The sequence below is a fragment of the Methylocapsa acidiphila B2 genome, assembly GCF_000427445.1.
GTDB classification, from domain to species: domain Bacteria; phylum Pseudomonadota; class Alphaproteobacteria; order Rhizobiales; family Beijerinckiaceae; genus Methylocapsa; species Methylocapsa acidiphila.
Genome location: NZ_KE386496.1, coordinates 1950781 through 2006301 on the forward strand (window position 1 = coordinate 1950781; position 55521 = coordinate 2006301).

Sequence of the window (55521 nt, forward strand, 5' to 3'; positions counted from 1 at the left end):
CACTCGCTCGCGTCTCGACGAAACCATTCCAATCGCCAACGCCGCGATGGAGGAGCGCACCATCGTCGAATGGGACAAGGACGATCTCGACGCGCTCGGAATCCTGAAGATCGACATTCTCGCGCTCGGCATGTTGACCTGCCTGCGCAAAGGCTTCGCGCTCATCGAACAGCACTATGGCGACGCCTATGCATTGGCGAGCCTGCCCCCCGAGGAGCCCGCCGTCTACGCCATGATTTCCCGCGCCGACACGATCGGCGTGTTCCAGATCGAGAGCCGCGCGCAAATGTCAATGCTGCCGCGCCTCAAGCCCCGTGAGTTTTACGATCTCGTCATCGAGGTCGCGATCGTGCGGCCGGGGCCCATTCAGGGCGACATGGTGCATCCTTATCTGCGCCGCCGGCAACGCCTAGAGCCCGTCGCCTATCCTTCAAAGGAGCTCGAAGCCTTGCTCGGCAAGACGCTCGGCGTGCCTTTGTTCCAGGAGCAGGCGATGAAAATCGCCATCGTCGCCGCCGGCTTCACGCCCGCGGAAGCCGATCGGCTGCGCCGCTCCATGGCGACCTTCAAGCGCGTCGGCACGATCGGCGGATTCGAGGCGAAAATGGTCGAAGGCATGGTCGCGCGCGGCTATCCGCGCGATTTCGCCCTGCGCTGCTTCAAGCAGATCGAGGGCTTCGGCACTTATGGCTTTCCAGAGAGCCACGCCGCCTCTTTCGCGCTTCTCGTCTACGCCTCCGCCTGGATGAAATGCCGCTATCCCGACGTCTTCGCCTGCGCTCTTCTCAACGCTCAGACCATGGGTTTCTACGCGCCGGCGCAAATCGTGCGCGACGTCCGCGAGCATGGCGTTCCCGTCGAGGAGGCGGACGTCAATTTCTCCGATTGGGATTCGACTCTCGAGCCTCATTCCCTCGAACCCCGACTGCATCCCCGCCACGCCTCCATGCGCGGCGAGATCCTTTCGACCCATAGGGTCCGGCTCGGCTTCCGACTGATCAAAGGACTTTGCGAAGCCGACATGACGCGCCTCGCGGCGCTGCGAGGGCGAGGCTATGATTCGATCCGCGATCTCTGGCTGCGGACGGGGCTATCCCCCGGCGCGCTCGAAATTCTGGCCGGCGCCGACGCCTTTCGCTCGATCGGGCTCGATCGGCGCGCCGCGCTTTGGGCCGTGCGCGGCCTGAACCGCGCCGGCGATAGGGACGACTTGCCCCTCTTGCGCGATTTGAGCTTTCGGGCGCTCGAGCCCGACGCCGCCCTCCCGCCCATGCCGCTCGGCGAACATGTGGTCGAGGATTATCGCTATCTGTCGCTCTCCTTGAAGGCGCATCCCATCGCCTTTCTTCGCGAGAGGCTCGCGAAGAAGAAGACCCTGCGCGCCGAGGAGCTTGCAGCCCAACCGTCGGGCGCGCGCGTCACCGTCGCCGGCCTCGTTCTCGTGCGCCAGCGGCCGGGCTCGGCCAAGGGCGTCATTTTCCTCACGCTCGAGGATGAGACCGGAATCGCCAACGCCATCGTCTGGCCCAAAACCTTCGAGGCCCTCCGCCCTATCGTCATCGGCGCGCGTTTCATCACTGTGACGGGGCGCCTTCAGAACGAGGCGAATGTGATCCATGTGGTCGTCGAGCGGGCCGAAGACCTCACGTCCCTCCTCGCTCTCCTCTCGCGCTCGCACGACGGCGAAGCCTTCTGCGCGCCGGACCGATCCGCCGAGCCCGGCCTGTTCGCGGAAACCCATCCCCCCGCCACGGAGGCCGCCGCCCTCCGGCGTGTTTTGCCGAAAGGCCGCAATTTTCAATAAACTCCGCCATCGCGGCAAAAGCCGCCCGCCCAGACGGCTTCTTCTCCGGACATGGCCCTGGTCTTGCTTGCCTTTGTGTTGCTGAATTGCGCTTGCAATCATCACACTTCTTCGCATGGGCGGACCAGCCTTTCCCTTATGCGCCGTTCCCCCGGGCTCGCGATCGGACGATGTGATGAAGCTAAGCCTCGAAAGCCGCGACATGTGCGAATGGTCCGGACTCCCCGGATTGCGCGAGGGCTTGCTAACAAAGGTGGCGCAAGGCGAATCCGGAAAGGTCTCGCCTTTTTTGCTGCTCGCGATGTCCGGCGTCAGCGCGCGCGAGCAACGTCGATGTTCCGAACTTTGGACGAGGGACAAGCAAGCCGCCTGCGCCGACGAGCGCGCCGCGCTGGCCTTCACATTCGACGTCGCCGCGCGGCCGAAAATCCGCATCGGCTATCTTTCCTGCGACTTTCATGAGCACGCGACCTCGCTGCTGCTCATTGAAATGTTCGAGGCGCATGATCGGGCGCGCTTCGAGCTCTTCGCCTATTCCTATGGGGCCGATGACGGCAAATCGATGCGGCCGCGCCTCGCCGCCGCGTTCGACCATTTCATCGACATCGAGGCCTTGTCCAACATAGACGCAGCGCGGGCGATCCACGCCGACGGCATAGATATTCTCATCGACCTGAAAGGCTATACGCTGCGCACGCGCACGCAGATCCTCATGTTCGGCCCCGCCCCGGTTCAGGTGAATTTTCTCGGCTATCCGGGAACGCTCGGCGCCAGCATTTGCGACTATATCGTCACCGACGCCTTTCTGACCCCGGCGGCGAGCGCGGCCGATTACAGCGAATCCTTCGCCTATCTGCCGCATTCCTACCAGCCGCATGGCCGCAACGCCGTCATCGGCGGGGCGCCGAGGCGCTCCGCAGTCGGCCTGCCCGAAGCCGGGTTCGTGTTTTGCTGCTTCAACCAGGCCTATAAGATCACGCCGGAAATCTTCGACATTTGGTGCCGCCTACTGGTCGAGGTCCCCGACAGCGTCCTTTGGCTCCTGAAAAACGACCAGGCCGAGGGAAACCTGAAAAATGAGGCGCTGTGGCGCGGCGTCACCGCGGACCGGCTGATCTTCGCCGAGCACTTGCCACAAAGCGAGCATCTCGGCCGGCTCCAGCTCGCCGATCTCGTTCTCGACACATCGCCCTATAACGCCCATACGACGGCGAGCGACGCCCTTTGGGCGAACACGCCGATCGTCACCTGCTCCGGCGACACCTTTCCTTCGCGCGTCGCAGGCAGCATCTTGCGGGCGATCAACCTTGGCGAGTTGATCGCCGTCGATCTCGACGCCTATTTCGAGCTCGCGCTTGAACTCGCGACCAAGCCAGACCGTTTCTCCGCCATCAAAGCCAAGCTCTCGGCGAACAGGTTGACGACGCCCCTGTTCGACATCGAAGCCTATACGCGCGACATGGAAGGGCTTTATGAGGTCATGTGGCGGCGCTATCGCGAAGGCGACGCGCCGACGGCGATCGGCGCGGTCCCCGCCGCTGGGTGAATCCGCGTCTGGCCCGTGATCTCATGATAGAATGATCGATCAGACCTTTCAGCCCGCATTCGCAGGATTACGCGGCAATTTCAAGCGCCTTTTCCGCGATTCGGCTAACATAATCCGCAGTTGTTTCGGATCGCATGAGGCCGATGGCGAACCCGGCGGATGAATCGAATGATGGCGCTCTCAGGCTCGATTTCGACCGCCGATTGATGCTTCAATTTCGTGGATCTGGGTTACCTCCGACGCCGGCTTGCTCGCATACCGGGAACTGGACGACGCGCTGGGCCTCAGCGCGATGGCGGGCGATCGCCAAGGTCGAATGGCGTCCGGGCGAACTCTACCCACACGTTGGATTGATCGTCGCCAACATGGTGCGCCGCGCCGGCGCCATCGTCGCCTTTTACAACAAGCGCGGGACATGCGAGCAATGGATCAAGGAGGGCAAGGGCGCGATCAAGTGGACGCTGCTCTCATGTCGGTCGTTCGCCGCCAACGCGGTTGGGCTTCAACTTCATGCGCTGGCCTACAATCTTGGTCGTTTTCGGCGCACGCTGGCGACGTCGGAGCCGATCAAGGATTGGGCGGTGACGAGCCTGAAGGAAAAGCCGATCAAGATCGGCGCGAAGGTCGTCAGGCACGGGCGCTATGTCGCATTCCAGATGGCCAAAGTCGCCATTCCCAAAAATCTCTTCACCGACATCCTGCGAATGATCGCCGAACTTCGACGGCCGCCCGATCCAGCGCCTGCGTGAAGCCTCCGGTCGTCATGCGTATGGGAGAGACGCGTCTTGATCACAATCAATTCGACAATTTTGGTCCCGCTCAGGAACATTATGGACCGCAGAGGGTTTAACTGCATAGTCTGCGGTGGGGAGAGCGCCAAAGCGGGCAAGTAGAGCCATTTAGACAGTCCAATCGCCTGTCGACTGGGAAATATCGGTTTAAGCGTCACGGCCGGAACATCGATTCGCCACGGCCGGGATTAGGAGAAGTGGTATGCGCCTCGCAACTCTCTTGTTTCGCGCGACCTTCGCCGCGTCGCTGACGGCCGGCGCCGCCGCGATCTCGACGGACACGGTCAATGCTGCGCCGCTGACCGTGGCGCCGCTCGGCTCGAACGACGCGCCGATGATAGATAAGGCCTATTGGACGTCGCGCTGCCGGTGGGTCCCCTCGCCCTGGGGGCCGCAACGGCGGTGCCGCCGCGTGTGGGTCGGGGGAGGAGGACCTGGCTGGGGTCCGCCGCCACCTCTGCCGCCTCCAGGTCCCGGCGGCTGGGGTCCGCCGCCACCGCCGCCGCCTCCGGGTCCCGGCGGGTGGGGCCCGCCGCCTCCGCCCCCGCCGCCTCCGGGCTGGTAAGAGGCCGGATCGGCTCTCTGAATCGACCCCTCGCGCCATCGCGCGAGGGGTTTTCTATGGCCCACCGATCATCGTTCGATGGTGAACCCTATATTTAGTGTGTTCGAGCGATGCCGATTCTGAACACGCTCCGGCGCTGCACAAAACCCTGATGAACGCGCAATCGCAATCCGAGGAGATCGCCTTCGACCGCTCGCTCCCGGCCCGTCCGGGCGAGCTCGTCCGGCTTTCGCCCCTGGTGCGCCGCATGATCGCCGGCAACGCCGGGCCGATGACCTTCACCGGCACATGCACCTATGTCGTCGGCAATGGGCCAGTCGCGATCATCGATCCAGGCCCCGACGATCCGGCTCATATTTCCGCGCTGCTCGAAGTCCTCGGAGATGAGACTATCGCGGCCATTCTCGTCACCCACACGCATCGGGATCATTCGCCGGGCGCGCGCCTCCTGAAGCAGGCGAGCGGCGCGAAAATCATCGGCTGCGCGCCGCATCGGCCGTCGCAAGAGGCTGGATTCGGCCGGCTCGACGCGGCGCATGACCGGGACCACGCGCCGGACGCCATCATGTCCGAAGGCGATTCGATCGAGACCGCCGAATTCGCGCTCACCTGCGTCGAGACGCCCGGCCACGCCGCCAACCATCTGGCCTTCGCGCTGGCGCAGGAGGATGCGCTCTTTTCCGGCGATCATGTCATGGCCTGGTCGACGACGGTCGTCGCGCCGCCCGACGGCGCGATGCGCGACTATATGAACTCGCTGGAAAAGCTGCGCCTGCGGAACGACAAGATCTACTGGCCGGGGCACGGCGGTCCGGTCGTCGCGCCGCAGCGCTATGTGCGCGCGCTCGCGCAGCATCGGCGGGCGCGCGAGGCCGCCATTCTTTCGCGCATCGCCGCCGGAGATTCCTCGATCGACGCCATCGTCGCGCATATCTATGAAGGCCTGAACCCGGCGCTGCGCGTGGCCGCGGCGCTGAGCGTCCTCGCCCATCTCGAAGGCCTCGTCGCGCGCGGCCAGGTCGCGGCCGAGGGCCCCGCGACGCTTGAGGCCGTCTATCGGCCGGCCTGATCGGCCTTGTCGACCTCGGCGGTCAAGGCGCCCTCAAAGACCTCGACATTGCGTTGATTGGCGCCGAAATCCGACAGCGCAAAACGTGAGACGGACCGCATGTCCACGCGGGTCTGACCTGCGAGCGGACGAATTCGCAACGTGACGTCGCAGGGAAAGCCGAGGATCAGGCTGCGCGCGATCGCGTCAATATGGCCGACCCCGCTGCGGCCGCCTGGCGGCGTTTGCGCGATGATTTTCCAACCGCTTTTCGTGACTGCCTTCACGATGGCGGCATAGGCCTCCGGCGCGTCGAGATCGAGCAGGATGGGCTGAACCTGAGGATAGGCCACGAGCTGCCGCTTGCGCGCTTGCGCTGGAATATTCGCCGGGGTCGATCCGCCGCGCGCTGCAAGCGCCTGCCGCGATAAGGAAAAAGCCGGCGGATCGAGAATGTCCGTCGACAGATCGACGAGCCGGGGAAAGCGCATCACCTTTTCGGCGAGATAGGCCGGATAGGCCAAAAGGAGCAGCGCGAGAAAAAGCCCGGCGGCGGCCGTCCCGGCCCCTTTGCGGCCGCTGCGCCAAATCACGACAAAAGCCGCGAGCGCGCTCAAGATCGCCGCAGCGGCCACGCCGACCGCGCCGCCGAGCACCGCGAGCGTCGCTTGCGGGTCGAGGCCGCCGCGCGCCACAACGACGCCGATCAGCGCCACAGCGACGGAAAAAGCCGCAAGCCGCCAGCTGAGCAATGCGGCTTTGGAATAGGGTTCCTCGACGATCAAGCGCCTCATCGCCGCCTCGCAGAAGCCAAAAGACGCAAAGTCGCGCCGCCGCCTCCGGCGGGCCCGCTCGGCCGGTCGCCCCGAGACGCAAGCGCCTCACGGGATTCGGTCCAAGCCGAAAGCAACTCAAAGACCTCGCGAGCCCGCATGTTCAATCGCCGAAGCGGCGGCCGATTCTTCGGCTCGTCATGTCCGAAGCGTTGGGCGCACGCTCTTTGATCGCCTTATCGCACCATGCTCTAAAGCATGTTCCGCCGAGCCCTGTCCACTCGGGAGGGCGATCGGCCTCGTCACGCCATGTCGCCGCGCGGATTATAGGGCTTCTGGCTCTCCCATTTACGCATCAGCGCGGCAAGCTCGGAATCGGGCTCTTCAGGCAGGACGATGCGCAAGGTCACAAGCAAATCTCCCGCGTGACCATGGCCGTGCGGGTTTGGCAGCCCTTTGCCGCGCAGACGCAGGGTCCGGCCGCCGTTGGAGCCCGCAGGAATCGCGAGCTCGACCGTCCCGTCAAGCGTCGGAACGTTAACTTTGCCGCCGAGAACCGCCTCATAGAGGGTGACGGGCAAATCGAGCCGCAAGTGGTGGCCATCGACGCGAAAATAGGGATGTTTGCCGATCCGCACGGTGACCATCGCATCGCCCGGATCGCCGCCAAAGGGGCTTGCCTGACCCTGACGTTTAAGGCGGATCTGCTTGCCGTCCTCAATGCCCGCCGGCACCGAAACTTCGAGCGTGCGCCCCGTCGGCAGGGTGACCCGGACAGTTCCGCCCTTCACCGCTTCGGCAAGGCCCACGGTCACGGTCGCGCTGACGTCTTCCCCGCGCGGCGGGGGCGCGTTCGACGCGCGTCCGGCGCCTCTCCGTCCGCCGCCGAAAAGATCCGCGAAAATATCGCTGGCATCGAACCCCGGCGCGCCTTGGCGGCCATCGCCATAGCGGAAATCGAAATGCTCGAAACCAGGTCCGCCTGCCTGGGCGCCGCGACCGGCTCCGGGGCTGCCGCCGGCGCCAAAGCCCTCGAATCCATGAAACCGCGGCTTGCCCTCGGCGTCGATTTCGCCGCGATCGAAGGCTGCGCGTTTCTTCTCGTCGCCCAGGATCTCATAGGCGGAATTCGCCTCCGCGAATTTCTCTTTCGCGTTGGGCTCTTTGCTTTGATCGGGATGATATTTCTTGGCGAGCTTTCGAAAGGCTTTCTTGATCTCGGCCATATCGGCCGTTTTCTGCACCCCTAGAACCACATATGGATCACGCATAGATGAGCCCACTCCTGCGCTCGACCGATCAGCAGCGCCGACGCCAATGTCTCAAATGGAATTTGGGGATTCGCAGCCCAGGCGCAAGCCTTGGAGAAGAAGTTCGGCGGAGCGGACGACAAAACCCGATAGCGCCGCGCCCCAACAAAGCATGTGACTGCGGACAAACCCCGCCAAAGCCATCCGAGCCGGCGGGATCAAATCACGTCCCAGCAAAAACGTGAAGCGTAATTTTTCGATCTCGGGGCGCTCTTTAATTTTCCGCCTCGGCTTCTCTGCTTCAGCGCCGCCGCGATCAGGAATCGACGCTCGATGGCGAGGCCTAAGGGCTAGATTTTGCTTTGCGGCGTGACCTCGGCGATTTTCCAATCGCCGGCCTTTTCCGCGCAAGCCGTGCCGCGGATTGACTGCTCATTGCCCTTGCGATCGATCCGGCTGACGAAAACGCGGCAGATCCTCGCATCCTCCGGATAGGCGTGACCGATCGGCGTTATCGTTCCCTTGACGCCGGATTCCGGATTTTCCCACCCAACGAGCGCGCCGTCGCCTTGAGGGTCGAGGGCGGTCGAGAGGGCCGCCTCGGCCCGGCGCAAATCTTCGGCGCCGAGAAAGCCCGCCAGCGTAGGTTTGGAAGGCCCATCCTCGCTCGAGGTCGCCAAGGAAGCAATCGGCATGGACATGGAGCAACCCGCCAGGAGCGCCGCAAGCGCCGCCGCCGCGAGAAATGGCGCGCCGAAGCGATGGCTCCCGCCGTCCAGCCCGGGCTCCGCTGATTTGTTTTTTTCTGTCCAAGCCCCGATCGCGGAATTATATCGACGCTCGTGACGCAGCAACTTTCCTGTCACGGACCGACCGCTCGCAAAAAGTTTACCCAAGTGGAGGTTACGCGTGAACAAGTTAACGGGGCGTGACTGCGCCGACGCGGCCGAGCCTTTCGACTTGTTCGCGGCCTGGTACGAGTCCGCGCAGAAAAGCGAGCCGAATGACCCGAACGCCATGGCCCTCGCCACGGTCGACGCGGAGGGCCTGCCCAATGTCCGCATGGTTCTGCTCAAGGCGTTCGAGCCGTCCGGCTTCGTTTTCTACAGCAATGACGAAAGCGCCAAGGGCGAAGAGCTTCGCGCCAATATGAAGGCGGCCGGAGTTCTACATTGGAAGTCCTTGCGTCGGCAGATCCGCTTCCGCGGCCCGGTGACGCGCGTCTCCGACGCCGAGGCCGATGATTATTTCGCGAGCCGTCCCTTGCAGAGCCGGATCGGGGCCTGGGCGAGCCAGCAGTCGCGCCCGCTCGAGAGCCGTTTCGCCCTCGAGACCGCAGTCGCGAAATATGCGGCCAAATTCGCCTTGGGCGAGATCGCGCGGCCGCCCTATTGGGGCGGCTACAGGATCGCGCCGCTCTACCTCGAATTCTGGTCGGACGGCGCCTTCCGATTGCATGACCGCATCGTTTTCCGGCGCGACGCTCCTGATGCGCCTTGGCGCAAGGAAAGGCTCTATCCGTGACGCGCGTCGACCTTGCGCCCACCGCCGAAGCCCGGGCGCGCGCCTATCCGCCCTTCCCCATGCTCGCGGTCAGCATCGCCGTCTTCCGCGCAGGCCGCGTCCTTCTCGCCACGCGCATGAAGCCGCCCTATGTCGGCGCTTTCTCCTTGCCGGGCGGACTGGTCGAGACCGGCGAGACGCTGCAGGAGGCAGCCTTGCGTGAATTGCGGGAGGAAGTTCAGGTCGAGGCGCGCATCATAGGCTTCAACCGGCATGTCGAGTGGATCGATCGCGACGAAGCCGGTAAGGTGTCGCGCCATTATGTCATTGCGTCATTCGTTGGCGAATGGATCGCGGGCTCCGGCTCGCCCGGCCCCGAAGCCGGCGAAATCGTCTGGGCCGCGCCGGAAGAGCTGGAGCGTCTCGCCTGTACCCCATACGTCGACGCTGTGGTCGCATCGGCGCACGCTTTGGCGAACGGCTCGAACCATTGAGGATCGCCTTGGATCCTATGCGGAGTTTTACGCGCGGCAAGCCAGCGCGACGCGCTACGCTTTTTGGCCGGCGCGCCAGGCTCACGGCGTTAGGCGTTTCCAAGAATTTAGAGCCAAATGGCGGGGAAAACCGGCTTCCGCTATTCCGTATCCCGCTCTAGCTGCCGAACCGGAAAGAGGCTCCATGCTCAAAAGCGCCATCTGCGCAATCTTCGCTCTCGTGCTCGTCCTCACGCCGGCGCAAGCGCAGCAAGGGTTCTTTTTTCCCTTCCCGTTTGGCGGCGAGCCGCCGCGGCAGAATCCGGCGCCCCCACACGGACAGCAAAGCCCTGCGCCGGCGTCGCCGCATCAGAGGCCGCACGCCAAGAGCCCAACCGGTAATGGCGCTGCAGCGAAAGGCGCGCCGGCCAAGGGCGCACAACCCAAAGCCGGCTCATCGGAAGCCAAGAAGAACGAGCCTCCGGGATCGGAGACGCCCGCATCGGAGCCGCCCGCCGCCCCCTACGAAGGGCAACTCCTGCGGCTCGCGGAAATTCTCGGTTCGCTGAGCTATCTCGACGAACTCTGCGGCTCGAGCGACGCCGGCCAGTGGCGTGAGCGCATGCAGGCGCTGCTCGACGCCGAAGCAAAGACGACGTTCAGAAAAGAGCGGCTGGCGGGCGCCTTTAACCGAGGCTTTCGCGGCTACGAAAGATCCTATCGCGCTTGCACGCAGAACGCGCAGATCGTCATCACCCGTTTTCTCGCCGAAGGCGGGCGGCTGACGCATGAGATCGTCAGCCGCTTCAGCGCCACTTAACGGGGCCATTCGCCCAGCGGGCGAATGGGCGATCGGATCAGTGACGATCCTGCAGTCCGTTATGCACCTGCACGAGGACCCTGCCCTCGACCCATTGGAAGGGACTATCCGGCTCCGCGCAATTGATCTCGCGCTCGATGATGAGGCGGTCGCAGAGCAACACGCAGATGTCTTCGATCGGCGCGTCGGTGTCATTCTCTTCGGTCATGCGATCGATGGAGATCTCGCCCCATTCCTCACCATCGATCAAATGGATGATGAAGACTTCTTCATGCCCGGGTGCGCCATGATAATTTACCCTGAAGGTTTCCCCGCGATATTGAAATTCACGTATCATGTGACCCGCCGAATTTTTTAGATGGGTGAGCGATGAGATGGATCAGCGATCCAAATGCTACGAAGATGCGAAAGCGCAGCGACGTTAAGCATGTGTGGAAATCTAGGTCAAGTCTGCGCTGTACATATTTGTGTTTTGGAGCGACGAGATTGTATAATAATTGTGCACTGCACATCGGAAAAACAGATTAAACAAAAATCTACCGTCTACCTTATGACTATATGCTTATAGCGCTATATAATCGAATATTATAAACTTCTGCATGGCGCGAACGATTAAATATAAACTGCTTCTAATTCATCCGACACCGCCCGCTTCCTGAAGAACGAGTCCCTCGTTTTGCGCTGAGGCATGAATGAGAAATCTGATCACCGACATACCCGGTCTTCGCGTTGGCCATGCACAGGACGAAAAGCTCGGCTCCGGCGTCACCGCGCTGATCTTCGATGCGCCCGCCGTCGCGTCGATAGCAGTCCATGGCGGTGCCCCGGGCCTGCGCGACACCGGCCTGCTTGAACCCGAGATGATCGTCGAACGGATCGACGCCCTGGTTCTTTCGGGCGGCTCCGTCTACGGCCTCGATTCCATGGGCGGCGTCGTCGCCTACTTGCGCGAAAACGGGCGCGGCTTTCCGGTCCGCGACATCAATGTCCCCATCGCGCCGGGCGCCGTCCTCTTCGATCTGCTCAATGGCGGCGACAAGAATTTCGGCGACGCGTCCCTCTATTGGCGGCTCGGCCGTCAAGCCGCTGCGGCGGCGGCGGCGGAATTTACCCTCGGCAGCGTCGGCGCGGGCTACGGAGCGACCACCGCCAATCTGAAAGGCGGCCTCGGCTCTGCGAGCGACGCCGCCTCGAACGGCTTTCGCGTCGGCGCCTTGGTCGCCGTGAACGCGGTGGGACGCGCCACAATTGGCGATGGCCCACATTTTTGGGCCGCGCCTTATGAAAAAAATAGCGAATTCGGCGGCCTCGGTTGGCCTACGCCCTGGCCGGCGAACGCGCTCGACTTTCACATCAAGGGCGAAGCCGCGGAAAACACGACCATCGCCATCGTCGCCACCGACGCGGCGTTGAGCAAGCCTGAAGCAAAACGCCTCGCCATCGTTGCCCATGACGGCATGGCCCATGCGCTGCGTCCAACCCATGCGGCGATGGACGGCGATACCGTATTTGCCGCCGCTACAGGCGCCGTCGACAGGATTCCGTCGCTCGCCGACAAGATCGAGATCGGCATGCGCGCCGCCGATTGTCTTGCCCGAGCCATCGCGCGGGCGGTGTTCGAGGCGACGCCCCTGCCCTTTCCAGGCGCGCCCCCGAGTTGGCGAAACAGGTTCCGCTGAAGCGGTTGCGCAACGTATGGGTTCCGGGCAACGAAGCGTTTGGTTGGTGTAGGCGGATCAAGCATCGCGAGCAATGTTCCCGTTTGCGGGGCTCTCTTGCCTTTGATGCGTTGCTTGATGAGCTTGAATTGACCCGCCCTGATACATGAGTTCAATGGCTGCCCCTGGCAATTCGCCCCGCTTTTTCAGTTCGGGTCAGAACCGGAAAAAATGCTTTGCGATTGCTCTTGTTCGCAATAATGAACGTGGCGCGACGGTTTCGAGGAAGAGCGTAGACGCGAAACCTCATAGCCCGCCTCTCCGAGGGAGTTGCGGCTTGGCGCCGTCGAGGATAGGAGCGGTGCGACGCTCATCCTTTGGTAGGCGAATGGCCCGCATCCTTTCGGCGCGGCGCGCTAAGAGCCGTGAGTGATGACGATAAGAATGAAGACAGGCAAGGTAATTTATTTAGGAGCGTAACGATGCCGAAGAAGGGCGACTCTTGTACAACTACGGGAATCTACAAGGCCATCCACGATAAAGATCACAAACAGCCGCATGAAGTAAAAATGGTGAAAGGGCATAAATTTCCGCCATGTAACCAATGCGAAACCGGGCCGACTTATGAACTGGTTCGCGAAGATCCAAATCTGATACGCTGAACTTTCTTTATGGCGCGCTCTCTTTTTGAAGGCGCGCCAATTTTCAAAGACCTATTTTGACTGTTGACGGCGATGCGGAAGACGACCCCAAGGCCGCGCTTGACGACGGCAGAGGGCGCGATCGGCGCCGCGAGCTAGGTCCCGACATTCCGCGACAAAATCGAGATTGGCGCCTCGCCGGCGGATTGCCGCGCCATCACTCGCGCCATTTATTGAAGCGGAGCCTCCACCTTTCTGCAACGCCTTGCCGAGTTGGCAAAGCAAGTTCGGGATAAGTTAGGAAAGGCCCAATCAGACGCTGCGGCCTTAAAATTTCGCCAGCATTTCCGTGCTATCGTCCGGCCCGAAGTCGCCAAGGTCAAGGCATTTCAAGTCTGGAGGAAGCGGAATGGCCGCGAGCTTTATCGCGAAACGATTGGCGCTCGTCACGATTCTCGCCGCGATCGCCTGGGCGCCGGCCGCGGCCGAAGAAAAGACTGCGCAAGAAGCAAAGCCCGCGCAAGACTCCCCGATCTGGACTGTTCCCGACATTGGCTCGCTTCCGGACGACGCCCATGGCCGCCAGGTGCGGCTCGGCCGCGAGATCGTCGCCGCCACCTACGCCCATATCGGGCCCGCTGTCGCGAATCCGGCCAAGCGCTTCGCAGGCAATAATCTCGCCTGCGGCAATTGCCATCTCGAGAACGGCACCAAGAAATTCGGCTTGGCGCTCTTCGGGATCTATGGGGATTTTCCCAAATATAGCGTCCGGACCGGCGGGGATATTTCGATCGAGGAGCGACTGAATTCCTGCATGGCGCGCAGCATGAATGGCCGCCCGCTTCCGGAAAAATCGGCCGAAATGCTGGCGCTGGTCGCCTATGTCAAATTCCTTTCCTCGGGCGTCCAGCCGGGCGAAAGCCTTTCCGGGCTCGGCGCCGGCAAGATGCCCGAACTCGACCGCGCGGCCGATCCCAAGCGCGGCGAGAAAATTTACGCCCGCGCTTGTCTCGAGTGTCACAACCCGAATGGAGCGGGCGTTCCCCGGAGTCCGGAGGACATGGCCCTCGGCTATATTGTCCCGCCGCTCTGGGGACGCGACAGCTTCAATGACGGCGCGGGCATGGCGCGGCTCATCACGCTCGCGAATTTCGTCCATTTCAACATGCCGCATGGCGCCGATTATCTCGATCCTCAGCTGTCGGTCGAAGAGGCTTGGGACGTGGCTGCCTATGTCGAATCGCAGCAGCGGCCGCGCAAAGCGGGGCTCGACCATGATTTTGCAAAGAACTTGCTGGAGAAGCCGGTCGACGCGCCCTACGGGCCCTACGCGGACAAGTTCAGCGAGGCGCAGCATAAATACGGGCCCTACGCGCCGATCCAGGCCGAGATCGAGCGGTTGAAGGCCGTTCCAGAAAAGAAGCCGAAGGAATCGCGATAATTTCGGCGATAAGAAACCGGGTCAAATTGCCTTCAACGCAGTGCGCTCCGCCAATTTCTCGGCGTCTTCCTTGCGCTCGCTGTAGCGACTCGTGAGGTAGCCTGCGCATCCGCGCGTCAACAGGGTGAATTTGACCAGCTCCTCCATCACATCGACAACGCGATCATAGAAGGGCGACGGCTTCATGCGCCCGGAGTCGTCAAATTGCTCATAGGCTTTCGCAACGGACGATTGGTTCGGGATTGTTATCATCCGCATCCACCTGCCCAGCACGCGGAGCTGATTGACGGCATTGAACGATTGCGATCCGCCGCTGACCTGCATCACGGCGAGCGTCTTGCCTTGCGTCGGCCGCACCGCGCCGATTGCGAGCGGAATCCAGTCGATTTGCGTTTTCATGATGCCGGTCATCGCGCCATGGCGCTCCGGGCTTGTCCAGACCTGCCCTTCGGACCACTCTGACAGCTCTCGCAGTTCTTGCACCTTCGGATGTTCGGCGGGGGCATCATCCGGCAGCGGCAGGCCGCTCGGGTTGAAAATCCGGGTCTCGGCGCCGAAGCTCTCAAGAAGGCGCGCGGCCTCCAGCGTCAGGAAACGGCTAAACGAGCGCTCGCGCAACGAGCCATAGAGGAGCAAGATGCGCGGCCGATGCGTCAGCGACTGCGGTTGCAGAGCCATGAGGTCTGGAACCTCGAACACGTTCGTCGCCACATTCGGCAAGTCGATAAAATCAGGCATTCAACCTCACCACTTCCCCGTCTTCCTTTGTGAGGGAGGCGACGACAAGCTTGGCCCGCCCCGGCGGGTTCTTCAGATATTCGATGACAACTGGCTCCTCCCCGCTTTGGCGGATCATCGAGAGCGTGTTTCGAGAGGCGCTGCAGTCTGGATTGTGGTAGATCGTGACGGTCATGGTCGGACCCATGTTTATTCATTCCTTTGATAAACCTGCAGCTGCCGGCGGCAATTCGACAGGTCCAGAAATTCAACCGTTGAGCTCGAGCACGTTGGCGTTTTTCAGATGGAGGGGCGCAGAGGCGGCTATTTGGGCTGCTCGATCACACCTGACACCCTCCCCCGAGGTTCACAAGGCCGGCTTCTCCTTTGCCGCTGTGAGGCGCACGGCAGCGCCACGCTCATACCAATCCTTGCTATGGTTGACGATCCAGACGACCGACAACATTACCGGGACTTCGATCAGCACGCCTACAACTGTCGCTAAAGCCGCGCCCGACTGAAATCCGAACAGGCTGATCGCCGCAGCGACCGCCAGCTCGAAGAAATTGCTTGCGCCGATCAACGCTGAAGGGCCGGCGACGCAATGCTGTTCGCCGAGCGTCCGATTGAGGAGATAGGCGAACCCGGAGTTGAAATAGACCTGTATCAGAATGGGCACGGCCAGAAAGGCGATGATGGCCGGCTGCGCTAGGATCTGTTCGCCCTGGAACCCGAATAGCAGAACCAGCGTGGCGAGGAGGGCGATGAGCGACAGCGGTTGCAAGGTCTTGAGCAATGCGTCCAGGGCGCGCTGGCCATCCTCAGCGAGGAGACGGCGCCGCAAAAGCTGCGCTAAGACGACCGGCACGACGATATAAAGCGCGACGGAGACGGTCAGCGTCGCCCAAGGAACGGTGATGGCCGAAAGCCCAAGTAAAAGGCCGACGATCGGCGCGAAAGCCACGATCATAATGGCGTCGTTCAGGGCCACTTGAGAAAGGGTGAAATGCGGCTCACCCTTGGTCAGGTTCGACCATACGAAGACCATGGCGGTGCAAGGCGCAGCCGCGAGTATGATCAGCCCTGCTATATAGGAGTCGATTTGGGACGCTGGGAGGAAGGGCCGAAACAGATGGCCGATAAACAGCCAGCCCAGCAGTGCCATTGAGAAGGGCTTGATCGCCCAGTTGATGAACAATGTCACACCAATTCCACGCCAATGGGCGCCAACGCGTCTCAACGCCGAAAAATCAATCCGAATCAGCATTGGGATGATCATCAGCCAGATCAAAACGGCGACCGGAATATTGACATGTGCTATTTCCGCCGCGCCGATCGCCTGAAACACACTGGGCGACAGATGGCCGAGAACAACGCCCGCGACGATGCATAGCGCGACCCACAGCGTCAGATAGCGTTCAAAGATGGACATGATTGAGTTTGCCCCTGGGAGCGGCGCGACCGTTGAAATGCGTCGACATGGTTTGATGCAGCGGCCCGTTGGCGCCGCTGAGCGCAAGTCGCCGTCAGCTCGCCTTCGCCTGGCCAGCCGTCGAGCCCTCCATGCGGCCGATGTCGCGCAGCCGCGCGCCGAGCGCCATTTGATCTATGCTCTTCAACGGCAGTTGCGTGAATACGGAGATTCGGTTTTTGAGATAGCGGAAGGCCGTGACGAAGGCCGCTTCCTTTTGAATATCCGTTCCCTCGACGGCCGCCGGATCTTCAATGCCCCAATGAGCGGTCACTGGTTGGCCCGGCCAGATCGGGCAGGTTTCGCCCGCCGCATTGTCGCAGACCGTGAACACGAAATCCATTGTGGGCGCGCCGGGCGCGGCGAACTCCTCCCAGTTCTTCGAACGGAAGCCGGTCGCCGGATAGTCGAAGGACTGAAGCACCCGCAAAGCGAATGGATTGACCGCGCCTTTTGGCTGACTGCCGGCCGAAAAGGCGTTGAATCGCCCCGCGCCGTCCTTTTTCAAAATGGATTCCGTGAGGATCGAGCGCGCCGAATTGCCGGTGCAAAGGAAAAGCACATTGTAGACGCGATCAATCATGATCCTTGACCTTCAAAGAGCAGCACGGCGCGAGATCGGCGATCAGCGGCGCGCAGAGTTCAGAATTGCCGCCGCAACAATCCTTGACGAGAAACAACATCAGCTCGCGCAGACCGACGAGACTTGCCCGGTAGATGATGGATCGGCTTTGGCGTTCGCCGGTGACGAGGCCGGCATTCGCCAACGCCGCTAGATGCGCGGACATCGTATTTTGTGGAACGCAGACGAGCCGGGCCAGTTCTCCCGCCGCGACGCCTTCCGGCTCGCGGGCGACGAGCAGCCGAAAGGTCGCGAGGCGCGTCGTTTGGGCGAGGGCGGCAAGAGCGGTTATGGCGGCTGTATCATCCATATATCTAGAATAGTAGATATTACGGCCGCTGTAAAGGTAGTCCTGCAATCTTAGCTGGTCTCTCAGGCCCACTAACCAGCTCTAAACTGAGCCACCGCCGCCCGCCGCCATTTTGCTCCCGCTGCAGCGGCATGTTAGGCCTCCCTTACCCACCCTCCAAAGAGCCAGCCCCATGATTCCGCGCTACGCCCGCCCCGAAATGACCGCCATATGGGAGGCGCAGACGCGGTTTCGCATCTGGTTCGAGATCGAGGCGCACGCCTGCGACGCGCTCGCTGAGATCGGCGTCATCCCGAAGGATTCGGCCAAGGCGATCTGGGAAAAAGCCGGCCATGTGACCTTCGACGTCGCGCGGATCGACGAGATCGAAAAGGTCACCAAGCATGACGTCATCGCCTTTTTGACTCATCTTGCCGAATTCATCGGCCCGGACTCGCGATTCGTCCATCAGGGCATGACCTCCTCGGACGTGCTCGACACCTGTTTGGCGGTGCAACTTTCCCGCGCGTCGGACATTCTGATCGCCGACGTCGATATTTTGCTCGCGGCCCTGAAGCGGCGCGCCTTCGAGCATAAATTGACGCCGACGATCGGCCGCTCGCATGGCATTCACGCCGAGCCCGTGACCTTCGGGCTCAAGCTCGCACAGGCCTATGCCGAATTTTCGCGCGCCCGCGAGCGGCTCGTCAACGCCCGCAAGGAGATCGCCACCTGCGCGATCTCGGGCGCCGTCGGCACCTTCGCCAATATCGATCCGCGCGTCGAGGCGCATGTGGCGGCAAAGCTCGGCCTCGCCGTCGAGCCGGCCTCGACCCAGATCATTCCGCGCGACCGCCATGCGATGTTCTTCGCGACCCTCGGAGTCGTCGCCTCCTCGATGGAGCGGCTCGCGACCGAGATCAGGCATTTGCAGCGCAGCGAAGTGCTGGAGGCGGAAGAGTTTTTCAGCGAGGGGCAGAAAGGCTCCTCCGCCATGCCGCATAAGCGTAACCCGGTGCTCACTGAAAACGTGACCGGGCTCGCACGGCTCGTGCGCGGAATGGCGCTGCCGGCGATGGAGAATGTCGCGCTTTGGCATGAGCGCGATATTTCGCACTCCTCGGTCGAGCGGATGATCGCGCCCGACGCCACGATCACCCTGGATTTCGCCCTGGCGCGGCTCGCCAATGTGATCGACCGGCTCATCGTCTATCCGGCCAATATGAAGAAGAACCTGGACCGGCTCGGCGGGCTCGTCCATTCGCAGCGCGTTCTGCTCGCGCTGACCCAAAAGGGCCTGAGCCGCGAGGACGCCTATGCTTTCGTCCAACGCAACGCTATGCCGGTCTGGCGCGGCGAAGGCGACTTTCTGACTCTCTTGAAAAAAGACCCCGAGGTGAGCAAGGCTCTGAGCGACGCCGAGCTCGAAGAGCTTTTCGACCTCGGCTATCATTTGAAAAATATCGACGTGATTTTCGAGCGCGTATTCGGCGAAGCCTGACGCGCCTTCCTACCTATGGATTATGGCATGTCTTCCAACCTCGTCGATTTTGCGGAGCGGGCGCTTTCGCAAGGCATCAAGCGCGAGGAGATCGCCCGCGCCCTCTTCGCGGCGGGATGGCCGAAGGAGGAGATCGCGGCCGCGCTCGACGTCTTCGCCGAAGTCGATTTTCCCTTGCCGGTCCCTAAGCCGCAGCCGCATGTCTCGGCGCGCGAGACCTTTCTTCATCTGCTGCTCTTCACATCGCTTTATATTTGCATCTGGGCGTTGCTGACGATCGTTTTCACCTTCATCGACCAGTCCCTGCCCGATCCTCTCGCCGATGCGCCCAATATTTTCGACTCGTTGCGCCTCGAAGTCGCAACGCTGATCGTTTTCTTTCCCTTGTTCCTAGCGATGTTTCGCCTCGCCGACCGCAGCCGCGCCGATCCGGCGCGTCGGGATTCGAAGGTGCGGCGCTGGTTCGTCTATCTCACGCTTTTCGCGACCGCCGTGACCCTCGCCGGCGATGTCGTGAGCCTGATCTACGCCTATCTCAGCGGCGAGCTCGCCACGCGCTTCCTCTATAAGGTTCTTGCTCTCGCAGTGGTCGCCGGGGGCCTCTTCTTCTACTTCCTCAACGACGTCCGCCAGGACGAAAGCGAGTGACCGCGCCGAGGGGGCGACGCGCAACCCTTATTTTCCTGACCGCGAGCACGGCGCTAGTCGCCGCCGCGATTGCGCTCGGACTCTGGATGGCGCCACGTTCGGCGCGACGCATCCTCGACCAGGACACAGGCCGAGTCTCGGTCCTCACCGGCGTCGCTCGGGCGGCATTGCCTTACGGCGGACGCGGCGCTGAATAGGCGGCTCTTCAAGAGTTGTCATATTTCTGTCTTTGCGCTGGCCTTTCGTGTAGGAAAGCCGTCCGAGACGGCCGTTTCCCACACCGCAAAGCGGAGCATTCATGAGCAGCGAAAATCGCCTTGACGCCCTGATCGGCCGGATCGTCGCGGACGACGCCCTTCATGCGAAATGGCTGAATACATTCTCTTTCCTCGAATATGTCGGGTTCCGCAAGATCGTGAAAAGCCAGAGAGCAGAGGCTCTGTCCGGCGCGGTGCTCAACCACGCGCTCGAGGAAGGCCGGCACGCATTGGGCCTCAAAAAGCTCGCGGTGAAGCTCGGAGGCCCCGAACTCGACAGCTATGCGCCGGAAGCCCTGCTTTGCGGCGATGAGGCGGAAGCCTATTTTCAGGATCTCGACGCCGCATGCGACGAGGCTTTGTCGGACCAGCCGGAAGCTGAGCGGGTCAAGCTCGTCTATTGCTACGTCACCTGGCTTATCGAACGGCGCGCGCTCGGCGTCTATGGCGCCTATAAGGCGGCGATCGACGGCTCCGAGGTCGCCCGGAAGCTGGACGGTCTCTTGGCCGAGGAAAGCCGGCATCTGGCCGATGTCGAAGGCTGGCTCCAACAAGGCGACGCCGCTTTCGGGGAACGGTCCCGCGCGTTCGAGGCGATCGAAGGCGCGCTTTACGCCCGCTTCATCGAGGCGCTGGCCGGCGATCTCGCGCGCCGCGCGACGCAGGCGACGCCGGCCTCGGCCTGAACGGCGCCGGCGGCACATTCGATGCGTTCTTCAGACGCCGACATTCTCATCCTGCCGGGGCTCGGCGGCTCCGGCCCGGATCATTGGCAGAAGCGCTGGGCGGCCAAGCTCCCGACGGCGCGCCTCATCTCCCAGGCGGACTGGGATCGGCCCATGCTCGACGCCTGGCGCGGCCGCATCGCGGAAGAGGCGGCGCAAGCCTCGCGGCCCGTCGTCCTCGTCGCGCATAGTCTCGGGGCGCTCGCGGCGGCCCATGCCGCGCCCTTGCTCGCCCACACGGTGAGAGGCGCTTTCCTGGTCGCCCCGCCCGCGGCGGAGATCCTCGCCGGAATCGAGGCAATCGATCCGGCCTTCCAAGCGGCGCCGCTCGGGCCCTTGCCTTTCCCCGCGCTTCTGATCGCGAGCCGCAATGATCCTTATGCGACTTACGAAGAGAGCGAAGCGCTCGCCTCGATTCTAGGCGCGGAGCTGGTCGACGCCGGCCTTTCCCGCCATATCAACAGCGAAAGCGGCCACGGCCCCTGGCCCGAGGGGCTGATGCGCTTCGCCGGATTTTTGAAGAGCCTATAGCCGCTCTCACCAGACCGGAACCGGCGTCAGCCAATAGCCGACGCCGGGCGCATAGGCCGGCTCGACCCGAATCGCCCGCGGCTGGGGATAGACGGGATAAGCCGGATAGGCGGCCGCGTAACCGTCATATCCGTCGTCGAACAACGGATCATAGGATCGCAGCGACCCGTCCGGCATCACCCGGCTGTTGGTGATCGGCACATAGCCGCCGCCCCCGTCTGGAACCATCGCCGGCCCCGGCGCGAGCATAACGCAAAAGAGAAAATAGCATGGAGACATGGGCAACTCCTACGCAGCGTGTGATGTTGCAATCGCAATCCGCCGCCTGGGGTTCCCTCCCGACTTTCCGCTTGGTTTCGAAGCCGTCGCCTAGGCCTATAAAGCTTGGCCGAAACGCACCGCCCCGCCCCGCCCCGGCGCCGCAAGCTCGCCCTCCCACATCACGCGCGCGCCGCGAATGATGGTCCCGACCGGCCAGCCGACGACTTCCTTGCCGTCATAAGGCGTCCAGCCGCAGCGCGAGGCGATCCAGCCGTTCTCGATCGTCTTGCGCCGCTTCAGGTCGACAAGGGTGAGATCAGCGTCATAGCCGACCGCGATCCGACCCTTGCCGACAATGCCGAAAAGCCGCGCCGGCCCCGCGCTGGTCATATCCACGAAGCGCGCGAGCGTCAGCCGGCCGGCGTTGACATGATCAAGCATGACCGGAAGCAGGGTCTGCACGCCGGTCATACCCGAGGGACTTTGCGGATAGGGCTTCGCCTTCTCCTCAAGCGTATGAGGCGCGTGATCGGAACCGAGAATATCGGCAATCCCTTGCGCGACGCCCCGCCACAGACTGTCCCTGTGCCGGGCGTCTCGAATGGGAGGGTTCATCTGCAATTTGGTTCCGAGCCGGGCGTAATCCTCGGCGCTGAAGGTCAGATGATGAGTCGTGACCTCGACGCTGGCGATGTCCTTATGGCCGCTCAGAAAATCGATCTCTTCCGCGGTCGAGACGTGAAGCACATGGACCAGAGCCCGCTTCTCCCGCGCGATGCGCAGCAGACGCTCAGTCGAGGTCAAGGCGGTGATCTCGTCGCGCCAAACCGGATGCGAGGCGGGATCGCCCGGAACGCGCAGCGCCTTGCGTTCGTTCAAGCGAAACTCATCCTCGCAATGGAAGGCCGCCCGTCGTCGGGTCTGTGCTAGGATGGCGGCCACGCCCTCGTCCTCCTCCACGAGCAGCGAGCCCGTCGAGGAGCCCATGAAGACCTTGATCCCAGCCGCGCCCGGAAGCCGCTCGAGCTCGGGAATGTCGCGCGGGTTCTCGGTCGTGCCGCCGACCCAGAAGGCGAAATCGCAATGCATCCGGTTCTTCGCCCGCACGACCTTATCCGCCAGCGCCTCGGCGTTGGTAGTGAGCGGATTGGTGTTCGGCATCTCGAATACGGAGGTGACGCCGCCGAGCACGGCCGCGCGGGAGCCCGTCTCCAAATCCTCCTTATGGGTCAGGCCCGGCTCGCGGAAATGGACCTGCGTGTCGATGACGCCGGGCAAGATGGTGAGGCCCCGGGCGTCGATCGTCTCGCCGGCGGAGGCGCGGGAGAGATCGCCGATCTCCGCGATTTTCTCGCCGATGATCCCGATGTCCCGGCCGCCCGCGCCATTGTGATCGACGACGACGCCGCCCTTGACGACGAGATCAAAAATTGCCGGCATTGGCCCATCCATTGCTAAGAATTACGGTCTTGCGCGCCTTGACGCGCGGATTCATACAAGTCGGGTAAGTGCAAAGTCGAGGATTTGGGATGGCGAACGGCGTATTTCTCAGCGATCGCGGCGTCATCGAGGTGGCGGGCGCGGATGCGACGGCCTTTCTGCATAAGCTCATCACCAATAGCGTGCTGAATATTCCGGCGGGCGAAAGCCGCTATTCGGGCCTCCTGACGCCGCAGGGCAAGCTCATGTTCGATTTCTTCGTCGTCCCTTTACCCGAGGGAGCGGAGGCCGGCTATTATTTCGACTGCCCGCGCGCGCAAGCGGCCGATCTGGCCAAGCGCGTGAATTTCCACAAGATGCGCGCCAAGATCACGGTCACGGACAAATCCGACGCGCTCGGCGTCGCGGCCTTCTGGGGCGGCGAGGTCGCTCCGGACGTCGAAGGCCTCGCCTATCGCGACATGCGCGCGCCCGACATGGGATTTCGCGTCATCGGCGCGCCCGACAAGCTCGCGAGCCTCGGAACCCAAAACGCGGCCGCTTATGAGGCGCATCGGGTGGCGGAAGGCGTGCCCAAGGGCGGCGTCGATTTCACCTATGGCGACACCTTCGTTCACGACGTCAATCTCGACTTTCTGCATGGCGTCGATTTCAAGAAGGGCTGCTATGTGGGCCAGGAAGTCGTCGCCCGCGTGCATTTCCGCAATTCGGCGCGCAAGCGGATCGTGAAGGTCCATTTCAACGGCCCCGCGCCGGAGCAAGGCGCGCAGCTCATCGCGGGCGAGATCGCGATCGGCCAGATCGGCTCGACGGCGGGGTCGGAGGGCCTCGCCTCCCTGCGCCTCGACAAGCTCGAGGACGCCAAGGCGGCCGGGACTGAAGTGAAGGTCGGCGGCGTTCCTGTAGAGGTGGACGTGCCGCCGGAATTTATCGCGACGGCGGCAGGGGTGGAGAAACGGCTGTAGAGGAGCCTGCTCGGGCAACTCCGAATAAACGCTTCTCCTTGTGCAAGCACGGAGGAGAGCGTTCAGCCGCGCTTCGGCATTGCGTCAACCCGATGTTGGTTTATTCAGGTCACGCGCTTCGCCATGTCGGCTTTGCGTGCGATCATCTTTTCGGCAAGCGCGATGCTCCCGCGATTCTCGGCGACGACCTTCCGAATCGAAGCGTCCGGGATTCTCATCACGACCGCGATCGCGTCATTGATCTCGACAGGACTCATGTCTGCGAAAAGCCTGACCGCGTGAGGGTTGTCCGCGTTCTTGCGTAGAGAGTCCAGCTCGCAAACGCTTGCGCCGAACGCTTTGCCCTTCGGATCCCCCTGCGCCCGAAACTCGAGCGCGCCTCCGACGTCGAGCGTCATCACCACTCCATCGACGACGCCCTGATTGTCGCCGTCGAATCCGGCGGCGTCCCAATTGGCTGTCCAAGCATGCACGCCGAACCAGCGCTGCGCCTGTCTGCGCTCGCCGGCGCTGAGACGCGAGACATGCTTCTTGTCGAGATCGACAAACTCGGTCGCGATCTGATTGAGTTCCTTTGCGCGCACATAGGTCAGCGTGGGCGCCCCGGCCAACTGGTAGAGCTTCGCCGCAATAAACTCGTTGCGCGCATGCGCGGGCGATTCGAGCGACTTCACGTAGAAACGCCGACCGTCCTTGTCCTGATAGACGCCGGCCGGATTGCTTCCCATCTGCCGGCCAACCTTTGGCATAGTCGCTGTGTCGATAAGATTGTCATTCATAGCGATCATATTAATGCTTTGGTCTGTCTGACCAGCGCCAGCTGCGCCGGCGTCTCGATCGCGCCTTTGCGCGCGCGGCGGACGTCCCGGATCGCCTGCTCGGGCGCCACGCCCAGTTCGACGAGAAGCCTGGCGGCGATCATGCCCGCCCGCCCGAGGCCGCCCTTGCAATGAACGAGCACATCGGCCCCGTTGCGCAGCTTAGCGCGGATTTCTCGGCCATGCGTCTCCCATTGCTTCTCGAAAGCCTCGGTCGGAACCGAGTAATCCGCGATGGGCAGATGTCGCCAATCGAGCCCCAGACCCCGGACTTCCGAACCGAGATGAGGCACCTCAAGCGCCACGAGCTCGGCCGGCTCTACCAGCGTCACCACCAGACGCGCGCCCCATGCGGCGATGACGTCGAGATCCGCCGAGAGATCGCGCGCCCAGGCCCCGGTGCTCGCCGCGGCGTCATGCTTACCGGGGCAGAACGTGATCCCGATCCGCCCATGCGAGGGGCTTGCACGCACTTCCGCGATCTGAAGCGGGTGCGTCTGGCTTGTGCGCAAAGCGGTCATCGGCTCCCACTCTCAAACGAAATCCGGTTTCACGAGCGGAGCCTCATGCCTGAACGCCGTCAGCCCACCCGGTCCGTTTAATTGCCGCCCCGCGTCGCGTATAGTCGGTCATTCCAGAGGCGCGGCCTCATTCCCGATTCGGCGATGGGAATCGATGAACGAACCAACCCCTTCTCTTTCCGCCGACGGAAAATCCCGCTGTCCTTGGCCTGGCGTCGATCCGCTCTATCTCGCCTATCATGACGAGGAATGGGGCGCGCCGGAGCGCGACGATCGGGCGCTTTACGAAAAGCTCATTCTCGACGGCTTTCAAGCTGGGCTCTCTTGGATCACGATCTTGCGCCGGCGCGAGCATTTTCGCGCGGCCTTCGACCAGTTCGACCCGCAAAAAATCGCGCGTTACGACTCGGCCAAGGTGGAAAGCCTGATGCAGGACGCGGGCATCATCCGCAACCGAGCCAAGATCGAGAGCGCCGTCCGCTCGGCCCAGGCCTGGCTCAAAATTCAAGAAGGCGAAGGCTTTTCCAGCTATCTCTGGAATTTCTTCGACGGAAAAACGATCCAGAACGCTTGGCGCGACTTCAACGAAATCCCGGCCCAGACGGAGCTTTCGGCCAGAATCGCCAAGGATTTGAAGCAAAAGGGCTTCAATTTCTGCGGACCCACCATCGTCTATGCCTTCTGTCAGGCGACCGGCATGATCAACGACCATTTGGTCTCCTGCTGGCGTCATAAGGAATGCGCCAGTCTCGCCCGCACCTCCTGACGCGCCGCATCAACGCATTTGATCTGGGCCAAGCCGCTACGCCAGGAGCGGGCGCATGATGCGCCTCGCCCAACCGAAAGGTGACGCAGCTGCAAACCCCGGAGGCTTATATGACTGCGCGGAAGCTCGAAAAAGCGAATTGGGGCCCGTTTCTCGACCATCTGTCCAAATCGCTCGCCGGCGCGAGGGTCGAGATCGAGGCGTCCTCCCTCCCGCTCGGCAAGCATGTCCAGGCCGAATGGCTCCCCTTGATCGGCCTGACCTATGACCCAAAGGACGACATTGTCGAGCTCGCGCTCGAGGGACTGGACCATTTGATCCACAAGCCGCGCGACATTTACGTCGAGGACGCGACTGGGCTTTTGGCCAATCTCGAAATCGTCGACGCGGAGGGCCTGACGCAGGCTGTGAAGCTGAAAGAGCCCCTGATGCTGCCGCGCCATCAATAGCGAAGGCTCGACCCGGCTGCAGCCAGTCCCCTCGAGCCCATCGCCCGATCTGCGCGCGCCGGCCCTATTCCGCCGCCTCGGCCAGTCGTGAGGAAAATTCCGGCGCGAGGTCGAGGCCGCGGAAGACCGAGCAACGGACGAAGACCTCGGCGGTCGGCGCCACGTTTTTCTGATTGCAGAATTTCGCGGTCAGCTTGGTCAGGCCCTTGATGTCGCGGCCGGTCGCCGCCGGAAACATGTAGACGAGATCGTCCTTCAGCTTTTCCGCGACCGGCAACTGGAATTGATCGGTCATCACCTCCCAGATCCTGCGCCGCGCATCCGCCGTGGGCGGGTTGAATTTGATCATGGCGATGCAGCGCGAGACGATCGCCTCGTCGATGTCATCGACCCGATTGGTGGTCATGAACAAAAGCCCATTGAAATATTCGAGGACGCGAAGGAATACGCCGACGACCGCGTTGGTCGCGATATTGTCGTCGCGCTTTTTGATATAGACGTCGGCCTCGTCGATGAGCATCACCGCGCCCCAGCGCTGAGCCCTTGTCAGCACATCCTTCAAGGCTTGCTCCATTTGCGCGACATTGAGCCCGAGCTGGCCCGAATGCACCCGGTAGAGCGGCCGGCGGATGATCTCTGAATAGACTTCCGCAGTCAGCGTCTTGCCGACGCCGGCCGGCCCCGCGCAGAGGACAGTGGTGCCGCCGGACTTGCCGGCGACGATATCGTCCATCAACACGTCCATTTCAGCGGTCAAAATATCGATGAGATCGGTCTGCTCCTGCGGCAGGACGAGCTTATCCTTCAGCTCGGGCTGATATTGATAGAGCTCCATGTCGTCGACATGCACCCAAATGTAATGGTGCAGATCGAGATGGAACATCAGAATATAGGCATGCACCGGCAATTGGGTGAAAAGCCCCTTCGGGATCTCCCTTTGCGATTCCTCGACCTCTTGCTCGGCGTCGTAGCGGTCGCTCTTCTTGGCCTTGCGCAAATATTGGCCGAGAACGTCGCCGGTTGCGTCCATGGTCAAGGTGCGCGCGATGAGGATTCCCTCATCATTAACGAGCCGCGCCGGACCGCCGCTCGTCGAGAGCACGACCACGTCCTTTCGGGTCCAATCGGTGTCGCGATGGGTCGAATTCGGATCGTCTGCGTAAAAGCCGGTGCCCTTGGCGGAAAACTGCGCGCCATATTGCGACCGCCACTCGAAATATTTCTCGACCGTCTTGTCATATTCGGCGATGAGCTCGGGCGTCTCCTTCAAGAAGCCTTTCATGGCGAAGATCTCGCCGACCGTCCGGCCGACGATGTCATTCGTCGCGATGCGCAAGACTTGGGTCGTGACCGAGCCCTTCACATTGGCCTTCAACTCCAGGAAGATCTTGCCCGCCGCGTCCTCGGCCGGCGGCGTGTAGTCGAGCCGCGTCAACACATAGGGCAACGGCCGATTGGTGACATTGGCGGTGAAGAGCCAGCCCCTGATGCCGTCCTGGGCCAGGTAGCGCGCCATGGCCGGCACGACATTTTCGAGATCCTCGGCCTTATATCGCTCGCCGCCGCCGGACAACGCCTTCCGCAAGGTGGAAAGATGCGCTGCCTTGACCTCGAAATCAGGACCCGCCGTCTCGTAAAGCGCGTGCAGGAAGGTCAGTTCGGAAGCCGACAATTGATGGAAAGGCACCTCGACCTTGTTGCCGAAGCGCAACTGCTCCTTGAGCGGCGCCAGATTGGGGAATTCCGCGACCATGGCTTCGATATGGGATCGATCGATCTGAAGGTTCATCGCTAAAGTCTCTCTCCAATTCGACGGATCTCTTCACGCGCGATCCAGTTCAAAAGGCCCGCGCCGAGTCCGTCGACGCGACCCATGCGCATGTCGCGACCTAAGGCCAATCGCAATCGACGCGGCTCGCATCCAACCGAAGCAATCCACATGCCGCTCGGGCGCGATTGCTATGTATTGCATCCACTTAACGATCTTCGGCCCTCTGACGCTCAACAGAGCCGTCGTCGTGGTTCCCGCCTGCGCAAAAATGGCCTAGAATTTCATCATGATTTGGAAGCTCCTCCCCCGTCGGCTCCGACCGGCGCCTTTAACGAAAACCGCCGAAGCATGAACCATGCGCGGGGTTGGGTTCGGCTCTTTTCCGGCAAACGGCTCGATCTGCTCGATCCGACGCCATTTGATTGGGAGGATCGCGACTTGGCGATTGGCCTCGCCCGCACCTATCGCTGGGGCGGCCATTCCGCCTGGGCCTTGCCGCTTTCCGTCGCCCAGCATTCGCTTCTGGTCCTGGCCTTGCGGCGACTATGGTTTCCCAACGCTGGCGACGCGAGGGCGGAACTCCGCGAATTGCTCCATGACGCCGATGAAGGCCTGCTCGGCTTCGATTGCATTTCGGTGGTGAAGCCTTTTCTCGGCGAGGCCTTCCGCGCGCTCACGACAAAGCTCGAAAACGCCGTCGCGCTGCGCTACGGCTTGGCGCCCTGGCGGTCGGAGGAATGGAAGGCGCATAAGCGCGCCGATCGGGTCGCCGCCGCGTCCGAAGCCGTCCATGTCGTCGGCTGGACACGAAAGGAGGTGCGCCATACTTTGCGCATTCCTTATGAGCCTCTCGCCTTAGACCCTTTGGCGGAGATTTATGGCGCGCACCCCTGGGAGCCTTGGGAGCCAGCGCTGGCGGCGGAGCGGTTTCTGGCCGAGCTCGAGCGCCTGAACCACCGGCAGACTAAAGCGCATCCAGATTGACGGTTTACGGCCTAAGCCGCCGCCTTTATCGCCTTCCCGGTTTTTTCCACGATCTCGCCGATCTGGGCTTCGCTTACGATCAAGGGCGGCGTCAGGACGAGAGAATCGCCGGCGATCCGCACCAGCAGATCGAATTGGTGGAAAGCATGGTCCATCGCCTCGAAGCCGCGCTTGCCCGGCGCGTCGGGCTTGGCGGCCAGATCGATTGCGGCCGTCAACCCGACGGTGCGGATGTCCAGCACATTGGGAAGGCCTTTCAAGCTGTGAATGGCGTCCGCCCAAAAAGGCTCAAGCTTCGCGGAGCGGGCGAACAGATCCTCCTCGACATAAAGGTCGAGCGTCGCAAGGCCCGCGGCGCAGGCGAGCGGATGCCCCGAATAGGTATAACCGTGAAAAAGCTCGACCGCGTGCTCGGGCCCTTTCATGAAAGCCTCATAGATCCCCTTGCGAACGAGAACGCCCCCCATCGGCACGGTTCCCGAGGTCACGCCTTTGGCGAAGGTGATCATGTCGGGAAGGACGCCATAGCGCTCGGCGGCGAAAGCGCGGCCGAGACGCCCGAAGCCGCAGATGACCTCGTCGAAAATCAGAAGGATTCCATATTTGTCGCAGATTGCGCGCAAGCGCTCGAGATAGCCTTTGGGCGCAGGCAACACGCCAGTGGAGCCGGCCATGGGCTCGACGATCACGGCGGCTATGGTCGAGGCGTCATGCAGGCCGACGATCCGCTCGAGCTCGTCGGCAAGATGCGCGCCCCACTCCGGCTCGCCTTTGGTGAACGCCTGCTCGGCGCGATTATAGGTGGAGGGCAGATGATCGACGCCGGCGAGAAGGGCGCCGAAAACTTTCCGATTGGCGACCATGCCGCCGACCGCGGTGCCGCCAAAGCCGACGCCGTGATAGCCGCGCTCCCGGCCGATGAGCCTCTGCCGCGCGCCTTCGCCGCGAATATTGTGATAGGCGAGCGCGATTTTAAGCGCAGTGTCGACGGCCTCCGAACCCGAATTCGTGAAAAAGACATGGTCGAGATCGCCCGGCGCCAAGGCGGCGACGCGGCTCGCCAAGGCGAAGACCTTAGGGTGCCCGAATTGGAAAGGCGGAGCGAAATCGAGCTCCGCCGCCTGCGCCTGGATCGCGGCGACGATCGGGGCGCGGCTGTGCCCCGCATTGGCGCACCAGAGTCCCGCCGTTCCATCGAGGATCGCGCGGCCCTCAGGCGTGAAATAATGCATGTCCTTGGCGGAGGCCACGATGCGCGGCGCCTGCTTGAAGGCCCGATTGGCGGTGAAGGGCATCCAATAGGCTTGAAGGTCGTTCGGGCGCAGGCTTTGCGCCGCGGCGGAGGAAGACATGCTGGGCTCCGGCTGGATCAGGACGACACTGGATCAATTCCATCCAGTTCGATAGGTTTTGGGCGGGACGCGGGAAAGACGGCGTCGAAGCCAGTTTCCTTCCGCGAGAGAGACGCCCGCCCCTCTGCGCGTGAATTTTTTACGCATGAACTATGCCGTTCAGCAATGATCCGCGCACCAATCGCAGAAGGACTTCGTTCCCATCCGAGAAATCATGAACAGCAATCCCACGACGAAGGTCTGGCTCGCCTCCTCGAACCCCGGAATCTTCCGCAGCGCCTCGGCCTGATCCAAAGCGGGCGCCGGCCAATGGCCGAAGGCGGCCGCCTCGGTCGGCGGGAAGGAAGGCCTGTCGCATAAAAATTCCAAGAGATATTCGGCGAGCGGAGCGAGAAACTCGCGCTCATATCTCATTCGCAACAAAAAAAGCCGCGGGTCGGACGGCGTCATCATCTGGCCGCCTTGGCTGCTCTTGGCCGCATTGTCGATCGCAGCGAAAAGCCGCCATTGCCAGCTCGCCTCGAAATCGGCGCCGGCGATCTTATGATCTGAAAGAATCCATCGCTGGCCTGCGCCCAATTCGTTCGCCCGGCGGTCCTCTTCCGTGAGGCGTTCGGCTTCGGCGATCGGATGCTTCATCAAAACTTCGAGAGCGCGCCAAATCCGCGCGGTCTCGAAATCGCTCCAGCCCTCGGCGCCCGCCCAATGCTCGATCGGAAAGCCGTATTCCTCTTGAAGAAGATCGCTGAAAGCGGCCAAGCCGGCTTCCAAATCAGCCTGAGAAGAGAACATTGAACTCCGCGCGCCACGCTGGAAGGAAGCTCTTTCCCGCATTCTGGCTTTACATTCAAGCTTCAGTCCGATCAGACAGGCCACAACCTGGATCGTTTTCCGACCGCATGGACTCATGCAGCCGACTAGAGATCGCCCCTATTTCAAAGATATGGGTGTATTCTCTATGCTCTTAAGGAGAGTGGATGGTCATCGCGCTCGTCACGCTCGCGGCCTTCGCGGCGGGCTTCATCAACGCCATTGCCGGCGGCGGGTCTTTCTTGACCTTTCCCGCGCTCATTGCGGCCGGCTTGCCCCCGATCCAAGCCAATGCGTCGAGCACGGTCGCGCTGTTTCCGGGCCAGATCACCACCGCCTTCATCGCCCGCGACGGGCTCGCGGCGGCCACCAAGGACAAGCGAATCAATGTCCCCGTGTTGGCGCTGATCAGCCTTGTCGGCGGCCTCGTCGGCGGATTCCTGCTTTTGGCGACGCCGGAAAGCCTGTTCAAGAAGATCGTTCCCTGGCTGATCCTGTTCGCGACAGCGATTTTCGCCGGCGGCAACTTCCTGCGTCCCGCAGAAGAAAAAGTCCGCTTGAACGGCGCCGGGATCCTCATCGTCCAAGGCGTGGTCTCGATCTACGGCGGCTATTTCGGCGGCGGCATCGGCATTCTCATGCTGGCGGCGCTGACGCTTTACGGATTGCGCGACATTTGGTTGATGAACAGCCTGAAAATCCTCCTCGCCGTGCTGATGAACGCGGCCGCCGTCGTGACCTTCATCATCGCCGATCTCGTGCATTGGAATTTGACGCTGATCGTGGCGACCTCCGCGATCGCCGGCGGCTATGTGGGCCTTTACGCCGCAAGGCGGATGCCGGCCTCCGCCGTCAAGGGCTTTGTCGTCGCGACCGGCGTCGTTTTGACGATCTATTTCTTCCTTAAGCCGGCTTGACCGGCCTCTCCCGCGCGGCCACTCTCCACGGCGCGTGCGGAACATGGGTCTGTCCTCGATGCGTCAAGTCACTTTCGAAGGAGCCGGCGGGCCCGAGATCATCCGCGTCGTGGAGGCGGCGCGGCCCGAGCCCGGCGACGGCGAAGTTCTGATCGAAGTCGCAGCCGCCGGCGTCAACCGTCCCGATTGCCTCCAGCGCGCCGGCGCCTATCCGCCGCCGAAGGGTGAATCCCCTATTCCCGGCCTAGAGGTTTCCGGCCGCGTGATCGCGCGCGGCCAAGGCGTGACCTGGCCCGCGGAAGGCGACGAAGTCTGCGCGCTTTTAGGCTCGGGCGGCTACGCCGAATATGCGGTAGCGGCCGCCGCGCTTTGCCTACCGGTTCCAAAGCCCTTGAGCCTCGTCGAGGCGGCGGGACTGCCGGAAACCTTTTTCACCGTCTTCGACAATGTTTTCACGCGCGGCAGGTTGAAGCCTGGCGAGGCGCTTCTGGTGCATGGCGGCTCCAGCGGGATCGGATCGACCGCAATTCAACTCGCCCGCGCCTTTGGTGCAAGAGTCATCGCGACGGCAGGCTCGGCCGAAAAATGCGCCTTTTGCCGCGCCCTCGGAGCCGAGGCCGCGATCGACTATAAGACGCAGGATTTCGTCGAGGCGGCGCGAGAGATCGTCGGCAAGACCGGCGTCGACGTCGTGTTGGACATGGTCGGCGGCAGCTATTTGCAGAAGAATATCTCGATCATGGCGACAGAGGGCCGTCTGGTTCAGATCGGATTCTTGCAGTCCGGCCTGATCGAGAATTTCGACTTTCGCCCGGTGATGCTGCGCCGCCTGACCCTGACCGGCTCGACCTTGCGGGCGCGGAGCGTGGGGCAAAAGGCCGAGATCGCCGCCGCCTTGCGCGAGAAGGTCTGGCCGCTTCTGGAAAGTGGGGCGGTCAAGCCGGTCATCAGCGCGAGCTTCCCGCTCGAGCAGGCGCGCCAGGCGCATGAGCTTATGGAATCATCCGCCCATATGGGCAAGATCCTGCTCGTCACCGGGCGATGAGAGGGCGTTAAGCAAGACGAGGAAGCAGCAGATGGACGTCATCATCTACCACAATCCGAATTGCGGCACGTCGCGCAATGTGCTTGGCCTCATCCGCAACGCCGGCGTCGAGCCCCACATCATCGAATATCTGAAGACGCCGCCGACAAGGACGCTTCTGCGTCAGCTCGCGGTCCGCACGGGGGCGCCCCTGCGCGCTCTATTGCGCGACAAGGAGCCTCTTTTTAGCGAGCTCGGCCTCGATTCCGGCGCCCACGACGACGAGGCTCTGCTCGACGCGATCGAGGCGCATCCCATTCTGCTCAACCGGCCGCTGGTGGTGACGCCCACAGGCGTGCGGCTCTGTCGGCCATCCGAACTCGTCATCGACCTCCTGCCGCCGCAGCGCGGCGAGTTTTTTAAGGAGGACGGCGAGCGCGTTGTCGACGAACGCGGTCGCCGCGTCGCCTCGGCATAGGCGGGGGAGCCGTTCCCGCGCCAATTTCGCGCAAGCAATCGCCGCTCTTGGGAACTCAGTTTATCGATCTGGCCGCCCCAGACGAGGGACGATGACCCAATACCACAGCAAAAAATCACATCGCTGGCCGCTTCTCGATTGCCTGCGCGCGACTGCCGCGCTTCTCGTGTTGTTCGCCCATAGCCGCGATTTTTACTTCCCGAATTTCGACAAGCTCGTCGGCCCGCATGGCGCTTTCCTGACCCTGTTTTATTTCATCACCGATTTGGGCGACGAGGCTGTGGTCATATTTTTTGTGTTGAGCGGATTTCTAGTGGGGGGAAGTCTCGTCGAGTCCGCGCAACGCGGCAGCTTCGATCTTGCTCACTACCTCGTCGCGAGATTTACCCGCATCTATGTCGTCTATCTTCCTGCGTTAGCCATCACCCAAGCAATATTTTGGTTCGGGTCGATCCTGCTCAACGATGCGGAAGACGGCGCGCTGACCCGCCATCAGGAGCTCGATTTCGGCGGCGTTTCGCAAGCCGTCTGCGACCTCTCCGGTTTGCAGGGCTTTAGTTGCCGCGCTTGGGAGCAGAACCCCGCCCTGTGGTCGCTCGGCTTTGAATGGGCGCTTTATCTATTCGCCCCGGCGATCATCCTATTGATCCTTTGGAAGGCTTCGCCGGGCCTCCGCCTGACCGCCATCGCGCTCGTCTGCTCAATCGCCGCGACCCTCTGCACCTATCCCAGCCGGGCGGTCTTCTTCTTCAGCACATGGTATCTCGGCGTCGGCGCGCGCCGGATCCTACGCGCGGGGCTCGTCCCGCTCGCCCTTGGTTTTTTTGGCGTCGGCCTGCTCATTCTCGGATTGATCCTACGGCACGTCAAAGCCGTCGGCCAGTTCGAGGCCGGCGCCTTCGTCGCGGTCGGGACGGCGATTGCGATCGCCTGCCGCCCGTTAGCGGCGTTTCCCTTTGCCCCACGCTTTTTCAGCTGGGCGGCGGGATTTTCCTACACGCTCTACGCCGTCCATCTACCGATCGTTTTTCTCATCGTCGCGATATTTCAGAGCTTCGGATTTCCGCGCGCAGAAATGGCGCCAAGTCCGGCATCCTTCACTGAATTCTGGACCACGATCGCCATCTGCCTCTCGGCCGCCTTTCTCGTCTCGCTCGTCTTCGAGAGCCGAACTGAGCAGGTCCGCGCCGCGCTTTTGCGACGATGTTCGCATCGCGCAGCTCCGCCGGCCCCGGCAAGAGCCGAGCGCCCAACTGAAATAGCCTGGAAATAGCGCCGCCGCCGCCGAGCGCCAAAAGCGCAGGACCAATTGAAGCGATCGGAGCGCATGCCCGTCTCCGTCAATCGAGGGGCAATGACCCAAAAGACCAGAAAAACCTCAAAGCATTGGCCGCTCTTCGACCTGCTCCGAACGTTTGCGGCGCTCCTTGTGCTCTTCGCCCATAGCCGGCCGTTCTACTTCGTCTATATTAGCTATCTCGACCAGGAAAGCGCGTTCCTGAAGCTGTTTTATTTCGTCACCGGGGTCGGCCACGAAGCCGTGGTCATATTTTTTGTGTTGAGCGGATTTCTGATCGGGGGAAGCCTGGCGGACTCTATGGCTCGTGGAGATTTCAACCTCCCCCGCTACCTTATCGCCCGCTTCGCCCGCATCTATGTGGTCTATATCCCGGCGCTGATCATCACCCTGGCCGTCTTCTTTTTTGGTTCGCTGCTGCTTTGCGATTCGCAAAGCGCGCCGCAATGGTTCGCTCCACTGCTCAGCCGTCCGCCGCTGGAGTTCGGCGGCGGTTCTCAGGCCATTTGCTTCCTGGCCGGATTGCAGGGCTTTGCTTGTCCTGCTTGGGACAAAAATCCCGTTCTGTGGTCTCTCGGCTTCGAATGGGCGCTCTATTTATTCGCCCCGGCGCTCATTCAGCTGATTGTATGGAACGCGTCGCTGGGCCTTCGCCTCATCGCCGGCGCGCTCGTCTGCGCCATCGCGGCGACGCTCTGCAGCTATCGCGATCCTGTCGAAGCCGCATTTTGGTTCGGCGCCTGGTTTCTCGGCGTGGGCGCTTTTCGCTTGATGCGGACCGGCGCCGTGCAGCTTCCTATAGGCCTCATCGGCTTCGGCCTAATGATCGCTGGGATGTTCCTGGCGCATGTCTACCCAGATTATCCTCGCCGGCAGATCATGACCGACGTCGTGATCGCCTGTGGGGCCGCCCTCGCCGTCTCTTGCCGGCCATTAGCGGCCCTGCCGCTCGCGCCGCGTTTCTTCGCTTGGGCGGCGGGATTTTCCTACACGCTCTACGCGATCCACGCGCCGTTCGTCTTTCTCTCCGTCAGCTTCTTTCAGCGACTCGGATTCCCGCCGGACCTCGCGCCGGGCCCGGCGCCCTTCATGGAATTCGCAATCACGATTGCAATTTGCCTTTTGGCCGCATTTCTGGTCTCGCTCATCACCGAGAGAAAAACAGAGCAAATTCGCGCCGCGATATTGAGCCGCTGTCCGCCCTTGTGGATCCGAGCCGGCGCGAGCGATGAGCCCGCCCCACGCAAAACGCCATGAAGATTCCTCCCGACAGCACGCTCCTCATGATCGGCGATTCGATCACCGATTGCGGCCGCGCCCGGCCCGTCGCCGAAGGAGTCAGCTGGGACCTCGGCGACGGCTATGTCGGGCTTGTCCATGCGCTCATTTGCGCCGCCGATCCCGCGCGAAACATCCGCATCCGCAACGCCGGGATCTCCGGCAACACCGTCCGCGATCTCGCCGCGCGTTGGGAGACGGACGTGCTCGAGGCGAAGCCGGATTGGCTCTCGATCATGATCGGGATCAACGATGTCTGGCGACAGTTCGATGGACAACCGCATTTCGAGCCGCCCATTTCTCTCGACGAATATGCCTCCACCCTGGACCGGCTCATCCGCCTGACCCGGCCACGGATCGAGGGATTGGTGCTCATGACGCCCTATTTCATCGAGTCCAGTCGGTCCGATCCGATGCGGGCGGCGATGGACCGCTATGGCCAGGCGGCGCGCCAATTGGCCGAGCGTCATGAAGGGATTTTCGTCGATACTCAGGCGGCCTTCGATCAGGTCCTGGCGGCGGTTCCGCCTCTGGCCCTGGCGCCGGACCGAGTGCATCCGAATTTAGCCGGTCATATGATCATCGCCCGGGCTTTCTTGAAGGCCGTGGATTATCATTGGTGAGGCTCTTCGCCTTGACCCGCGCGCGAAACTGCTCTAACTCCTGCGTCTCTCAGCGCGTCTTCGGACGCGCTTAGTTTTTGCGGCGGGCCTTGGCCCGACCGCAGCACGCACCCGCGGCGCTTCCTTCATCTGACATTCCTTAGCTGAAGCGAAGAGCCTGTCGGCTTGGCCTTTACCTTTAAGGCCTCGCAGAGGAGGGCGCGTTCCTCCCCCTTGCCGGGGAAGGACGCCGTTTCGAGCGCCGCGCCTTCGCGCGGGTTTTCGCGCGCGTCCTCTTCCGGCGCATTCAGTTCAAGAGGACACGCGATGACGAAACGCGCGGAAGCAAAATATAAGATCGACCGCCGCATGGGCCAGAACATCTGGGGCCGCCCGAAGAGCCCGGTGAACCGGCGCGAATACGGCCCCGGCCAGCATGGCCAGCGCCGCAAGGGCAAGCCGACCGATTTCGGCACCCAGCTCAAGGCCAAGCAAAAGCTCAAGGGCTATTACGGCAACATTACCGAAAAGCAGTTCCGCAAATATTACGCCGAGGCGATCCGGCTGCGGGGCGACTCCAGCGCCAATCTGATCGGCCTTTTGGAGCGCCGGCTCGACGCCGTCGTCTATCGGGCGAAATTCGTCCCGACGGTTTTCGCCGCGCGCCAGTTCATCAGCCACGGCCATATCAAGGTCAACGGGCGCCGCGTCAATATCGCCTCCTATCAGGTGAAGGTCGGCGATGTGGTCGAGGTCAAGGAGGCCTCACGCCAGCTCATCCTCGTCCTCGAGGCGACGCAGCTCGCCGAGCGCGACGTGCCGGATTATTTCGAGGTCGACCACGCCAAGATGAACGCCAAGATGATCCGGGTTCCGCTTCCGACCGAGGTCCCCTACCCCGTGTTGATGGAGCCCAATCTGGTCATCGAGTTCTATTCGCGCTGAGCAGCGGCTTTTGAGGCATGTTCCATCGGAACATGCCTCCCTAATCACGCGCAAGCCCTATTGCGCCGCCTCGGCCTCGCCGGTCAGGGCGAGCCATTCTTCCTCCGCCGCGACCAGGGCTGTCTCCAGATCGCCCCGCTGGGCGGCGAGTTGCGCGGCCTTCGCAGCGTCCTTGGAAAAAACCGCGGGATCCGCCAGCGCCTTGTCGATGCGCGCGATCAGATCCTGGAACTTGCGCATTTTCTCCTCGATCGCCCAGATGCGCTTCTTCAGCGGCGCGGATTCCTTGCGGCCGAGAGAGGCCTCACGGCGCTCGGGAGACTGCCGCGCGTCGCCACGGTCCTTTTTCGCCGCCTTGCCCGCGCCGCCGCCGGCGCGATCGAGGACATATTTCTTGTAATCGTCCATGTCCCCGTCGAAGGCCTTGACCGTGCCAGCGTCGACGAGCCAAAGCCGGTCGGCGCAGGCGTCGAGAAGATGCCGATCATGCGAGACCAGGATGATTGCGCCCTCGTAGTCATTGATCGCCTCGATCAGGGCGGCGCGGCTGTCGATGTCGAGATGGTTCGTCGGCTCGTCGAGAATGAGCAAATGCGGGCCGTGGAACGTAGCGAGCCCCATGAGCAGGCGGGCTTTCTCGCCGCCGGATAATTGCGCGACCTTGGTGTCGGCCTTCACATTCGGAAAACCGAATTGGGCGCATTTGCCTCTGATCTTCGCCTCGGTCGCGTCGCGCATCAGCTCAGCGACGCATTGGAACGGCGTCGCCTTCTCATCGAGATCGTCGACCTGATGCTGAGCGAAAAAACCGACCTGCAGCTTGGATGAGCGGCGCACCGTTCCGCCGAACGCCTCAAGCCGTCCAGCGACGAGCTTGGCGAAGGTCGATTTGCCGTTGCCGTTCGAACCCAGAAGGCCGATGCGGTCGTCGTCGGAAATATTGAGCGAGAGCCGCTTCAACACGGGCTCGCCGCCATAGCCGACGCTGGCGTCCTCCATGGCGACGATCGGCGGGCTCAGCGGCTTCTCCGGCGATGGCAGATGGAACGGCAGGATATGGCCGTCGACGATAGCTGCGACCGGCTCCATCTTGGCGAGCATTTTCAGGCGCGACTGGGCCTGCGCCGCCTTGGTCGCCTTGGCGCGGAACCGATCGACGAAGGACTGGAGATGCTTGCGTTGATCGTCCTGCTTTTTCTTATGCTTGGCCAATATCGCCTGCTGCTCGCGCCGCTGCCGCTCGAAGCTCGAATAATTGCCGCGCCAAAGCGTGAGCTTCGCCTGGTCGAGATGCAGGATATGGTCAGCCACCGCGTCGAGCAGGTCGCGGTCATGGCTGATCACGAGGATGGTGGCGGGATAGCGCTGCAGATAATCGATAAGCCAGAGCGTCCCCTCGAGATCGAGATAATTGGTCGGCTCGTCGAGCAGGAGAAGATCAGGATTCGAGAATAGGACCGCGGCTAGGGCGACGCGCATGCGCCATCCGCCGGAAAATTCGCTGAGCGAGCGATTTTGCGCCGCTTCGTCGAAGCCGAGGCCCGACAGGATGCTGGCCGCGCGGGCCGGCGCCGAATGCGCGTCAATGTCGGCGAGACGCATGTGAATGTCGGCGATGCGGGCGGGGTCGCTCGCCGTCTCGGCTTCCTCCATCAGGCTCGCGCGCTCGAGATCGGCGGCGAGAACGAAATCGATAAGGGATCCGGGACCACCCGGCGCCTCCTGCTCGACCCGGCCGAGACGCATCTGGCGCGGATAGGAGATCGAGCCCGCCTCAGGCGCGAACTCGCCGGAGATCATACGGAACAGAGTCGATTTGCCTGCGCCATTGCGGCCGACAAAGCCGACCCGCGCATGGTCGGGAAGCGCCGCTGTCGCCTTGTCGAATAGAACGCGCGGTCCCAGCCGGAGCGTTATGTCGTTAATGTGCAGCATGCGGGCTTGTCGCTCGGCTCGCGCCGCATTGCAAGAGAAAGGAGCCGGGAGCCATCGCTGTTCCGGCAATGGGGTTTCGCCCTTGCAGCATGCGGCCGAAAAGCCAAAACGCGCAGTCCTGGCCCCTGGTCTCGCGCTGCGCTTGAGCGTCGTAGAGGAATGGCTTAAGCGCTTTTATGCGCGAAAAGGCGCTGTTCGCCCGGCGGCGTCGGCCGCGGCCGGTCCGAACTTTAGAAATGTGAATTTTCGCGAGAAATCTCGGCGAAGGCCGGCGTCCGGCAGACTGGGGCCTTGCCCCAAGGATCGGCAGCCGTTAGAATAATTCTAACCGATGCTTCAATTCCTACGAAAGAGAGCATCGGCGTCAGGCCAAATTACTGATTTTGAAGGGAGTGTGAATATGGCAGCGCTTGGTGGCAGCAAGACCGAAAATAATTTGAAGGACGCTTTCGCCGGCGAGTCGCAGGCGAACCGCCGCTATCTCTATTTCGCACAAAAGGCGGATGTCGAAGGCTACAATGACGTGGCCACCGTTTTCCGTTCGACGGCGGAAGGCGAGACGGGACACGCCCATGGCCATCTCGAATTCCTCGAGGCGGTCGGCGATCCGGCCACTGGCCTCCCCATCGGCGAAACCTCGAAGAACCTTGCGGCCGCCGTCGCCGGCGAGACGCATGAATATACCGACATGTATCCCGGTTTCGCCCGCACGGCGCGCGAAGAAGGCTTCGGCGAGATCGCCGATTGGTTCGAGACGCTCGCCAAGGCCGAGCGCTCGCATGCCGGCCGCTTCCAGAAGGCGCTCGACGAGCTGCCGAAGTAAGCCGACAGAGACGACATAAAGTCCGGCTCGCTCGCGAGCCGGACTAGCCCTCGCGCGGTCCCGCAGCGGGACGGCCGGCTGCGGCGAAGAGCCGCCAGGGCGTGTGAGACGCCAGAATCAGGCGCCAAAATCAGGCAGGCTGATCGAAATTTCGCTCCAAACGGATGCGAACCATCCGCTGGGCATCATCTATTGGCGAATTCTTAAAGAGGCGACATGAGCGAAGGCGGCCTGAAGGCTCCCACACGGCATCCCCTGGATTGGCAAAATCCCGATTTCTACGACGAGGCGAAACTCGACGCCGAGCTGCGGCGCGTGTTCGATATTTGTCACGGCTGTCGCCGTTGCTTCAATCTCTGTGATTCCTTCCCTCGCCTCTTCGATCTCGTCGACGCCTCGACGAACGGCGAACTCGATACGGTCGAGAGCAAGGATTTCAAGCCGGTCGTCGACGCCTGCACGCTCTGCGACATGTGCTATATGACGAAATGCCCCTATGTTCCGCCGCATGAATTCAACCTCGACTTTCCGCATTTGATGCTGCGCTATCGCGCTGTCGAGCTGAAGAAAGGAGAGGTGGAGCTGGCGGATCGGGAACTTGCGAAGACCGATCGCAACGGCAAGCTCGCCTCTTACATCGCGCCGCTCGCCAATTACGCGACCAATAGCGCGCATAAGACGGCGCGCGGCCTCCTCGAGAAATATGTCGGCCTCGACAAGGAGGCTCGGCTTCCGAAATATGTATCGAAGAGCTTCGTAGCGCGCGCCGAGGAGCGGCCGATCGAGGTCAATCGCGACGCTCCCGCCGCTGGCCGCAAGGCAGTGATCTATGCGACGTGCTTCGCCAATTTCAATGAACCGAACATCGGCTTGGCGGCCCGCGCGGTTCTCGCCAAAAACGGGGTCGAGACGGAAGTCCTGCATCCGCACTGCTGCGGCATGCCGCTCTTGGAGCAGGGCAATATCGCCGAGGTCGCGGAGAGCGCCAAGATCGTCGCCACGGAACTCCGTGCATGGATCAGGAAGGGTTATGACATCATCGCCCTGACGCCGTCCTGCGCCTTGATGCTTAAATTCGAATGGCCCTTGATTTTGCCTGACGACGCCAATGTCAAGCTTCTGGCCAAGGCGACCTATGACCTCAGCGAATATGTCGTGAGCATAGCTCGCAAGGAGGGCTTGGCGCCGGGTCTCGAGCCTGTCGCGACTGGCGGCGTCGCACTGCACATCTCTTGTCATTCGCGGGCTCAGAACATGGGCCAGAAAGCGCGCGAGCTCCTGAAGCTCATCCCCGAAACCGATCTTCAGGTCATCGAGCGCTGCTCCGGCCACGGCGGCGCCTGGGGCTATAAGACCGGGAATTTCGAAACCGCCCTCAAGGTCGGCGCGCCGGTCGCGCGGCAAGTGGCCGAAGGCGGCAAGGCGATCGTGACCTCGGAATGCCCGCTTGCCGGGCCGCATATCGCGCAAGGCGTGGACAGGTTAGCGGACGGCAAGGAAAAGCCCAAGCTGTACAGCCATCCCATTCAGCTTTTGGCTGAGGCCTATGGCCTCAGCGCTGGGCGCAGCGAGCCAAGCTGAGGATCTTCCTCCTTATGTTCTTCCCTTCGGCGGGCATTCGCGGCCTGCCGAAGGGACTCGTGGACGCGGCGTTCTAACATCGACATTGGAGCGGAGCATGGCGCAGAAACACAGCCTCACAACGGACGACATCATGCCGCTTGCGGAATATGGCGCGGTCCGCGCTGAGTTCCGTCGCAAGGTCTCCGCGCGTAAGCAAGACCGCCGCGTCGAGGTCGGGCCTTTTGTCACTTTCTATTTTGAAAATTACGACACAATGTGGATGCAGGTCCACGAGATGCTCTATATCGAGAAAGGCGGCCCGGAGCAGGCCGCAGATGAGATCGCCGCATATAATCCGCTCATCCCCAAAGGCCAAGAGCTCGTCGCCACGTTCATGATCGAGATCGACGATCCGGATCGCCGCAAGCGCGTTCTCGCCGGGCTCGGCGGCATCGAGGATAGCGCTTTTCTCTCGATCGGCGGGGAGCGCATCAAGGCGACAGCCGAACAGGATCAGGAGCGCACGCGCGAGGACGGCAAGGCCTCCTCCGTGCAATTCGTCCATTTCCCGTTCACGCCGACGCAGATCGCCGCCTTCAAGACGCCCGGCGCCGAGGCGACAATCGGCTTTTCCCATCCGGCTTATGGCCACATCGCGATCATTCCGGAAACCGTTCGGGCGGAACTCGCCAAGGACTTCGATTGATCCTGGCGATCCTGAAGCGCGCGCGGCCCGCCTCGAGCCCGCAAACGCCTTCCCCTCGCCGCCGCTTAGTCAACAATACTTAAGCTTAGCTTTATTTAGGCGCGCCGGCCTTTATGCGCGAATAGCTCAACGGATACAAAATCGTGATGCATATTTCGTGGAAATATGCTTTGCATATTTAGCTCAATTGGCCTGTTTAGCAATAACCAGCTCCTCGCCTGACAGGCTCGGGAGGCGGGCATGCTTGAGTATCTATCGGCGCTTCTGAGCTCGGACAATTTATCGCCGCACGGCATATGCTTATTGTGGCGTCCAGAACTGATCTGGACCCATGTGATCGCGGACGCCGTCATCGGCCTCGCCTATTACTCGATCCCGATCGTGCTGGCCTATGTAGCGTATAAGCGGCCGGACTTTGGCTTCGGCTGGCTGGTCTGGTGTTTCGTGGGCTTCATCCTCGCCTGCGGCACGACCCATTTCATGTCGATTTGGACGCTCTGGGTTCCAGATTACGGTCTCGAAGCGTTGGTCAAGGCCATTACCGCCATAGCCTCCGTCCTCACCGCGCTCCTGCTCTGGCCCCAACTGCCCCGCGTCGTGGAACTCGCCTCGCCCGAGCAGTTGCGCGCGGCCAACGAAGCCTTGGCGCTCCACGTAAAAGAACGCGACGCGGCCCTGGAGGCGCTCCGCAAGGAGGCCGAGGAGCGTCAATTAGCGCAAGACATGCTCAGGCAAGCGCAGAAAATGGAGGCCGTCGGCCAATTGACCGGCGGCGTGGCGCATGATTTCAATAATTTGCTGACGGCGGTCCTGGTGAGCTTGGATCGCGCCGCAAAGCAAAGCGAATCCGCCGATCCGAAACTCACGAAATCGCTTCAAACCGCGACCGTCGCCGCCGAGAAAGCAGCCGCCCTCACGAACCAAATGCTCGCCTTCGCCCGAAAACAGCCGCTCAAACCAATGAGCATCGGGGTCAACAGACTTGTGTCCGATCTCGGGCCATTGCTCGAGAACGCTCTCGGCAAGAAAGCGACGCTCGCGCTCGACCTCGACCCGAGGGTGGAAAATATCTGGATCGATCGCAATCAAATGGAGCAGGCGCTCCTCAATTTGGCCGTCAATGCGCGCGACGCGATGGTGGACCAAGGCGTGATGACCATCGCGACAAGGACGATCGAGATGCGCAGCAACGGGGACAAGCTTCCCGGGGTCGAAATCGAAGTCTCGGATACGGGCTGCGGCATGACCGAGGAGACCAAGGCCCGCGCCTTCGACCCATTCTATACGACCAAACCAGTCGGCAAAGGCTCCGGTCTCGGTCTCAGCCAAGTCTATGGTTTGGTCGAGCAATCCAATGGGACTATTCGCATTAGCAGCCAACTCGGAGTTGGGACCCACGTGTCCATTCAACTCCCTGCCGCGACGAAAGCTTGAGCATGGATAAAAAGCAGATTGCTTTGATCGTCGAAGACGAGCCCCTGGTGAAGGATTTGCTCGTTCTCGAGCTCGAAGACGCAGGTTTCGAGGTTATCTCGGCGGAAAATGGCGATGAAGCTTCATCTCTGCTTCAAAAGCTCCGGCGAATTGACCTTTTGCTCACGGATATAAGGATGCCTGGCCGAATCGATGGTTGGCTCCTGGCGGAAATGGCTCGGCGTCGGCACTCCAATCTGCCCGTGATCTACACGAGCGCATTTTCCCCTCAACGGGGGCTCGAGGTCGAAAGCAGCAGATTCCTTCCAAAGCCCTATCGCATCGCCGAAATATTTGCCGCGATCGAGGAGTTGCAATCGGGGCGCGCAAAGCTGTCCTCAGTCGCCGAAGAGCCGATTGCGTCGCGTGACGAGGTTTGGCCGCAGCAGAAAAAGCTCGATTCCGGCGACGACGATTTGCGGACTGAAAATGCGTCTTTGAAAGCACAATTGCACGAACTGAGTTGCGCCAATCGCGATCTCGTGGAAATTCTGAACGGCGCACAGATCGCGACGATCTTTCTGGACCGGAATTTGGCGATCAAGCGGTTTAGCCCGGCGGCCAATGAAATCTTTTGCTTGGTCGACAGCGACGTCGGCCGCCCGATTTCTCAGATTCGCCCGCGCCTTCGATTCGATTTGATCCATGAGGCCGCCGAGCGCGCCTTGCGCACGCATAGTTCCGTCGAGCATAAGGTGGAGAGCGGCGACGGCGCCAAACGCTATTTGATGCGAATACTGCCGCTCCACACGCGTGACGAGGCAGGCGACGGCGTCATTATAAGCTTCGTCGACCTGACCCAGCTCTTGTCCGCCGAGCGCGCAGTCCACCGCCAACTCGGCGAATTTCACAGCCGAATCGAAAGCCTGGAGCGCATCCTCGATCTCGCTCCGGTGGGAATTTTGATCGCCGGCGGAGATCCGGCTCAGCCGGTCCAGGCCAATCGCTACGCGATCCGGCTGCTCGGTGAAAGAGGCCGCCGGAAGGGGCCGCGCGCCGTGCCCGTTCCCTATCGGCTCTTTGATCACGAGCGCGAGCTCGCCTTCTGGGAGCAGCCGCTGCATCGAGCCGCACTGACCGGCCAAACGGTCACCGCCTTCAAGGGCCGTTTGATCCGCTGCGACGGCAGCTCGGCGGACGTGCTCATATCGGCCGCGCCGATCTTGGACGAAACAGGAGCCCCGCGCGGCGCTGTCGCGGCGATCGTCGATCTCTCGGAGCGAAAGAGCGCTCAGACATCCACGGATCTTCCTCAATCTTCCGAACAGACCAATGACTCGCTGGACCCGCGGACCGATTGACCCCCTCCGGCCGACAGAGTCGACAGACCTACTTTCAAAGCGAAAGCATGGACATGGTTGAGAAACAGGTTGTGCTTGTGGTCGAGGACGAACCCTTGGTGAAGGACTCGCTCGTCCTCGAACTCGAGGACGCAGGATTCGAAGTCGTCACCGCCGATAACGGAGACGAGGCTTCCTATATACTGCCGAAAATGCCGCGCATCGATCTTCTGCTGACCGACATCAGGATGCCGGGCCAAATCAATGGTTGGGTTCTCGCCGACATGGCAAGATGCCGGCGTCCGAACCTACCCGTCATCTATACGAGCGGATTTTCGCCCCAGCATGGCATGCAAGTCGAAGATAGCATTTTCCTCGCGAAGCCTTATCGCACGCATGAAATGCTGAAGGCGATCGAAACGCTGAAACGCCGCGACAGGAACGCCCGCCCGCCTGACGCTGGCGCATCGCCGCCAGGAGCGCCCGCTTGAAGCTTCAGCGGCGCGGCTTGCAAAGTCGGACCGGCCCACTATAAGCGGCGGTGAATTTCAGGCTCACCTTTGACGCAGGGACGCTCATGGCCATCGAACGCACTTTCTCGATCCTCAAGCCCGACGCGACGCGGCGCAATTTGACCGGAGCGATCAACGCGCTGATCGAAAAATCCGGTCTGCGCATCATTGCGCAAAGGCGGGTCCGGTTCACCCGCGAGCAGGCGGAAACGTTCTATGCCGTCCATAAGGCGCGCCCCTTTTTCGGCGAGCTCGTCGACACGATGATCTCCGGTCCGGTGGTCGTGCAGGTGCTCGAGGGCGAGGACGCCATCAAGAAATATCGCGACGTGCTCGGAGCGACCGATCCGGCCAAGGCTGAGCCCGGCACGATCCGCAAGGAATTCGCGGTCTCGCTCGGCGAGAATTCCGCGCATGGCTCCGACGCGCCCGAAACGGCAGCGATCGAGATCGCGCAATGGTTCTCCGGCAATGAGATCGTCGGCTAAAATCAGGCCCCCGATTTCACAATGACTTGCCCAGAGCGCGCGATAGCCGCAAACTCATAAGTCCGCAGAGGCCCCTCCGTGGCTTTGCGCGGGCGTTGAGGCTTTCGTGCGCAAGGGGCCGGAACATGCCGGCATTGATCGGACCAAGCAATGTTCGGGCGGCGATCATAGCCGCGGCGCTTTACGGCGTTTCCATGCCGGCCCATGGCGATATTCGCGACTGGCTGCAGCGCCATATCCCCTCCTACGGCGGCGGCAAGCCAGAGGCTTTCCGCAGCGCCCTGGCAGATCCGACCGCCAAACTCTTCGCCTTCTTCCAGCCTCTGGGGCTCTTGCCGGTTTTGGAGCCGGCGGGGAAAACGCCCGGCGATGTCTATCGATCGACGCTCGGAGGCTTCAAAACGCGGCAGCCGACCTGTTTTCCCAAATTGGCGGAGGTGCGAGGCAGCGCTAATCTGCCGAGCATGGCCGAAGCTGGCGAATCGGAGCTGAGCGCGAGCTTGAAAGCCGCCATCGCGGAAGTCAGCCTCGGCGAAGGCGGCGTGAAGCTGCGCTTCGAGCGCTCCGGAAGACTGAACTACGGCAACGTGTCCTTTCTCAGCACCGGCGAAGCGGAAGTCATCAAAAGCTTCGAGGCGACGAAGACAAAGCCGGAATGCGCGCCTTTGTCGCCGCTTCTCGACGGCAAGGCGAACTCTTCCGGCGCCGAGGGCCTCATTCTCGGGAATGTCTATTCGGCGACCATCGCCGCCGACTGGAAAATATCCGCGGACAATTCCGGACAGGTGAAGTTGAGCGCGGATGAGGTCGCTAAATTGATCAAGAAGGCGGCCGAACGCCTGTTCAATCGCAACATCCCGGTGAACATCGACATCGGCGCCGAGATCGGAGGCAGCCATGGCCTCGCTCGCGAGGTGTCGCTGGTCTCGTCGCAGCCTCTGCCTGTCGCCTACACGCCGCTGTTCATTTCGGTGCAGCACCTCGAGCAGATCTCCAGGAAGTCCGCCTCCATAGAAATTCTCGAAAATGTCTTCATCGCCGAGCGGCGCGCCAATCCTTCCATGACCAAGGGCGAGCTTCGCAGCGTGATGTCGAAGGAGGCCAATCTCAGCATTCCCTCGGTCGAATCGATCTCTCGGGCGATGCAAACCGGACCGTTCGCGCCTTTCGATCCCGAGAACCCGGAGCACGCGTCCTATATTGCGGCGATCGACACATTGTTGGCGCTGAGCCTCGAAGTTTCGGACAGCTGAGACCGCGCCATGAACGCCGCGTCGAAAATCCTTCGCCGAACCTCCACCTGCCCACATGATTGCCCGTCCGTCTGCGCCCTCGACGTCGAGCTTTTGGACGGACGAACGATCGGGCGGATTCATGGCGCCAAAGACCAGACCTACACGGCCGGCGTCGTCTGCGCCAAGGTCGCCCGCTACGCAGAGCGCATTCATCATCCCGACCGTCTACTTCATCCCTTGAAGCGGACCGGGCCGAAGGGCTCGCGCGCCTTCTCCCGCATCTCTTGGGACGAGGCGCTGGATCGGATCGCCGAAAACTTCCTTCGCGCCGAGCGCGCGTTCGGCGCCGAAAGCGTCTGGCCTTATTATTACGGCGGCACGATGGGCCGCGTGATGCGCGACGGGATCAAGCGCCTCACCCACGCCAAGCGCTATTCGCGCTTCTATGGCTCGATCTGCGTCAATATCGCCTGGTCCGGTTTTATCGCCGGGACCGGCCAGATGTCGGGGCCTGACCCGCGCGAGATGGCCAAGTCCGATTGCGTCGTGATCTGGGGCACCAACGCCGTCGCCACCCAGGTCAATGTGATGACCCATGCGGTTCGGGCGCGCAAGGAGCGCGGCGCGAAGATCGTCGTCATCGACATTTATCGCAACGCGACGATGGAGCAGGCCGATCTCGCGCTCTGCCTGAAGCCTGGGACCGACGGCGCGCTCGCCTGCGCCGTCATGCACGTCCTTTTCCGCGATGGGCTCGCCGACTGGGACTATCTCGAAAAATATACGGACGCCCCGCACGAGCTTCGCGCTCATCTCGCGACGCGGACGCCGCAATGGGCCGCGTCCATCACCGGCCTTGCGCCGCAAGAGATTGAAACCTTCGCCCACCTGGTCGGCCGGAGGAAGAAGACCTTCTTCCGGCTGGGCTATGGCTTCTCTCGTCAGCGCAACGGCGCCGTGAATATGCACGCGGCCTCCTGCATCCCCGCCGTGACCGGCGCATGGACGGAGGAAGGCGGCGGCGCCTTCCACAATAATGGCGCGATCTTCCATATGCGCCAGCGCCTGATCGAGGGGCTCGACGTCGCCGATCCGAGCATCCGCGCGCTCGACCAGTCGCGAACCGGCGCTATTCTCACCGGCGATCCGGACGCGCTTCAAGGCGGCGGACCGGTCAAGGCGATGCTGGTGCAAAACACCAATCCGATGTCGATCGCGCCGGACCAGACTAAGGTCCGGCAGGGATTTTCGCGCGACGACCTTTTCGTGGCCGTGCATGAGCAATTCATGACCGAGACGGCCGCCATGGCCGACATCGTGTTGCCGGCGACTATGTTTCTCGAACATGACGATTTTTACCTCGGCGGCGGCCATCAGCATATCAGCCTCGGCCCCAAGCTGATCGACCCGCCGGGCGAATGCCGTAACAATCATGACGTGATTTGCGCCCTGGCTCGGCGGCTCGGCGCCGAGCATCCTGGCTTTGCCATGAGCCCCCGTCAATTGATTGACGCGACCTTGCGCGAGTCGGGCTGGAGCGGCCTCGCGGAGCTCGAAGAAAAACGCTGGATCGACGTCCAGCCGGATTTCGCGACCGCCCATTTTCTCGAGGGCTTCGCCTGGCCCGACCGAAAATTCCGGTTCAAGCCGGATTGGGGAAACGTGCCTTTCGGCGACGGCCCTCCGCGCGGCCCTTGGCGCGACATGCCGGCCTTGCCCGACCATTGGAACGTCATCGAAACGACGAGCGAGACCCACCCCTATCGGCTCGCGACGAGCCCTGCCCGCAATTTCCTGAATTCGAGCTTCACGGAAACACGTTCCTCGAGCGCATTGGAGGGCGCGCCCCGCGTCAAAATCAATCCTCTCGACGCCAAGAGACTCTGCGTCGAGACCGGGGACAAAATCGTGATCGGCAATGCGCGAGGGCAAGTGCGCCTGACGGCCGTTGTGTTCGATGGCTTGCAGCCTGGCGTGATGATTTCGGAAGGAATCATGCCCAACGCGCTGTTCGAAGACGGCAAAGGCGTGAATACGCTGACAGGCGCCGACGAGGTCGCGCCTTACGGCGGGACCGCCTTTCACGACATCAGCGTTTGGGCGCGCAAGGCGACTGAACCACACGATGAAAAGAAGGACGGGCAGACGCAATTCGAGCGATTGGTTCGCGAAAACTCGTGAGCTTTTGCGCCTTGTCTCTGTCAGGCGCTGCAATCGGGAAAAAGGCGTGGGGCCGGTCAAAGTAGGCGACCGAGCCGATTGGGGCCCGGACGTCAATTGCCCGTTTCAACATTGAACCGTCGGATCAAACCATCCCTAATAGAGATCGTCGCCGGCTGATGAGGGCGCGGCCGCCACGACGAAGGCCAGAGCCCCGGCCGCCACGCAGGCCAACAGCGCCGCCAGCCATAGTCGCGACGATCTGATCGACTGGTCGTCGCCGGACCACCAATGTGGCTTACGCCCGGTGAACATCGCTTGCACCAATTTTTCCCGATGCAAAAGTTGATGCGCCGCGACCGCTAGGACATGGATCGCGATCGCCCCGGCGATCCAATAAAACAAGCGTCGATGAATGGAGGTCAGCGCCTCGCCGAGGTTCTTGCCAACAGCGCCATAGAACGGACCGGCGTTGAAAATATCGTCCGTTGCGAACAAGCCGGACGACGCTTGCGCCGCGAGACCGATCAACAGCGCGACGACCATCCAGGCGCCGAGAGGATTATGTCCCACGTAGTGCGGCCTAAGTCCGCGCAAGAGCGCAACAACATAGGACAGCGTCGGGATGGGGCCGCGTAGGAAGTTCATAAACAGAGCGTGACGCGTGCCGACAAATCCCCATGCGATGCGGAAGGCCACCAAAACGATGACGGCGTAGCCACACCAGAGATGATATTTGAAGTAGCTCACGCCCAGCTTATTGGTGACGAAGGCCCCGACAATAGCAGCGACCAGCGACCAATGAAAAACGCGGACAGGCAGGTCCCAAATCTTGCGATGCTCGACCGTCTGTTCCTGAGCCCGCGCAACTTCCTCAATCGTCGACATGAATTGGATCTCTTCAGCAACTATGCGAGTCGTCTTACCTCGGGTTTGAGTCTTGATAAGACGACTTGCCGAATACTCGAGCATCTATCGTAATCGGCCGGCAGCGAATGCCGGCAGCGACCGCAACCTTATTTGGCTTTGTAGTCGTCGTGGCAGCCCTTGCAGTCTTGGGCGACGGCCGTCGCCGCCGTTTTGAAAGCATCCGTCGGTCCAGCCTCCGCGCTGGCGACCTGCTGCAGAGAGGCAAGATGAGTCTGGAATTCCTTCACCTTCTTGTCGAAATCGGCGCGGTTGGTCCAAATATCGAGCTTTGCTTTGGTGTCGGGCTCACCGATATTGGAAATTTCCGGAAAGCTGTCGCCGATGAGATCGGCTAGGAATACGAGACGGGAAATGCTTTTCTGCACCGCCGCGGCGTCATAAGGAGCAGCGCCCTTCAACACATTGCCAATCAGCCTGAAATTATTCCCGATCAGCGTGAAGACTGCCTTGCGCGATTCGATCGCCTGACGCGCGGGCGACGGGCCGGAGCCGGCTGCCCCTGCCGGAGGCGTTTGCGATTGCGCGGACAATGCAAGCCCTGCGACGATCACGAAAACGCCAGCCACAAGGGAAATTTTGCGGCCCGTCGATGACGTTCTACTCATCTTCTAGATTCTCCTGATAATTTTCTTTTGAGGAGTCGCGCTGCGACGCGAAATCAAGGCAGTTTCGGAACAAGCTGTTCAACAATCCTGACGACGGCCGCATCTGGCGATCGAGAGCAGAAACAGCCTCGTGATGTCATCGCCAGATCGCATTGGGGATTCCTAGATGCAGGGCTCGCGGGCTTTTATGCGCGAACCGAGCGTTTTGAACTCATTGTCTATCGGACGACGGCCTGAGCCGAAGCCGCAGAGGACGCGGCGGAGGATTCGGACACCAGCGCGACTTTCGTGTAGCCGGCCGAATTGATCAGACCCATGACCTCGATAACCTTGCCGTAGGGTATAGTCTTGTCGCCGCGCACGTGTATGCGACGCTCCTTTCCATCGACATTCTCGCCAAGAACCATGATGAGCTCGTCGGACGCCACTTCGCGCTGGTCGACATAAAGCTTGCCCTCGGCGCTGATGCTCACCGCGATCGGCTGCTTCTGATCGACCAGGGGCTTGGCTTGCGCTTTCGGCAGATCGACCGGGACGCCCGCGGCCATCAAGGGCGCAGCGACCATGAATACGATGAGGAGCACCAGCATCACGTCGACGAGCGGGGTAACGTTCATGTCGCTCATCGGCGGCGCGTCAAAGTCTCCGTCGTGTTTACGCAGCGCGAAGGCCATTGCGATCTCCTTTCTTTGAAAGCTGACGGGACAACTCGATTTCGAACACGCCGATAAAAGCGTTGAGACGCTTGCCATAGCGCCCGATGTCGGAGCCAATTCGATTGTAGAAGACGACCGCCGGGATCGCCGCCACGAGGCCGAGCGCGGTCGCGAACAAGGCTTCCGCGATGCCCGGAGCGACGACCGCGAGGCTCGTGTTATTGGCGGCGGCTATGCCTTGGAAAGAGGTCATAATACCCCACACGGTGCCAAACAACCCGACAAATGGCGCCACGGCTCCGATGGTCGCCAGGCCCGGCAAATTGCTTTGCAAATGCTCGAGAGCGTCGGCGCTGGCCAATTGACCGACGCGATGGACGCGCTCCTGAAGGCCGTCGCGTTGCGAATCGGAAAGCACGAGATCGGCGGACCGGTTGTGCTCCTCGACCATCGCCTTGTAGACTGTGACGAATGGATCCGTCGACGATGCGTTCGCGAAGCTTTCCGCGACCGTCGCGACAGGCAAGCCGGCCTGGATGCTTGTGACCAGCTTTGCCGCCCTTCTCTGAAGGAAGTGCAACCGCAGCAGCTTGTCGAAAATGATCGCCCATCCCCATGCCGAGGCGAGGATCAACACGATCATCACCGCTTTCACGACCGTGTCGGCTTGCAGAAACAGGTCTATTGGTGAGAGCCCGTGGCTTGCCGCCGCCACGGGGGCGTCTAGGGAATCCGCCATCTCGATATACTCCTCGGATCTGTGGGATTTGTTGCAGGGTGGTCAGTTCGGCTCACCGGAAGACGATGGCGCCCGACAGCGACGCGGGGCGCGTCATTCCGGTCGCCGGAAATGGAGCCGCGCGCGCCAGCGCCTGGGTCGCCGCGGCGTCGAACGCCGCATTGCCCGACGGCGAGATGCTTTGCGAGACCACAGCGCCCGAGGGAGAAATCACGATGCGATAGCCAACACGGCCCGATTCATGGCGAGCGAGCGCGGCGCGCGGCACGACGCTGGCCGCCGCATGCGCGATCCGCGCGTGGACCTGGTTGGCGTAGCCGGATGCGATCGCATTCGGAGGAACATTGGTTGGACCTGTGCGAGCCGGCGCCGCCGCTTGCGGCGCGTGGCGCGGTTGCTCGGCCGGCGCCTTGCGCTCAACCACTTTCGGCTTCGGCTTGGGTTTGGGAACCGGCTTTGGCTCGACCGGCGCGACTGCCGGCTCCTCCGCCACGGGCGGCGGCGGTTCGTCCACAGTTTCGGGAGGAACCTCTTCGGCGATCGGCGGAGGCGGCTCTTCGACCGGCGCGGGCAGTTCTTCCGGCGCGACGGGCGGCAACATCACCAGCTCCAAAGCATCCTCCTGCACGGGCGGCGTAGGACGCGCCGTGTAGGTGATCGCAGCAACAAGTGCGAGCGCATAGAGGATGAGGGCCGCGCTTTGCGCGGGATAGGAGGGTTTGGCGCGTTGCAACGCCAAAAGCGATTGCGCGCCGTCCGGCGACCCAGGGGAGGGAAAATCATAAGGGTCGAGGTCGAAATTGGTCTTGGCAAGGGCAGTATTCATTTCGGCGTCTCGTGGTCGGGCGTCGCCATCGGGATTTTGTTCATTAAGTCTATAAATATACCAGTTTAATGGTCAAGGGCTTTTTTGTGCGCTCGCGAAAAGCCGGTGGGCGAGGAGCGACGCAGGATCATGGGCGCGTCGGGATTTAGGACCAGACTTCGAGCGTCGATGCGAGCCGGGCAAAATTGCGAAAGAGATGAACTTGGACTATGAAATCAGCCGGAAGCGGGCGTTTTCGCCGCGTAATGCTTTAATGCGCCTGGCGGGCGCGACTGCCGAGGCCGCTTGGGGCTGCATGCTTTCGAATAAGGGAAAATACGGCCTCAAGGCGATGATGCATCTGGCGAAGTTCGAAGGCCCCTGCCTCGCCGCCGAAATCGCCGCGCAAAATCAAATCCCGCGGAAATTTCTCGACGCGATCTTGCTCGAGTTGCGCAACGCCGGCCTTTTAACCAGCAAAAAAGGCAAAGGAGGCGGCTATCATCTCGCGCGCCCCGCCGATCGAATCACCGCTGGCCAGATCATTCGGATTCTTGACGGTTCGCTTGCTCCGATCGCCTGCGCCAGCCGCACGGCCTATCGCAAATGCGCGGATTGCCCTGATGAAGACGCCTGCGCCATACGCGACCTCATGCTGGACGTCCGCGACGCCATGGCGCTCATTCTCGACCGCACGACCATCGCCGCGCTGAGCACGCGCGGAAGCCGCGAGGAATTGGAGCTCCGGTAGCGCGGAAAGCGATCGCTCGCCTTGATCGCTTCGATTCAAGCTAAATCCAATGAGGCGCTGGCGGCGGTCGCGCAGGTCTCGACCGTCGACCGCTCACCGCCCGCTGCAGGCGAAGATTAGGTTGCGTAACGCGCTTGACGCCAGGTCGGCTTAGTCCATAAATTAATTATTTCTATGGACTAAATAAAATCGCATGCCTGCTCCTATCCCCAAAGAATCGACCGGCTTCGACACATTGTCTCGATCCGCTGCTCCGGCGACCGGATTTGACGCGCACATCGGACGGCGCCTTCACGCGCTGATTTTGCGCGAAGGAGGATCGATCGAGAAATTGGCGCGCGTCTCCGGGCTTGGCAAGAAATTGCTCGATGCGATCGTCCGGAGCGAAGTTGCTCCGACACTCGATGTTTTGTGGCGAATCGCCAATGCCCTGGGGGTCCCTTTCGGCAGCCTTGCTGCGCATGTCCCGCAGCGCGGCCTTTTTGTTTTACGAAACGCAGGAAAAAAGACGATCGCCTCACCGGATGGCGGACTCACCGCCCGCCCTCTTTTTTCTCATGACCGCCGGCGCCGGGCCGAGTTTTACGAATTGACCCTCGCTCCCGGCCGCGCGGCCCATTCAGAGGCTCATGCGCCTGGAACGCACGAAAACCTGATCGTCGCGCACGGACGCATCGAGATCCACGCCGGCCGGGAGCCGCCGCAGCGCCTGGATGAAGGCGACGCTATCGGCTTCGACGGCGACGTTCCACATAGCTATCGAAACCTGGGTGCGTCCGAGGCCTTGATTTACCTCGTCATGACTTACTTCGACCCAGCAGAACTCTAAGCCGCCGAAACCCGTGGACACGGGCGAAAAGTCATTGCGGCCCTCAGTCGTATCCGCGCCGCGGCGGAGCCTTCACGACGCCCCTCCTTCATCGACTGGCCGCGCCCGACATCGAAACCGTCTCTGGCGATGCCGTTCGCCGCGCCAATTCGGCCAAGCAGCCAATCTCGCGATGGCCTATCGCACATGCGTCCGAAGCGCCCGCGTACCTCTCCGCGCGGCGAGCCGATCACAGTCCGACTGCTGCCGCCAAAACGCTCTCGTTCGGCGCCGCGCTCT

General features: G+C 62.0%; 58 protein-coding genes and 2 pseudogenes (1 of these 60 only partly in view). 38 read left to right on the plus strand and 22 right to left on the minus strand.

Going from position 1 to position 55521, the window contains the following annotated elements:
- From METAC_RS23305 to METAC_RS0111465, 5 genes and pseudogenes are all read left to right on the plus strand, one after another.
- Positions 1-1804 carry the 3' portion of an error-prone DNA polymerase gene (locus METAC_RS23305; protein WP_084143591.1) on the plus strand. Its footprint begins 1586 nt before the window's first position, so only the last 1804 of its 3390 coding nucleotides appear in the window; the start codon falls outside the window, past its left edge; the stop codon is at positions 1802-1804.
- 175 nt (positions 1805-1979) lie between these two features.
- Positions 1980-3350 (plus strand): O-linked N-acetylglucosamine transferase, SPINDLY family protein, encoded by a 1371-nt coding sequence (locus METAC_RS0111445; RefSeq protein WP_026607134.1) that lies wholly within the window; start codon positions 1980-1982, stop codon positions 3348-3350.
- A gap of 275 nt (positions 3351-3625) precedes the next feature.
- Positions 3626-4099: pseudogene (locus METAC_RS23310) on the plus strand (transposase); the annotation flags it as partial.
- Positions 4100-4343: 244 nt separating this feature from the next.
- On the plus strand, positions 4344-4706 hold the full coding sequence (locus METAC_RS0111460; protein ID WP_026607136.1) for a hypothetical protein: 363 nt from the start codon (positions 4344-4346) through the stop codon (positions 4704-4706).
- Positions 4707-4857: 151 nt separating this feature from the next.
- Positions 4858-5775: an MBL fold metallo-hydrolase gene (locus tag METAC_RS0111465; protein WP_026607137.1), complete on the plus strand. Its 918-nt coding sequence runs from the start codon at positions 4858-4860 to the stop codon at positions 5773-5775.
- On the opposite strand, the gene METAC_RS23315 is transcribed toward METAC_RS0111465, so the two are convergent.
- The 3 genes from METAC_RS23315 to METAC_RS23320 form a co-directional block, all read right to left on the minus strand.
- Complete coding sequence (locus METAC_RS23315) at positions 5760-6548, minus strand: DUF1499 domain-containing protein (protein WP_036255487.1); 789 nt, start codon at positions 6546-6548, stop codon at positions 5760-5762. The genes METAC_RS0111465 and METAC_RS23315 overlap by 16 nt on opposite strands.
- A 281-nt stretch (positions 6549-6829) precedes the next feature.
- Positions 6830-7798, minus strand: coding sequence for a DnaJ C-terminal domain-containing protein (locus tag METAC_RS0111475; RefSeq protein ID WP_026607138.1), 969 nt, complete (start codon positions 7796-7798; stop codon positions 6830-6832).
- Between the two features lie 329 nt (positions 7799-8127).
- On the minus strand, positions 8128-8643 hold the full coding sequence (locus METAC_RS23320) for an RT0821/Lpp0805 family surface protein (RefSeq protein ID WP_245257469.1): 516 nt from the start codon (positions 8641-8643) through the stop codon (positions 8128-8130).
- Between the two features lie 43 nt (positions 8644-8686).
- Here METAC_RS23320 and pdxH point away from each other — a divergent pair, with 43 nt between their 5' ends.
- The 3 genes from pdxH to METAC_RS25855 all read left to right on the plus strand — a co-directional run bounded on the left by pdxH (position 8687) and on the right by METAC_RS25855 (position 10573).
- Positions 8687-9301, plus strand: a complete 615-nt coding sequence (gene pdxH, locus METAC_RS0111485) for a pyridoxamine 5'-phosphate oxidase (protein WP_026607139.1) — start codon at positions 8687-8689, stop codon at positions 9299-9301.
- Positions 9298-9774 (plus strand): NUDIX hydrolase, encoded by a 477-nt coding sequence (locus METAC_RS0111490; RefSeq protein ID WP_036255488.1) that lies wholly within the window; start codon positions 9298-9300, stop codon positions 9772-9774. Before pdxH ends, METAC_RS0111490 begins: the two co-directional genes overlap by 4 nt.
- A 184-nt stretch (positions 9775-9958) precedes the next feature.
- Complete coding sequence (locus METAC_RS25855; RefSeq protein WP_084143595.1) at positions 9959-10573, plus strand: TIGR02301 family protein; 615 nt, start codon at positions 9959-9961, stop codon at positions 10571-10573.
- Between the two features lie 37 nt (positions 10574-10610).
- On the opposite strand, the gene METAC_RS0111500 is transcribed toward METAC_RS25855, so the two are convergent.
- The gene (locus METAC_RS0111500; protein WP_026607141.1) at positions 10611-10910 is read right to left on the minus strand and encodes a hypothetical protein; all 300 of its coding nucleotides are present in this window, start codon (positions 10908-10910) and stop codon (positions 10611-10613) included.
- Between the two features lie 355 nt (positions 10911-11265).
- On the opposite strand from METAC_RS0111500, the gene METAC_RS0111505 reads away from it, so the two are divergent.
- The 3 genes from METAC_RS0111505 to METAC_RS0111510 all read left to right on the plus strand — a co-directional run bounded on the left by METAC_RS0111505 (position 11266) and on the right by METAC_RS0111510 (position 14313).
- The gene (locus METAC_RS0111505; RefSeq protein WP_026607142.1) at positions 11266-12252 is read left to right on the plus strand and encodes a P1 family peptidase; all 987 of its coding nucleotides are present in this window, start codon (positions 11266-11268) and stop codon (positions 12250-12252) included.
- 461 nt (positions 12253-12713) lie between these two features.
- Entirely contained in the window at positions 12714-12893 is a 180-nt protein-coding gene (locus tag METAC_RS26495; RefSeq protein WP_156898199.1) for a hypothetical protein, read from the plus strand.
- Positions 12894-13281: 388 nt separating this feature from the next.
- Positions 13282-14313 (plus strand): c-type cytochrome, encoded by a 1032-nt coding sequence (locus tag METAC_RS0111510; protein ID WP_026607143.1) that lies wholly within the window; start codon positions 13282-13284, stop codon positions 14311-14313.
- 21 nt (positions 14314-14334) lie between these two features.
- Here the strand turns inward: METAC_RS0111510 and arsH are convergent, their stop codons facing one another.
- From arsH to METAC_RS0111535, 5 genes and pseudogenes are all read right to left on the minus strand, one after another.
- Positions 14335-15051, minus strand: a complete 717-nt coding sequence (gene arsH, locus METAC_RS0111515) for an arsenical resistance protein ArsH (protein ID WP_026607144.1) — start codon at positions 15049-15051, stop codon at positions 14335-14337.
- A 43-nt stretch (positions 15052-15094) separates the two neighbouring features.
- Positions 15095-15226: pseudogene (locus METAC_RS23330) on the minus strand (thioredoxin domain-containing protein); the annotation flags it as partial.
- Between the two features lie 171 nt (positions 15227-15397).
- A complete protein-coding gene (gene arsB, locus METAC_RS0111525) occupies positions 15398-16462 on the minus strand; it encodes an ACR3 family arsenite efflux transporter (protein WP_026607145.1) in 1065 nt (354 codons plus the stop codon).
- Positions 16463-16556: 94 nt separating this feature from the next.
- Positions 16557-17084, minus strand: a complete 528-nt coding sequence (locus tag METAC_RS0111530; RefSeq protein WP_026607146.1) for an arsenate reductase ArsC — start codon at positions 17082-17084, stop codon at positions 16557-16559.
- Positions 17077-17433 (minus strand): ArsR/SmtB family transcription factor, encoded by a 357-nt coding sequence (locus METAC_RS0111535; RefSeq protein WP_026607147.1) that lies wholly within the window; start codon positions 17431-17433, stop codon positions 17077-17079. Before METAC_RS0111535 ends, METAC_RS0111530 begins: the two co-directional genes overlap by 8 nt.
- A 172-nt stretch (positions 17434-17605) precedes the next feature.
- On the opposite strand from METAC_RS0111535, the gene purB reads away from it, so the two are divergent.
- From purB to METAC_RS0111560, 5 genes are all read left to right on the plus strand, one after another.
- Positions 17606-18913 (plus strand): adenylosuccinate lyase, encoded by a 1308-nt coding sequence (gene purB, locus METAC_RS0111540; protein WP_026607148.1) that lies wholly within the window; start codon positions 17606-17608, stop codon positions 18911-18913.
- A 27-nt stretch (positions 18914-18940) separates the two neighbouring features.
- Positions 18941-19561, plus strand: coding sequence for a DUF5671 domain-containing protein (locus tag METAC_RS0111545; RefSeq protein ID WP_026607149.1), 621 nt, complete (start codon positions 18941-18943; stop codon positions 19559-19561).
- On the plus strand, positions 19558-19758 hold the full coding sequence (locus tag METAC_RS0111550; RefSeq protein WP_026607150.1) for a hypothetical protein: 201 nt from the start codon (positions 19558-19560) through the stop codon (positions 19756-19758). The genes METAC_RS0111545 and METAC_RS0111550 overlap by 4 nt, the downstream gene beginning before the upstream one ends.
- Positions 19759-19859: 101 nt before the next feature.
- A complete protein-coding gene (locus METAC_RS23335; protein ID WP_036255490.1) occupies positions 19860-20504 on the plus strand; it encodes a ferritin-like domain-containing protein in 645 nt (214 codons plus the stop codon).
- Between the two features lie 21 nt (positions 20505-20525).
- Positions 20526-21074 carry an RBBP9/YdeN family alpha/beta hydrolase gene (locus METAC_RS0111560; protein WP_026607151.1) on the plus strand — a complete coding sequence of 183 codons (549 nt, stop codon included), beginning with the start codon at positions 20526-20528 and terminating at the stop codon, positions 21072-21074.
- A 6-nt stretch (positions 21075-21080) separates the two neighbouring features.
- On the opposite strand, the gene METAC_RS0111565 is transcribed toward METAC_RS0111560, so the two are convergent.
- Entirely contained in the window at positions 21081-21353 is a 273-nt protein-coding gene (locus tag METAC_RS0111565) for a hypothetical protein (RefSeq protein ID WP_026607152.1), read from the minus strand.
- A 96-nt stretch (positions 21354-21449) separates the two neighbouring features.
- Positions 21450-22775: a dihydroorotase gene (locus METAC_RS0111570; RefSeq protein ID WP_026607153.1), complete on the minus strand. Its 1326-nt coding sequence runs from the start codon at positions 22773-22775 to the stop codon at positions 21450-21452.
- A gap of 89 nt (positions 22776-22864) precedes the next feature.
- On the opposite strand from METAC_RS0111570, the gene ygfZ reads away from it, so the two are divergent.
- The gene (ygfZ, locus tag METAC_RS0111575) at positions 22865-23740 is read left to right on the plus strand and encodes a CAF17-like 4Fe-4S cluster assembly/insertion protein YgfZ (RefSeq protein WP_026607154.1); all 876 of its coding nucleotides are present in this window, start codon (positions 22865-22867) and stop codon (positions 23738-23740) included.
- 104 nt (positions 23741-23844) lie between these two features.
- Here the strand turns inward: ygfZ and METAC_RS0111580 are convergent, their stop codons facing one another.
- Both METAC_RS0111580 and METAC_RS0111585 read right to left on the minus strand, forming a co-directional pair.
- Positions 23845-24519, minus strand: coding sequence for a hypothetical protein (locus METAC_RS0111580; protein ID WP_026607155.1), 675 nt, complete (start codon positions 24517-24519; stop codon positions 23845-23847).
- Positions 24520-24524: 5 nt separating this feature from the next.
- Entirely contained in the window at positions 24525-25079 is a 555-nt protein-coding gene (locus tag METAC_RS0111585) for a cyclin-dependent kinase inhibitor 3 family protein (RefSeq protein WP_026607156.1), read from the minus strand.
- Positions 25080-25233: 154 nt separating this feature from the next.
- Between METAC_RS0111585 and METAC_RS0111590 the strand changes: the two genes are divergently transcribed.
- Both METAC_RS0111590 and METAC_RS0111595 read left to right on the plus strand, forming a co-directional pair.
- Positions 25234-25845: a DNA-3-methyladenine glycosylase I gene (locus tag METAC_RS0111590; protein ID WP_026607157.1), complete on the plus strand. Its 612-nt coding sequence runs from the start codon at positions 25234-25236 to the stop codon at positions 25843-25845.
- A gap of 110 nt (positions 25846-25955) precedes the next feature.
- On the plus strand, positions 25956-26294 hold the full coding sequence (locus METAC_RS0111595; protein ID WP_026607158.1) for a DUF5335 domain-containing protein: 339 nt from the start codon (positions 25956-25958) through the stop codon (positions 26292-26294).
- A 64-nt stretch (positions 26295-26358) separates the two neighbouring features.
- On the opposite strand, the gene METAC_RS0111600 is transcribed toward METAC_RS0111595, so the two are convergent.
- Positions 26359-28083, minus strand: coding sequence for an AAA family ATPase (locus tag METAC_RS0111600; protein WP_026607159.1), 1725 nt, complete (start codon positions 28081-28083; stop codon positions 26359-26361).
- A gap of 330 nt (positions 28084-28413) precedes the next feature.
- On the opposite strand from METAC_RS0111600, the gene METAC_RS0111605 reads away from it, so the two are divergent.
- Positions 28414-29049 (plus strand): phosphohydrolase, encoded by a 636-nt coding sequence (locus tag METAC_RS0111605; RefSeq protein ID WP_026607160.1) that lies wholly within the window; start codon positions 28414-28416, stop codon positions 29047-29049.
- Between the two features lie 11 nt (positions 29050-29060).
- On the opposite strand, the gene aptA is transcribed toward METAC_RS0111605, so the two are convergent.
- Together aptA and METAC_RS0111615 are read right to left on the minus strand one after the other, a co-directional pair.
- Positions 29061-30401, minus strand: coding sequence for an omega-aminotransferase AptA (aptA, locus tag METAC_RS0111610; RefSeq protein WP_026607161.1), 1341 nt, complete (start codon positions 30399-30401; stop codon positions 29061-29063).
- 159 nt (positions 30402-30560) lie between these two features.
- Positions 30561-31160: a hypothetical protein gene (locus METAC_RS0111615; protein ID WP_156898200.1), complete on the minus strand. Its 600-nt coding sequence runs from the start codon at positions 31158-31160 to the stop codon at positions 30561-30563.
- 218 nt (positions 31161-31378) lie between these two features.
- On the opposite strand from METAC_RS0111615, the gene METAC_RS0111620 reads away from it, so the two are divergent.
- The 7 genes from METAC_RS0111620 (at position 31379) to rpsD (ending at position 37752) form a co-directional block, all read left to right on the plus strand.
- A complete protein-coding gene (locus METAC_RS0111620; protein WP_026607163.1) occupies positions 31379-32128 on the plus strand; it encodes a sulfite exporter TauE/SafE family protein in 750 nt (249 codons plus the stop codon).
- Positions 32129-32186: 58 nt separating this feature from the next.
- A complete protein-coding gene (locus tag METAC_RS0111625; RefSeq protein WP_156898201.1) occupies positions 32187-33173 on the plus strand; it encodes an NAD(P)H-quinone oxidoreductase in 987 nt (328 codons plus the stop codon).
- Between the two features lie 31 nt (positions 33174-33204).
- Positions 33205-33630, plus strand: coding sequence for an arsenate reductase (glutaredoxin) (gene arsC, locus METAC_RS0111630; RefSeq protein ID WP_026607165.1), 426 nt, complete (start codon positions 33205-33207; stop codon positions 33628-33630).
- A gap of 91 nt (positions 33631-33721) precedes the next feature.
- Complete coding sequence (locus METAC_RS0111635; protein WP_026607166.1) at positions 33722-34903, plus strand: acyltransferase family protein; 1182 nt, start codon at positions 33722-33724, stop codon at positions 34901-34903.
- Between the two features lie 81 nt (positions 34904-34984).
- Entirely contained in the window at positions 34985-36184 is a 1200-nt protein-coding gene (locus METAC_RS0111640; protein ID WP_198017206.1) for an acyltransferase family protein, read from the plus strand.
- Positions 36181-36828: an SGNH/GDSL hydrolase family protein gene (locus tag METAC_RS0111645; protein WP_026607168.1), complete on the plus strand. Its 648-nt coding sequence runs from the start codon at positions 36181-36183 to the stop codon at positions 36826-36828. The genes METAC_RS0111640 and METAC_RS0111645 overlap by 4 nt, the downstream gene beginning before the upstream one ends.
- A gap of 306 nt (positions 36829-37134) precedes the next feature.
- A complete protein-coding gene (gene rpsD / locus METAC_RS0111655) occupies positions 37135-37752 on the plus strand; it encodes a 30S ribosomal protein S4 (protein ID WP_026607170.1) in 618 nt (205 codons plus the stop codon).
- 57 nt (positions 37753-37809) lie between these two features.
- Here rpsD and METAC_RS0111660 read toward each other — a convergent pair whose 3' ends face one another.
- A complete protein-coding gene (locus METAC_RS0111660; protein ID WP_026607171.1) occupies positions 37810-39687 on the minus strand; it encodes an ABC-F family ATP-binding cassette domain-containing protein in 1878 nt (625 codons plus the stop codon).
- Positions 39688-40087: 400 nt separating this feature from the next.
- On the opposite strand from METAC_RS0111660, the gene METAC_RS0111665 reads away from it, so the two are divergent.
- The 9 genes from METAC_RS0111665 to METAC_RS23350 all read left to right on the plus strand — a co-directional run bounded on the left by METAC_RS0111665 (position 40088) and on the right by METAC_RS23350 (position 49948).
- Positions 40088-40510 carry a rubrerythrin family protein gene (locus METAC_RS0111665; RefSeq protein WP_026607172.1) on the plus strand — a complete coding sequence of 141 codons (423 nt, stop codon included), beginning with the start codon at positions 40088-40090 and terminating at the stop codon, positions 40508-40510.
- A 216-nt stretch (positions 40511-40726) separates the two neighbouring features.
- A complete protein-coding gene (locus tag METAC_RS0111670) occupies positions 40727-42091 on the plus strand; it encodes a heterodisulfide reductase-related iron-sulfur binding cluster (protein ID WP_026607173.1) in 1365 nt (454 codons plus the stop codon).
- A 97-nt stretch (positions 42092-42188) separates the two neighbouring features.
- Entirely contained in the window at positions 42189-42779 is a 591-nt protein-coding gene (locus tag METAC_RS0111675; protein WP_026607174.1) for a DUF3501 family protein, read from the plus strand.
- Positions 42780-43019: 240 nt separating this feature from the next.
- On the plus strand, positions 43020-44213 hold the full coding sequence (locus METAC_RS23340; RefSeq protein WP_084143599.1) for a sensor histidine kinase: 1194 nt from the start codon (positions 43020-43022) through the stop codon (positions 44211-44213).
- 2 nt (positions 44214-44215) lie between these two features.
- Positions 44216-45553 carry a PAS domain-containing protein gene (locus METAC_RS0111685; protein ID WP_026607175.1) on the plus strand — a complete coding sequence of 446 codons (1338 nt, stop codon included), beginning with the start codon at positions 44216-44218 and terminating at the stop codon, positions 45551-45553.
- A 53-nt stretch (positions 45554-45606) separates the two neighbouring features.
- A complete protein-coding gene (locus METAC_RS23345) occupies positions 45607-46023 on the plus strand; it encodes a response regulator (RefSeq protein WP_198017207.1) in 417 nt (138 codons plus the stop codon).
- Positions 46024-46109: 86 nt separating this feature from the next.
- Positions 46110-46532 carry a nucleoside-diphosphate kinase gene (gene ndk / locus METAC_RS0111695; RefSeq protein ID WP_026607176.1) on the plus strand — a complete coding sequence of 141 codons (423 nt, stop codon included), beginning with the start codon at positions 46110-46112 and terminating at the stop codon, positions 46530-46532.
- Positions 46533-46657: 125 nt separating this feature from the next.
- The gene (locus METAC_RS0111700; RefSeq protein WP_026607177.1) at positions 46658-47785 is read left to right on the plus strand and encodes a hypothetical protein; all 1128 of its coding nucleotides are present in this window, start codon (positions 46658-46660) and stop codon (positions 47783-47785) included.
- A 9-nt stretch (positions 47786-47794) separates the two neighbouring features.
- Positions 47795-49948, plus strand: coding sequence for a molybdopterin-dependent oxidoreductase (locus METAC_RS23350; RefSeq protein ID WP_051335536.1), 2154 nt, complete (start codon positions 47795-47797; stop codon positions 49946-49948).
- Between the two features lie 135 nt (positions 49949-50083).
- Here METAC_RS23350 and METAC_RS0111710 read toward each other — a convergent pair whose 3' ends face one another.
- The 5 genes from METAC_RS0111710 to METAC_RS0111730 all read right to left on the minus strand — a co-directional run bounded on the left by METAC_RS0111710 (position 50084) and on the right by METAC_RS0111730 (position 53683).
- Positions 50084-50815: a cytochrome b/b6 domain-containing protein gene (locus METAC_RS0111710; RefSeq protein ID WP_026607178.1), complete on the minus strand. Its 732-nt coding sequence runs from the start codon at positions 50813-50815 to the stop codon at positions 50084-50086.
- Between the two features lie 128 nt (positions 50816-50943).
- Positions 50944-51462, minus strand: coding sequence for a c-type cytochrome (locus tag METAC_RS0111715; RefSeq protein WP_026607179.1), 519 nt, complete (start codon positions 51460-51462; stop codon positions 50944-50946).
- 218 nt (positions 51463-51680) lie between these two features.
- A complete protein-coding gene (gene tolR, locus METAC_RS0111720; RefSeq protein ID WP_026607180.1) occupies positions 51681-52136 on the minus strand; it encodes a protein TolR in 456 nt (151 codons plus the stop codon).
- Positions 52117-52857, minus strand: coding sequence for a MotA/TolQ/ExbB proton channel family protein (locus METAC_RS0111725; RefSeq protein WP_026607181.1), 741 nt, complete (start codon positions 52855-52857; stop codon positions 52117-52119). The genes tolR and METAC_RS0111725 overlap by 20 nt, the downstream gene beginning before the upstream one ends.
- A gap of 52 nt (positions 52858-52909) precedes the next feature.
- Positions 52910-53683: a TonB family protein gene (locus METAC_RS0111730; RefSeq protein ID WP_026607182.1), complete on the minus strand. Its 774-nt coding sequence runs from the start codon at positions 53681-53683 to the stop codon at positions 52910-52912.
- A 295-nt stretch (positions 53684-53978) separates the two neighbouring features.
- Between METAC_RS0111730 and METAC_RS0111740 the strand changes: the two genes are divergently transcribed.
- Positions 53979-54413, plus strand: a complete 435-nt coding sequence (locus METAC_RS0111740; RefSeq protein ID WP_026607183.1) for an RrF2 family transcriptional regulator — start codon at positions 53979-53981, stop codon at positions 54411-54413.
- Positions 54414-54717: 304 nt separating this feature from the next.
- Positions 54718-55242: a cupin domain-containing protein gene (locus METAC_RS0111750; protein ID WP_280643031.1), complete on the plus strand. Its 525-nt coding sequence runs from the start codon at positions 54718-54720 to the stop codon at positions 55240-55242.
- Positions 55243-55521: the final 279 nt, after the last annotated feature.

Bases quoted from the DNA above. Each gene is read 5' to 3' on its own strand.
- METAC_RS23335 (WP_036255490.1), top strand. From the start codon at position 19,860: ATGAGCAGCGAAAATCGCCTTGACGCCCTGATCGGCCGGATCGTCGCG.
- METAC_RS25855 (WP_084143595.1), top strand. From the start codon at position 9,959: ATGCTCAAAAGCGCCATCTGCGCAATCTTCGCTCTCGTGCTCGTCCTC.
- METAC_RS0111590 (WP_026607157.1), top strand. From the start codon at position 25,234: ATGAACGAACCAACCCCTTCTCTTTCCGCCGACGGAAAATCCCGCTGT.
- METAC_RS0111635 (WP_026607166.1), top strand. From the start codon at position 33,722: ATGACCCAATACCACAGCAAAAAATCACATCGCTGGCCGCTTCTCGAT.
- METAC_RS0111730 (WP_026607182.1), bottom strand. From the start codon at position 53,683: ATGAATACTGCCCTTGCCAAGACCAATTTCGACCTCGACCCTTATGAT.
- arsC (WP_026607165.1), top strand. From the start codon at position 33,205: ATGGACGTCATCATCTACCACAATCCGAATTGCGGCACGTCGCGCAAT.
- METAC_RS0111685 (WP_026607175.1), top strand. From the start codon at position 44,216: ATGGATAAAAAGCAGATTGCTTTGATCGTCGAAGACGAGCCCCTGGTG.
- METAC_RS0111665 (WP_026607172.1), top strand. From the start codon at position 40,088: ATGGCAGCGCTTGGTGGCAGCAAGACCGAAAATAATTTGAAGGACGCT.
- METAC_RS0111445 (WP_026607134.1), top strand. From the start codon at position 1,980: ATGAAGCTAAGCCTCGAAAGCCGCGACATGTGCGAATGGTCCGGACTC.
- METAC_RS0111675 (WP_026607174.1), top strand. From the start codon at position 42,189: ATGGCGCAGAAACACAGCCTCACAACGGACGACATCATGCCGCTTGCG.
- arsH (WP_026607144.1), bottom strand. From the start codon at position 15,051: ATGCCTGATTTTATCGACTTGCCGAATGTGGCGACGAACGTGTTCGAG.
- METAC_RS0111570 (WP_026607153.1), bottom strand. From the start codon at position 22,775: ATGCCGGCAATTTTTGATCTCGTCGTCAAGGGCGGCGTCGTCGTCGAT.
- METAC_RS0111475 (WP_026607138.1), bottom strand. From the start codon at position 7,798: ATGCGTGATCCATATGTGGTTCTAGGGGTGCAGAAAACGGCCGATATG.
- METAC_RS0111460 (WP_026607136.1), top strand. From the start codon at position 4,344: ATGCGCCTCGCAACTCTCTTGTTTCGCGCGACCTTCGCCGCGTCGCTG.
- METAC_RS0111510 (WP_026607143.1), top strand. From the start codon at position 13,282: ATGGCCGCGAGCTTTATCGCGAAACGATTGGCGCTCGTCACGATTCTC.
- METAC_RS0111500 (WP_026607141.1), bottom strand. From the start codon at position 10,910: ATGATACGTGAATTTCAATATCGCGGGGAAACCTTCAGGGTAAATTAT.
- ndk (WP_026607176.1), top strand. From the start codon at position 46,110: ATGGCCATCGAACGCACTTTCTCGATCCTCAAGCCCGACGCGACGCGG.
- METAC_RS0111595 (WP_026607158.1), top strand. From the start codon at position 25,956: ATGACTGCGCGGAAGCTCGAAAAAGCGAATTGGGGCCCGTTTCTCGAC.
- METAC_RS0111505 (WP_026607142.1), top strand. From the start codon at position 11,266: ATGAGAAATCTGATCACCGACATACCCGGTCTTCGCGTTGGCCATGCA.
- METAC_RS0111645 (WP_026607168.1), top strand. From the start codon at position 36,181: ATGAAGATTCCTCCCGACAGCACGCTCCTCATGATCGGCGATTCGATC.
- tolR (WP_026607180.1), bottom strand. From the start codon at position 52,136: ATGGCCTTCGCGCTGCGTAAACACGACGGAGACTTTGACGCGCCGCCG.
- METAC_RS0111605 (WP_026607160.1), top strand. From the start codon at position 28,414: ATGAACCATGCGCGGGGTTGGGTTCGGCTCTTTTCCGGCAAACGGCTC.
- METAC_RS23340 (WP_084143599.1), top strand. From the start codon at position 43,020: ATGCTTGAGTATCTATCGGCGCTTCTGAGCTCGGACAATTTATCGCCG.
- METAC_RS23350 (WP_051335536.1), top strand. From the start codon at position 47,795: ATGAACGCCGCGTCGAAAATCCTTCGCCGAACCTCCACCTGCCCACAT.
- METAC_RS23315 (WP_036255487.1), bottom strand. From the start codon at position 6,548: ATGAGGCGCTTGATCGTCGAGGAACCCTATTCCAAAGCCGCATTGCTC.
- METAC_RS0111640 (WP_198017206.1), top strand. From the start codon at position 34,985: ATGACCCAAAAGACCAGAAAAACCTCAAAGCATTGGCCGCTCTTCGAC.
- METAC_RS0111565 (WP_026607152.1), bottom strand. From the start codon at position 21,353: ATGTCTCCATGCTATTTTCTCTTTTGCGTTATGCTCGCGCCGGGGCCG.
- METAC_RS0111530 (WP_026607146.1), bottom strand. From the start codon at position 17,084: ATGATTGATCGCGTCTACAATGTGCTTTTCCTTTGCACCGGCAATTCG.
- METAC_RS26495 (WP_156898199.1), top strand. From the start codon at position 12,714: ATGCCGAAGAAGGGCGACTCTTGTACAACTACGGGAATCTACAAGGCC.
- METAC_RS0111585 (WP_026607156.1), bottom strand. From the start codon at position 25,079: ATGACCGCTTTGCGCACAAGCCAGACGCACCCGCTTCAGATCGCGGAA.
- METAC_RS0111620 (WP_026607163.1), top strand. From the start codon at position 31,379: ATGGTCATCGCGCTCGTCACGCTCGCGGCCTTCGCGGCGGGCTTCATC.
- METAC_RS0111625 (WP_156898201.1), top strand. From the start codon at position 32,187: ATGCGTCAAGTCACTTTCGAAGGAGCCGGCGGGCCCGAGATCATCCGC.
- METAC_RS0111465 (WP_026607137.1), top strand. From the start codon at position 4,858: ATGAACGCGCAATCGCAATCCGAGGAGATCGCCTTCGACCGCTCGCTC.
- METAC_RS0111725 (WP_026607181.1), bottom strand. From the start codon at position 52,857: ATGGCGGATTCCCTAGACGCCCCCGTGGCGGCGGCAAGCCACGGGCTC.
- METAC_RS0111700 (WP_026607177.1), top strand. From the start codon at position 46,658: ATGCCGGCATTGATCGGACCAAGCAATGTTCGGGCGGCGATCATAGCC.
- rpsD (WP_026607170.1), top strand. From the start codon at position 37,135: ATGACGAAACGCGCGGAAGCAAAATATAAGATCGACCGCCGCATGGGC.
- METAC_RS0111600 (WP_026607159.1), bottom strand. From the start codon at position 28,083: ATGAACCTTCAGATCGATCGATCCCATATCGAAGCCATGGTCGCGGAA.
- METAC_RS0111710 (WP_026607178.1), bottom strand. From the start codon at position 50,815: ATGTCGACGATTGAGGAAGTTGCGCGGGCTCAGGAACAGACGGTCGAG.
- METAC_RS0111545 (WP_026607149.1), top strand. From the start codon at position 18,941: ATGTCTTCCAACCTCGTCGATTTTGCGGAGCGGGCGCTTTCGCAAGGC.
- aptA (WP_026607161.1), bottom strand. From the start codon at position 30,401: ATGTCTTCCTCCGCCGCGGCGCAAAGCCTGCGCCCGAACGACCTTCAA.
- purB (WP_026607148.1), top strand. From the start codon at position 17,606: ATGATTCCGCGCTACGCCCGCCCCGAAATGACCGCCATATGGGAGGCG.
- METAC_RS0111715 (WP_026607179.1), bottom strand. From the start codon at position 51,462: ATGAGTAGAACGTCATCGACGGGCCGCAAAATTTCCCTTGTGGCTGGC.
- METAC_RS0111560 (WP_026607151.1), top strand. From the start codon at position 20,526: ATGCGTTCTTCAGACGCCGACATTCTCATCCTGCCGGGGCTCGGCGGC.
- METAC_RS0111740 (WP_026607183.1), top strand. From the start codon at position 53,979: ATGCTTTCGAATAAGGGAAAATACGGCCTCAAGGCGATGATGCATCTG.
- METAC_RS0111660 (WP_026607171.1), bottom strand. From the start codon at position 39,687: ATGCTGCACATTAACGACATAACGCTCCGGCTGGGACCGCGCGTTCTA.
- METAC_RS0111535 (WP_026607147.1), bottom strand. From the start codon at position 17,433: ATGGATGATACAGCCGCCATAACCGCTCTTGCCGCCCTCGCCCAAACG.
- arsB (WP_026607145.1), bottom strand. From the start codon at position 16,462: ATGTCCATCTTTGAACGCTATCTGACGCTGTGGGTCGCGCTATGCATC.
- METAC_RS23345 (WP_198017207.1), top strand. From the start codon at position 45,607: ATGGTTGAGAAACAGGTTGTGCTTGTGGTCGAGGACGAACCCTTGGTG.
- METAC_RS0111580 (WP_026607155.1), bottom strand. From the start codon at position 24,519: ATGAATGACAATCTTATCGACACAGCGACTATGCCAAAGGTTGGCCGG.
- METAC_RS0111670 (WP_026607173.1), top strand. From the start codon at position 40,727: ATGAGCGAAGGCGGCCTGAAGGCTCCCACACGGCATCCCCTGGATTGG.
- ygfZ (WP_026607154.1), top strand. From the start codon at position 22,865: ATGGCGAACGGCGTATTTCTCAGCGATCGCGGCGTCATCGAGGTGGCG.